At 44.2% G+C, this 57,671-nt stretch carries 54 protein-coding genes, 1 pseudogene and 1 riboswitch (2 of these 56 cut by a window edge); of the genes and pseudogenes, 36 read left to right on the forward strand and 19 right to left on the reverse strand.

The genetic code is table 11. The annotated features are described in order from the left end of the window. Positions 1–336 carry the 5' end (the start) of a sigma-54-dependent transcriptional regulator gene (locus tag J4N42_RS04870; protein WP_252030175.1) on the reverse strand. 1,008 nt of this gene lie to the left of the window's left edge, so the window shows 336 of its 1,344 coding nt (coding positions 1–336); the start codon lies at positions 334–336; the stop codon falls past the left edge of the window. Between the two features lie 3 nt (positions 337–339). Continuing rightward, positions 340–2,121: a sensor histidine kinase gene (locus tag J4N42_RS04875; RefSeq protein ID WP_252030177.1), complete on the reverse strand. Its 1,782-nt coding sequence runs from the start codon at positions 2,119–2,121 to the stop codon at positions 340–342. 494 nt (positions 2,122–2,615) lie between these two features. Here J4N42_RS04875 and tig point away from each other — a divergent pair. The 14 genes and pseudogenes from tig (at position 2,616) to J4N42_RS04945 (ending at position 18,162) form a co-directional block, all read left to right on the forward strand. Further along, positions 2,616–3,924: pseudogene (gene tig, locus J4N42_RS04880) on the forward strand (trigger factor). 102 nt (positions 3,925–4,026) lie between these two features. Then, entirely contained in the window at positions 4,027–4,653 is a 627-nt protein-coding gene (clpP, locus tag J4N42_RS04885) for an ATP-dependent Clp endopeptidase proteolytic subunit ClpP (protein WP_252030179.1), read from the forward strand. Positions 4,654–4,734: 81 nt separating this feature from the next. Beyond that, the gene (gene clpX, locus J4N42_RS04890) at positions 4,735–6,015 is read left to right on the forward strand and encodes an ATP-dependent protease ATP-binding subunit ClpX (RefSeq protein WP_252030181.1); all 1,281 of its coding nucleotides are present in this window, start codon (positions 4,735–4,737) and stop codon (positions 6,013–6,015) included. A gap of 132 nt (positions 6,016–6,147) precedes the next feature. Further along, positions 6,148–8,499 carry an endopeptidase La gene (lon, locus tag J4N42_RS04895; protein WP_252030183.1) on the forward strand — a complete coding sequence of 784 codons (2,352 nt, stop codon included), beginning with the start codon at positions 6,148–6,150 and terminating at the stop codon, positions 8,497–8,499. A gap of 185 nt (positions 8,500–8,684) precedes the next feature. Continuing rightward, positions 8,685–8,963 carry an HU family DNA-binding protein gene (locus tag J4N42_RS04900; RefSeq protein WP_265687356.1) on the forward strand — a complete coding sequence of 93 codons (279 nt, stop codon included), beginning with the start codon at positions 8,685–8,687 and terminating at the stop codon, positions 8,961–8,963. Between the two features lie 156 nt (positions 8,964–9,119). Next, positions 9,120–10,979, forward strand: a complete 1,860-nt coding sequence (gene ppiD / locus J4N42_RS04905; protein ID WP_252030187.1) for a peptidylprolyl isomerase — start codon at positions 9,120–9,122, stop codon at positions 10,977–10,979. Positions 10,980–11,147: 168 nt separating this feature from the next. Further along, on the forward strand, positions 11,148–11,402 hold the full coding sequence (locus J4N42_RS04910; RefSeq protein ID WP_390903532.1) for a ComEA family DNA-binding protein: 255 nt from the start codon (positions 11,148–11,150) through the stop codon (positions 11,400–11,402). A gap of 187 nt (positions 11,403–11,589) precedes the next feature. Continuing rightward, the gene (gene cmk, locus J4N42_RS04915; RefSeq protein WP_252030191.1) at positions 11,590–12,270 is read left to right on the forward strand and encodes a (d)CMP kinase; all 681 of its coding nucleotides are present in this window, start codon (positions 11,590–11,592) and stop codon (positions 12,268–12,270) included. A 110-nt stretch (positions 12,271–12,380) separates the two neighbouring features. Beyond that, on the forward strand, positions 12,381–14,051 hold the full coding sequence (rpsA, locus tag J4N42_RS04920) for a 30S ribosomal protein S1 (RefSeq protein ID WP_252030193.1): 1,671 nt from the start codon (positions 12,381–12,383) through the stop codon (positions 14,049–14,051). A gap of 119 nt (positions 14,052–14,170) precedes the next feature. Beyond that, positions 14,171–14,452 (forward strand): integration host factor subunit beta, encoded by a 282-nt coding sequence (gene ihfB, locus J4N42_RS04925; protein ID WP_252030196.1) that lies wholly within the window; start codon positions 14,171–14,173, stop codon positions 14,450–14,452. Positions 14,453–14,595: 143 nt separating this feature from the next. Further along, the gene (locus J4N42_RS04930; RefSeq protein WP_252030198.1) at positions 14,596–14,871 is read left to right on the forward strand and encodes a LapA family protein; all 276 of its coding nucleotides are present in this window, start codon (positions 14,596–14,598) and stop codon (positions 14,869–14,871) included. A gap of 19 nt (positions 14,872–14,890) precedes the next feature. Next, positions 14,891–16,060, forward strand: coding sequence for a lipopolysaccharide assembly protein LapB (gene lapB / locus J4N42_RS04935; protein ID WP_252030199.1), 1,170 nt, complete (start codon positions 14,891–14,893; stop codon positions 16,058–16,060). An 86-nt stretch (positions 16,061–16,146) separates the two neighbouring features. After that, positions 16,147–16,842 carry an orotidine-5'-phosphate decarboxylase gene (pyrF, locus tag J4N42_RS04940; RefSeq protein WP_252030201.1) on the forward strand — a complete coding sequence of 232 codons (696 nt, stop codon included), beginning with the start codon at positions 16,147–16,149 and terminating at the stop codon, positions 16,840–16,842. Positions 16,843–16,977: 135 nt separating this feature from the next. Continuing rightward, positions 16,978–18,162: a hypothetical protein gene (locus J4N42_RS04945; protein ID WP_252030203.1), complete on the forward strand. Its 1,185-nt coding sequence runs from the start codon at positions 16,978–16,980 to the stop codon at positions 18,160–18,162. A gap of 44 nt (positions 18,163–18,206) precedes the next feature. Here the strand turns inward: J4N42_RS04945 and miaE are convergent, their stop codons facing one another. Together miaE and J4N42_RS04955 are read right to left on the reverse strand one after the other, a co-directional pair. Further along, positions 18,207–18,980 (reverse strand): tRNA isopentenyl-2-thiomethyl-A-37 hydroxylase MiaE, encoded by a 774-nt coding sequence (miaE, locus tag J4N42_RS04950; RefSeq protein WP_252030205.1) that lies wholly within the window; start codon positions 18,978–18,980, stop codon positions 18,207–18,209. 63 nt (positions 18,981–19,043) lie between these two features. Next, the gene (locus tag J4N42_RS04955) at positions 19,044–19,808 is read right to left on the reverse strand and encodes a DNA repair protein (RefSeq protein ID WP_252030207.1); all 765 of its coding nucleotides are present in this window, start codon (positions 19,806–19,808) and stop codon (positions 19,044–19,046) included. A gap of 305 nt (positions 19,809–20,113) precedes the next feature. Between J4N42_RS04955 and cysB the strand changes: the two genes are divergently transcribed. From cysB to J4N42_RS04985, 6 genes are all read left to right on the forward strand, one after another. Beyond that, positions 20,114–21,088, forward strand: a complete 975-nt coding sequence (gene cysB / locus J4N42_RS04960; protein WP_252030209.1) for an HTH-type transcriptional regulator CysB — start codon at positions 20,114–20,116, stop codon at positions 21,086–21,088. A gap of 55 nt (positions 21,089–21,143) precedes the next feature. Continuing rightward, positions 21,144–22,343: a methyltransferase gene (locus J4N42_RS04965; protein WP_252030211.1), complete on the forward strand. Its 1,200-nt coding sequence runs from the start codon at positions 21,144–21,146 to the stop codon at positions 22,341–22,343. Positions 22,344–22,515: 172 nt separating this feature from the next. Beyond that, entirely contained in the window at positions 22,516–23,481 is a 966-nt protein-coding gene (locus J4N42_RS04970) for an ABC transporter substrate-binding protein (protein WP_252030213.1), read from the forward strand. Between the two features lie 61 nt (positions 23,482–23,542). Further along, positions 23,543–24,487: an ABC transporter permease gene (locus tag J4N42_RS04975; protein ID WP_252030215.1), complete on the forward strand. Its 945-nt coding sequence runs from the start codon at positions 23,543–23,545 to the stop codon at positions 24,485–24,487. Beyond that, the gene (locus tag J4N42_RS04980; protein WP_252030217.1) at positions 24,484–25,278 is read left to right on the forward strand and encodes an ABC transporter ATP-binding protein; all 795 of its coding nucleotides are present in this window, start codon (positions 24,484–24,486) and stop codon (positions 25,276–25,278) included. Before J4N42_RS04975 ends, J4N42_RS04980 begins: the two co-directional genes overlap by 4 nt. Positions 25,279–25,415: 137 nt before the next feature. Then, a complete protein-coding gene (locus tag J4N42_RS04985; protein ID WP_252030219.1) occupies positions 25,416–26,879 on the forward strand; it encodes a GGDEF domain-containing protein in 1,464 nt (487 codons plus the stop codon). Here J4N42_RS04985 and dusC read toward each other — a convergent pair. Continuing rightward, positions 26,876–27,832: a tRNA dihydrouridine(16) synthase DusC gene (gene dusC, locus J4N42_RS04990; protein WP_252030221.1), complete on the reverse strand. Its 957-nt coding sequence runs from the start codon at positions 27,830–27,832 to the stop codon at positions 26,876–26,878. The genes J4N42_RS04985 and dusC overlap by 4 nt on opposite strands. 135 nt (positions 27,833–27,967) lie before the next feature. Between dusC and J4N42_RS04995 the strand changes: the two genes are divergently transcribed. The 4 genes from J4N42_RS04995 (at position 27,968) to serS (ending at position 32,245) form a co-directional block, all read left to right on the forward strand. Next, positions 27,968–28,582, forward strand: coding sequence for an SEC-C metal-binding domain-containing protein (locus J4N42_RS04995; RefSeq protein ID WP_252030223.1), 615 nt, complete (start codon positions 27,968–27,970; stop codon positions 28,580–28,582). A 192-nt stretch (positions 28,583–28,774) separates the two neighbouring features. Next, positions 28,775–29,371 carry an outer membrane lipoprotein periplasmic chaperone LolA gene (gene lolA, locus J4N42_RS05000; protein WP_252030224.1) on the forward strand — a complete coding sequence of 199 codons (597 nt, stop codon included), beginning with the start codon at positions 28,775–28,777 and terminating at the stop codon, positions 29,369–29,371. Beyond that, on the forward strand, positions 29,368–30,717 hold the full coding sequence (locus tag J4N42_RS05005) for a replication-associated recombination protein A (RefSeq protein WP_286036666.1): 1,350 nt from the start codon (positions 29,368–29,370) through the stop codon (positions 30,715–30,717). Before lolA ends, J4N42_RS05005 begins: the two co-directional genes overlap by 4 nt. A gap of 220 nt (positions 30,718–30,937) precedes the next feature. After that, on the forward strand, positions 30,938–32,245 hold the full coding sequence (gene serS, locus J4N42_RS05010; RefSeq protein ID WP_252030228.1) for a serine--tRNA ligase: 1,308 nt from the start codon (positions 30,938–30,940) through the stop codon (positions 32,243–32,245). 66 nt (positions 32,246–32,311) lie between these two features. Here the strand turns inward: serS and J4N42_RS05015 are convergent, their stop codons facing one another. The 4 genes from J4N42_RS05015 to J4N42_RS05030 form a co-directional block, all read right to left on the reverse strand. Then, a complete protein-coding gene (locus tag J4N42_RS05015) occupies positions 32,312–32,812 on the reverse strand; it encodes a YchJ family protein (protein WP_252030230.1) in 501 nt (166 codons plus the stop codon). 82 nt (positions 32,813–32,894) lie between these two features. After that, positions 32,895–34,109, reverse strand: a complete 1,215-nt coding sequence (locus J4N42_RS05020; RefSeq protein WP_252030232.1) for an EAL and HDOD domain-containing protein — start codon at positions 34,107–34,109, stop codon at positions 32,895–32,897. Between the two features lie 72 nt (positions 34,110–34,181). Beyond that, positions 34,182–34,913 carry a UDP-2,3-diacylglucosamine diphosphatase gene (gene lpxH, locus J4N42_RS05025; protein ID WP_252030234.1) on the reverse strand — a complete coding sequence of 244 codons (732 nt, stop codon included), beginning with the start codon at positions 34,911–34,913 and terminating at the stop codon, positions 34,182–34,184. A 47-nt stretch (positions 34,914–34,960) separates the two neighbouring features. Next, entirely contained in the window at positions 34,961–35,455 is a 495-nt protein-coding gene (locus J4N42_RS05030) for a peptidylprolyl isomerase (RefSeq protein ID WP_252030236.1), read from the reverse strand. 202 nt (positions 35,456–35,657) lie between these two features. Between J4N42_RS05030 and cysS the strand changes: the two genes are divergently transcribed. Together cysS and J4N42_RS05040 are read left to right on the forward strand one after the other, a co-directional pair. Beyond that, positions 35,658–37,040: a cysteine--tRNA ligase gene (gene cysS / locus J4N42_RS05035; protein ID WP_252030238.1), complete on the forward strand. Its 1,383-nt coding sequence runs from the start codon at positions 35,658–35,660 to the stop codon at positions 37,038–37,040. 66 nt (positions 37,041–37,106) lie between these two features. Continuing rightward, positions 37,107–37,685 carry a thymidine kinase gene (locus tag J4N42_RS05040; protein ID WP_252030240.1) on the forward strand — a complete coding sequence of 193 codons (579 nt, stop codon included), beginning with the start codon at positions 37,107–37,109 and terminating at the stop codon, positions 37,683–37,685. 85 nt (positions 37,686–37,770) lie between these two features. On the opposite strand, the gene infA is transcribed toward J4N42_RS05040, so the two are convergent. The 3 genes from infA to aat all read right to left on the reverse strand — a co-directional run bounded on the left by infA (position 37,771) and on the right by aat (position 39,488). After that, complete coding sequence (gene infA, locus J4N42_RS05045) at positions 37,771–37,989, reverse strand: translation initiation factor IF-1 (protein ID WP_001040192.1); 219 nt, start codon at positions 37,987–37,989, stop codon at positions 37,771–37,773. An 81-nt stretch (positions 37,990–38,070) separates the two neighbouring features. Then, the gene (locus tag J4N42_RS05050; RefSeq protein WP_252030243.1) at positions 38,071–38,769 is read right to left on the reverse strand and encodes an arginyltransferase; all 699 of its coding nucleotides are present in this window, start codon (positions 38,767–38,769) and stop codon (positions 38,071–38,073) included. Further along, positions 38,766–39,488, reverse strand: coding sequence for a leucyl/phenylalanyl-tRNA--protein transferase (gene aat / locus J4N42_RS05055; protein WP_252030245.1), 723 nt, complete (start codon positions 39,486–39,488; stop codon positions 38,766–38,768). Before aat ends, J4N42_RS05050 begins: the two co-directional genes overlap by 4 nt. A gap of 38 nt (positions 39,489–39,526) precedes the next feature. On the opposite strand from aat, the gene J4N42_RS05060 reads away from it, so the two are divergent. Further along, positions 39,527–39,982 (forward strand): outer membrane lipoprotein, encoded by a 456-nt coding sequence (locus tag J4N42_RS05060; RefSeq protein ID WP_252030246.1) that lies wholly within the window; start codon positions 39,527–39,529, stop codon positions 39,980–39,982. A 146-nt stretch (positions 39,983–40,128) separates the two neighbouring features. Continuing rightward, complete coding sequence (aroA, locus tag J4N42_RS05065) at positions 40,129–41,409, forward strand: 3-phosphoshikimate 1-carboxyvinyltransferase (RefSeq protein WP_252030247.1); 1,281 nt, start codon at positions 40,129–40,131, stop codon at positions 41,407–41,409. Between the two features lie 94 nt (positions 41,410–41,503). On the opposite strand, the gene J4N42_RS05070 is transcribed toward aroA, so the two are convergent. After that, the gene (locus J4N42_RS05070) at positions 41,504–41,752 is read right to left on the reverse strand and encodes a YciN family protein (protein ID WP_252030248.1); all 249 of its coding nucleotides are present in this window, start codon (positions 41,750–41,752) and stop codon (positions 41,504–41,506) included. A 384-nt stretch (positions 41,753–42,136) separates the two neighbouring features. On the opposite strand from J4N42_RS05070, the gene topA reads away from it, so the two are divergent. The 5 genes from topA to J4N42_RS05095 all read left to right on the forward strand — a co-directional run bounded on the left by topA (position 42,137) and on the right by J4N42_RS05095 (position 50,640). Continuing rightward, the gene (gene topA / locus J4N42_RS05075; protein ID WP_252030249.1) at positions 42,137–44,770 is read left to right on the forward strand and encodes a type I DNA topoisomerase; all 2,634 of its coding nucleotides are present in this window, start codon (positions 42,137–42,139) and stop codon (positions 44,768–44,770) included. Positions 44,771–44,928: 158 nt separating this feature from the next. Continuing rightward, entirely contained in the window at positions 44,929–46,563 is a 1,635-nt protein-coding gene (locus J4N42_RS05080; protein WP_252030250.1) for a GGDEF domain-containing protein, read from the forward strand. A gap of 383 nt (positions 46,564–46,946) precedes the next feature. Next, entirely contained in the window at positions 46,947–48,164 is a 1,218-nt protein-coding gene (gene glgC / locus J4N42_RS05085; RefSeq protein ID WP_252030251.1) for a glucose-1-phosphate adenylyltransferase, read from the forward strand. Beyond that, on the forward strand, positions 48,154–49,614 hold the full coding sequence (gene glgA, locus J4N42_RS05090) for a glycogen synthase GlgA (RefSeq protein WP_252030252.1): 1,461 nt from the start codon (positions 48,154–48,156) through the stop codon (positions 49,612–49,614). The genes glgC and glgA overlap by 11 nt, the downstream gene beginning before the upstream one ends. 228 nt (positions 49,615–49,842) lie before the next feature. Further along, positions 49,843–50,640, forward strand: a complete 798-nt coding sequence (locus tag J4N42_RS05095) for an alpha/beta fold hydrolase (protein ID WP_252030253.1) — start codon at positions 49,843–49,845, stop codon at positions 50,638–50,640. Positions 50,641–50,670: 30 nt separating this feature from the next. Here the strand turns inward: J4N42_RS05095 and J4N42_RS05100 are convergent, their stop codons facing one another. The 5 genes from J4N42_RS05100 to torD form a co-directional block, all read right to left on the reverse strand. Next, entirely contained in the window at positions 50,671–51,000 is a 330-nt protein-coding gene (locus tag J4N42_RS05100; protein ID WP_252030254.1) for a putative signal transducing protein, read from the reverse strand. Beyond that, positions 51,000–51,692 carry a TVP38/TMEM64 family protein gene (locus J4N42_RS05105; RefSeq protein ID WP_252030256.1) on the reverse strand — a complete coding sequence of 231 codons (693 nt, stop codon included), beginning with the start codon at positions 51,690–51,692 and terminating at the stop codon, positions 51,000–51,002. The genes J4N42_RS05100 and J4N42_RS05105 overlap by 1 nt, the downstream gene beginning before the upstream one ends. Before the next feature lie 210 nt (positions 51,693–51,902). Beyond that, entirely contained in the window at positions 51,903–52,493 is a 591-nt protein-coding gene (locus tag J4N42_RS05110; protein ID WP_252030258.1) for a TfoX/Sxy family DNA transformation protein, read from the reverse strand. Between the two features lie 112 nt (positions 52,494–52,605). Then, positions 52,606–52,692: riboswitch (cyclic di-GMP riboswitch) on the reverse strand. A 148-nt stretch (positions 52,693–52,840) separates the two neighbouring features. Continuing rightward, a complete protein-coding gene (gene purR, locus J4N42_RS05115; protein WP_252030786.1) occupies positions 52,841–53,848 on the reverse strand; it encodes an HTH-type transcriptional repressor PurR in 1,008 nt (335 codons plus the stop codon). Positions 53,849–54,140: 292 nt separating this feature from the next. Further along, a complete protein-coding gene (torD, locus tag J4N42_RS05120) occupies positions 54,141–54,788 on the reverse strand; it encodes a molecular chaperone TorD (protein WP_252030260.1) in 648 nt (215 codons plus the stop codon). A gap of 240 nt (positions 54,789–55,028) precedes the next feature. On the opposite strand from torD, the gene torR reads away from it, so the two are divergent. Then, entirely contained in the window at positions 55,029–55,742 is a 714-nt protein-coding gene (torR, locus tag J4N42_RS05125) for a two-component system response regulator TorR (RefSeq protein WP_252030262.1), read from the forward strand. A gap of 97 nt (positions 55,743–55,839) precedes the next feature. On the opposite strand, the gene elyC is transcribed toward torR, so the two are convergent. After that, entirely contained in the window at positions 55,840–56,643 is an 804-nt protein-coding gene (gene elyC, locus J4N42_RS05130) for an envelope biogenesis factor ElyC (protein WP_252030263.1), read from the reverse strand. A 114-nt stretch (positions 56,644–56,757) separates the two neighbouring features. On the opposite strand from elyC, the gene cmoM reads away from it, so the two are divergent. Both cmoM and mukF read left to right on the forward strand, forming a co-directional pair. Beyond that, complete coding sequence (gene cmoM, locus J4N42_RS05135; RefSeq protein ID WP_252030265.1) at positions 56,758–57,555, forward strand: tRNA uridine 5-oxyacetic acid(34) methyltransferase CmoM; 798 nt, start codon at positions 56,758–56,760, stop codon at positions 57,553–57,555. Continuing rightward, positions 57,552–57,671, forward strand: partial view of a chromosome partition protein MukF gene (gene mukF / locus J4N42_RS05140; protein WP_252030267.1) — the beginning only. Its footprint extends 1,218 nt past the window's final position; only the first 120 of its 1,338 coding nucleotides appear in the window; the start codon lies at positions 57,552–57,554; its stop codon lies beyond the right edge, outside the window. Before cmoM ends, mukF begins: the two co-directional genes overlap by 4 nt.

The following is a 57,671-nucleotide window of genomic DNA, read 5'->3' on the forward strand; positions in this document are numbered from 1 at the left end:
TTCGATTAACCTTTCGGGTGGAAAGGGTTTCTCTATAAAATCGTAGGCGCCGTTGTGCATCGCGTTGACCGCCATGCTGATGTCACCGTGCCCAGTAATCAAAATGATTGGGATATCATCGTGCTGGTGCATGACGGTAGTAAGCAAGTTCTCTCCCGATACACCCGGCAAGCAAATATCCGTCACTATAACTTTTGGTAGGCCATCCTGTTTAATAGCGAGTAAGGCATCTTCAGCCGAAGAGAAGAATCGCGCATTAATGTCTTCTAATTCGAAGCTTTGCTCAATTGCGATACGAATATCACTTTCATCGTCGATAAAGAAAACATCGCACATACATCATCCTTGCGTATAAATTGGTAACGATATGGAAAAGCAGGCCCCACCGAGATCGCTTGTTGACACTTCTATATGGCCTCCCATTGCAAGCAGGATTTGTTGCGAGATGGAAAGCCCAAGTCCAAGGCCGTTTTTCTTAGTGGTATAAAATGGTTCAAATAGGTGAGGGATTTTATCGCGCTCAATGCCTGGCCCATTGTCGCAAATACTGATAATCAGTTGTCCATCACACTCTTTAGTAGTGAGATCTATTCGTTTGTTGTCTTGCCCGTCCATAGCCTGAATCGCATTGGTGATCAGGTTAATCAGAACTTGTTCCATTTGGATTGGGTTAATCTCAACCACTGGGCTTGTAGACGCCAGTTGTATTTCAAGTGTCACCATATTTGATTTCAACTGAGCGGCCATTAACTCGTGTGAATAGCGGATAATGGAATCGACTTGAGTCACTTGAGTATCTTGGCTGTCAGATTTTCGAGCAAACGATTTAAGTTGCTCACTGATTTTAGCCATTCGCTCCGTTAAAGAGGAGATGCGTTCTAGGTTGTCGTCGACCCTTTCATATTTTTCGCGGCTTAAGAAGCGACGACCATTATCAGCAAAGCTACGAATGGCGGCTAGTGGATTATTGAGCTCGTGGCTGATACTTGCAGACATTTGCCCAAGCACCGCCAATTTAGCCGCCTGAATTAGCTCATCCTGGGTTTGTCTAAGCACTTGCTCTGTTCGACTACGCTCATCAATTTCGGCGTGCAATTCAGCGGTGCGCTCCATAACCAAGAACTCTAATTTTTGTTTCGCTTCGGATTGTATCCGTTCGAGCTGGCGATGTTTTTGCCTACGGTGATACATAAGTAAAAAGGCTAGATAAAATATGGTGAATACCAAGCCCAAGATGACGACAAAACCAAATACACGCCAAAACAGCGCTATCTTAGGTGACAATACTCGGATATCTAGCGGAAGTAGGTCGAGCTTGCGCGATGACACTAAGAAATCACCTTTAATCCAACCCTTAAAAGGGTTTTGGAGTTCGCTATAGGGCTGGGAAAGATCACCAGTCAAACCGAGTGAACGAATATTAGTATCGAGATACTGGCGACTATTGAGGACTTCATTGCGCTGAGCATTAGTGAGTGTCGACAAGCTCTTAAATAACCACTCAGGCTTACTCGACATGAAAATGACATTATTTGGGTCGGTGGCGACAAAGTAGCTTTGTTTGCTTTTCCAGTTCTCTTCTATCGCGGACAAATCCATTTTGACCACCACAACACCCATGATTTCGGCCGCGTACTCCACTGGGTAGGAGTAATAGTAGCCTCTTAGACCAGACGTCGACCCTAGGGCAAAATACTGACTTTCATTGCCCTCGATGGCTTGTTGGAAGTATGGACGCCAAGCAAAGTTCCGTCCGATAAATGAGCGGGAAATATTCCAGTTACTCGACGCAATGGTGTTACCTTCGCGGTCGATGAGGTAACTGTCAGCTGCTTGAATCACGGAGTTAACCTTTTCAAGGTAGCGGTTAGTGATATCTATTTGAGCTGGATTGTCTGGAGAGCGAAGGGCGTCAATCAGTTCGGTATCTTTTGAAAGAAGCCTAGGGATATGGGCGTACTTATCAAGTTTGCTTGAGATATGATCGGCGAATCTATCTAACTGAGCTTGGTGTTCAGTTCGCACTTGCTGGTAGTGGTTGTCCCAAACTAAATGAGCGCCTATTACCGAGGTAAAGGTAAAGGACAACAAAAAGAGCAGGTTAATACGTCGAATTAGCAACTTCAAATATCCTCTGGGTCCCTATTTGTAGCGTAAATGTTTCAACACTTTTCTGGGCAAAAAGATAAGAAATATGAGGGGTAAAACAGGAGCGAGATCTCTTTTTATACATTCAGACAAAAAAAAGCATCGACTCCCTTGAAATAGCCGTTATTGTCCCCATTTCATCGAATACCATCGTTAATATGGTGGATTTTGTAGCAGTTAGACAAGATTTTGAAAATCTGGGCACCTGATAACGGTGTACGGGTCGACAGCATTGTTTCAGCTCGTTAGAATGCTGCGTCTAAAATTTTGTCCTGAGGCTAATCGGAGATACCTTTCGCTTTTAATCGCAAAGATATCGCTGATTAGTCCGGTTCCAGTTTTGGCTGGGCCGATGCTCAATTTAACAACGTGCCCACGGTGCGGAACAAGGATGCAGCCACACAATATTGTTATTCGTGGTGGCTCACATGCTCAGGTTACTGAGCCATTTTTGAGGTTTAAAAATAATGCAAGTTACTGTTGAAACGCTAGAAGGCCTAGAGCGCCGTCTTAATATTACTGTTCCTGCTGCTAACATCGAAGACGCTGTTACTGCAGAACTACGCAACATCGCAAAAAACCGTCGTTTCGATGGTTTCCGTAAAGGCAAAGTGCCTCTAAAAATGGTTGCTAAGATGTACGGCAAAGCAGTACGTCAAGACGTGATGGGCGAAGTAATGCAACGTCACTTCATCGAAGCAATCGTAAAAGAAAAGATCAACCCAGCAGGCGCTCCAACTTTCGCTCCAGTTGAAAGTAACGAAGGTGCAGACCTAGTTTTCAACGCTACTTTTGAAGTTTACCCAGAAGTAGAACTAAAAGGCCTAGACAGCATCTCTGTTGAGAAGCCAGCAGTTGAAGTAAACGACGCTGACGTTGAAGAGATGATCGAAACTCTACGTAAGCAACAAGCAACTTGGGCTGAAGTTGACACTGCAGCTGAAGAAGGCACTCGTGCAACTATCGACTTCGTTGGTTCTATCGACGGTGAAGAGTTCGAAGGTGGTAAAGCTGAGAACTTCCCACTAGAAATGGGTGCTGGTCGTATGATTCCTGGTTTTGAAGACGGTATCACTGGTAAAACAGCGGGTATGGAATTCGAAATCGACGTGACTTTCCCAGAAGATTACCACGCAGAAAACCTTAAAGGTAAAGCAGCTAAGTTCGCAATCAAAGTGAACAAAGTAGAAGCTCGTGAACTTCCAGAAATCAACGACGAGTTCGTTGCTAAGTTTGGTGTTGCTGAAGGCGGTGTTGACGCACTTAAAGCTGAAGTACGCAAGAACATGGAGCGTGAGCTTAAGCAAGCTGTTAAGAACCGCATCAAAGAGCAAGCGATCGACGGCCTAGTTAAAGAAAACGACATCGACGTACCAGCTGCACTAATCGATCAAGAAATCGGTACGCTACGTCAGCAAGCTGCACAGCGTTTCGGTGGTAACCCTGAAGCTGCAGAACAGCTTCCTCGTGAGCTATTTGAAGAGCAAGCTAAGCGTCGCGTAGTCGTTGGTCTTCTTCTTGGTGAAGTAATCAAGTCTGAAGAGCTAAAAGCTGACGATGAGAAAGTTAAAGCGCTTATCGAAGAAATGGCTACAGCATACGAAGATCCATCAGAAGTGATTGCTTACTACGAGCAAAACGAGCAAATGATGAACAACATGCGCAACGTTGCTCTAGAAGAGCAAGCTATCGATGCGATCATTGCTAAAGCTCAGGTTTCTGAAAAAAGAAGTTAGCTTCAACGAGCTAATGAACCAACAGCAGCCAGCTCAATAAGCAATATATTGCGTAGGTAGTTGACTTAGCGTTAACTATTCTGCTAACAATGGTCCGTATGATGCTAATCATCCGGACCATTTATTTTAGGGGCATAAGAATATGAGCTATCAAGAAAAAAATGCAATGTCGCCGATTTTAGACGCGTTAGTACCTATGGTGGTTGAGCAAACTTCCCGTGGTGAACGTTCTTACGATATTTATTCTCGTCTACTCAAAGAACGCGTTATTTTCCTTACCGGTCAAGTGGAAGACCACATGGCGAATCTCGTCGTGGCTCAACTTCTTTTCTTAGAGTCTGAAAACCCAGACAAAGATATCTTCCTTTACATCAACTCACCTGGCGGTAGCGTAACAGCGGGTATGTCTATCTATGACACAATGCAGTTCATCAAGCCAAACGTGAGCACAGTATGTATGGGGCAGGCGTGCTCAATGGGCGCATTCCTACTAGCTGGTGGCGCACCAGGTAAGCGTTACGCGCTACCAAATTCGCGCGTAATGATTCACCAACCGCTAGGTGGATTCCAAGGCCAAGCGTCTGATATCCAAATTCACGCACAAGAAATTTTATCGATTAAGCAAAAGCTTAACTCGCTACTTGCTGAACACACGGGTCAGCCATTAGAGATTATCGAGCGTGATACTGATCGTGATAACTTCATGTCATCAGATCAAGCTGTAGAATACGGTTTAGTGGATGCAGTTTTGAACCACCGTGGTGAGTAAATCCATACGGATTGTCTAACGCAATTTGGTTTAAATTGATATACACTCAAACATAAAGAGTAAAGGCTAAGAGGTTAGCGAATGACAGACAAAAGCAAAGAGAGTGGTAGCAGCAAATTACTGTATTGCTCTTTCTGTGGCAAAAGCCAGCACGAAGTTCGCAAGCTAATCGCCGGCCCTTCAGTTTACATTTGTGATGAATGTGTCGACTTATGTAACGACATCATTCGTGAAGAAATCAAAGATGTTCTGCCTAAGAAACAATCTGAAGCGTTACCAACGCCTAAAGAAATTCGTGAACACCTTGATGACTATGTAATTGGCCAAGATTACGCGAAGAAAGTGCTCGCTGTTGCGGTATATAACCACTACAAGCGTTTACGTAACGGTGATACAACGAGCGAAGGGGTTGAACTTGGTAAGAGTAATATCTTGCTTATCGGCCCAACAGGTAGTGGTAAGACACTCCTTGCAGAGACGCTCGCTCGTTTCCTAGATGTACCTTTCACTATGGCAGACGCAACGACGCTTACTGAAGCGGGTTATGTTGGTGAAGATGTCGAAAACATCATTCAGAAGCTGCTGCAAAAGTGTGACTACGACGTAGCGAAAGCAGAACGTGGTATTGTGTACATTGATGAAATCGACAAGATTTCTCGTAAAGCGGAAAACCCATCGATCACACGTGACGTATCGGGTGAAGGTGTTCAACAAGCACTACTTAAACTCGTTGAAGGAACGGTAGCTTCAGTTCCACCTCAAGGTGGCCGTAAGCATCCTCAGCAAGAATTCTTGCAAGTTGATACTTCTAAGATTCTATTTATCTGTGGCGGCGCATTTGCTGGCTTAGATAAAGTGATAGAGCAGCGCGTTGCAACCGGTACGGGCATTGGCTTCGGCGCGGAAGTTCGTTCTAAAGATGAAACTAAGACTGTTGGTGAACTGTTTACTCAAGTTGAGCCAGAAGATTTGGTTAAATATGGCCTTATTCCTGAGTTTATTGGTCGTCTTCCGGTTACTACAACGCTGACAGAGCTCGATGAAGAAGCACTGATCCAGATTCTATGTGAACCAAAGAACGCTCTGACGAAACAATATGGCGCACTCTTCGATTTAGAAGACGTTGAACTTGAGTTCCGTGAAGATGCCCTACGCGCTATCGCTAAAAAAGCGATGGAGCGTAAAACTGGTGCTCGTGGTCTGCGTTCTATCTTAGAAAGCGTGCTTTTAGAAACCATGTATGAACTTCCTTCAGCGACGGACGTAAGCAAAGTCGTTATTGATGAGACAGTGATTAATGGCGAGTCGGAACCATTACTGATCTACAGTAACACCGATAATCAAGCCGCTGGCGCTGAGTAAAAATAATCAAAATGTTCAAAGGAGGTATTAAATACCTCCTTTTTTTTATTCTTTCATTGAATCCAATGGATTAGCCCCCATATACTGCTTAACAAGTTATGCGTTAAACATGAAAGCGGAAGAGAGAAATATATGAACTTGGAACGTTCCGAGCGTATCGAGATCCCCGTACTGCCACTACGTGATGTGGTCGTTTATCCTCATATGGTTATTCCTTTGTTTGTTGGTCGTGAAAAGTCTATTAGCTGCTTAGAAGCGGCAATGGATAACAACAAGCAAGTCCTTCTAGTTGCTCAAAAGCAGGCTGAAACCGACGAACCAACTCAAGATGATTTGTTCGAAGTCGGGACAGTCGCAACGATTTTACAGTTGCTGAAATTACCTGATGGCACCGTTAAGGTACTCGTCGAAGGTCAACAACGTGCCAAGATTACGCAATTTAAAGAGAATGAATTCTTCTTGGCGGATGCAGAGTTCCTGCAAACTCCCGAGCTCGACGACAAAGAACAAGAAGTGGTTGTGCGCAGTGCGATTAACCAGTTCGAAGGTTTCATCAAGCTAAACAAGAAAATCCCACCAGAAGTACTGACATCTCTTAATGGGATTGATGAAGCAGCGCGTTTAGCGGACACCATCGCAGCGCACATGCCCCTAAAACTTGTTGATAAGCAACAAGTGTTAGAGATCCTAGACGTAACCGAACGCCTTGAGTTCCTGATGGGACAAATGGAGTCAGAAATTGACATCCTTCAAGTTGAGAAACGCATCCGTGGTCGCGTTAAAAAGCAGATGGAAAAATCTCAGCGTGAGTATTACTTGAATGAGCAAATGAAAGCCATTCAGAAAGAGCTTGGTGAGACGGAAGATGGCGTTGATGAGTTCGAAGTTCTTAAACAGAAAATCGAAGAGTCAAAGATGCCTCAAGAAGCTCGCGAGAAAACTGAGCAAGAGCTGCAAAAGCTTAAAATGATGTCACCGATGTCTGCAGAAGCAACAGTGGTACGCAGCTACATCGACTGGATGGTCGGCGTCCCTTGGGCAAAGCGTTCGAAGGTGAAAAAGAATTTAGCTAAAGCAGAAGAGATTCTGAACGAAGACCATTATGGCTTAGAGCGCGTTAAAGAACGTATCCTAGAGTATTTAGCGGTACAAAATCGTATCAACAAATTGAAAGGTCCAATCCTTTGTCTTGTAGGTCCTCCAGGTGTTGGTAAAACATCTCTGGGTCGTTCTATCGCTGCAGCAACGGGCCGTAAGTACACTCGCATGGCACTAGGTGGCGTGCGCGACGAAGCTGAAATCCGTGGACACCGTCGCACTTACATCGGTTCACTCCCGGGTAAGCTGATTCAGAAAATGTCGAAAGTAGGGGTTAAAAACCCATTGTTCCTTTTGGATGAAATCGACAAGATGTCTTCAGATATGCGTGGTGACCCATCTTCCGCGCTGCTTGAAGTATTGGATCCAGAGCAGAACAATGCATTTAATGATCACTACCTAGAGGTGGATTACGATCTATCAGATGTTATGTTCGTTGCGACATCTAACTCGATGGATATTCCAGGGCCGCTACTAGACCGTATGGAAGTGATTCGCCTATCTGGCTACACCGAAGATGAGAAACTGAACATTGCTAAGCGCCACCTTGTGGATAAGCAAGTTAAGCGTAACGGTCTGAAGCCAAACGAAATAACCATCGAAGATTCAGCGATCATCGGTATCATTCGTTACTACACACGTGAAGCAGGTGTGCGTAGCTTAGAGCGTGAGATTTCTAAGATCTGTCGTAAAGCAGTGAAGAACATTCTGCTTGATACAAGCTTGAAGTCTGTAACAGTCACGATGGATAACCTGAAAGAGTATCTAGGTGTTCAACGTCATGACTTTGGTAAGGCGGACGACAGCAACCGTATCGGCCAAGTGACAGGCCTAGCTTGGACACAAGTAGGCGGTGACTTGTTGACCATCGAAACAGAAGCGATGCCTGGTAAAGGTAAGCTGACGCAAACGGGTTCTCTTGGCGACGTAATGAAAGAGTCGATCCAAGCGGCAATGACTGTTGTTCGTTCACGTGCTGAAAAGCTGGGTATTAACTCAGATTTCTATGAGAAGCGTGATATCCATGTCCACGTTCCGGAAGGTGCAACACCTAAAGATGGCCCAAGTGCGGGTATCGCGATGTGTACAGCGCTGGTTTCTAGCCTGACGGGTAATCCAGTGAAAGCAGAAGTGGGCATGACCGGTGAAATTACGTTACGTGGTGAAGTTCTACCTATCGGTGGTCTAAAAGAGAAATTACTTGCGGCACACCGTGGTGGCATCAAAACGGTATTGATTCCGAAAGACAACGAACGTGATTTGGAAGAGATTCCAGACAATGTTATTGCTGACCTCAAAGTAATTCCAGTTCAATGGATTGATGAAGTTCTTAAAGTTGCACTAGAGCTAGACCCGTCAGGGGTTGAGTTTGTCGCTAAAAAATAGTGATGTGCAGCAAAAATAAGTAAAAGATTACGCTGATTCGCCCAAAAAGGCTTGTCAGCGTTTTTTTTGGGCGCTAACGTTACCGACTAAGGCTGAAGCCTTTTGTAACAAGGCTTCAGCTAACATGAAACGTAAATGGAACGAAAGCTACCTTTAAAAATAATAAATCGGTAGCACAAAGGGGAATCACAGTGAATAAAACACAATTAGTAGAAAAAATTGCCGAGAACGCTGACATTTCTAAAGCATCAGCAGGCCGCGCTCTAGACGCATTCATCGAAGCAGTAGGTGACACTCTACAATCTGGCGATCAAGTAGCGCTAGTTGGTTTTGGTACTTTCAGCGTACGTACTCGTGCTGCACGCACTGGTCGTAACCCAAAAACTGGTGAAGAGATCCAAATCGCAGAAGCTAAAGTACCAGCATTCAAAGCAGGTAAAGCGCTTAAAGAATCTTGCAACTAATCAAATAGGTTGCGCATTGATTAAAAATGCGAACTTATTTCGAACCTTTTTAAATTATGCGCATCATACTGATGCGCATTTCTTTTTCTGGTATTATCGCGCAATAGATTTTTGTTGTAGAAGTACAATGCTTCATTTGTGGAGAACAGTTAAATTATGATGGATCGATTACGCGAAGGCGTGAACAGCATCGCGGTCAAAATTATCCTAGGATTAATCATCCTTTCTTTCGTATTTGCCGGTGTTGGTAGCTATATCGTTGGTGGTAGTAATAACGCAGCGGCAAAAGTTGGCAATACTGAAATCGCACGTGGTGAGTTTGAGCAAGCGTACCAAAATGAGCGAAATCGTATGCAGTCTCAGCTAGGTGATTATTTTTCTAACCTACTGGCAGACCCATCGTATGTTGCATCATTTCGTAAATCTGTTCTTGACCGTATGGTTAATGACGTGCTTTTAGAGCAGCATGCTGAGTCTTTAGGTCTTCGTGTAAGTGATGCTCAAATCCGCACCATGATTCTTGAAATGCCTCAGTTCCAAAGTGACGGTAAATTCGATCAAGAAATCTATCAAGCAGCACTGCGTCGTGCAGGCTTCTCGGCTGAGAGCTTTGCTCAGTATTTACGTAAAGATCTTGTCCGTAATCAGTTACTGACAGCTCTACAGGGCAGCGACTTCTCCCTTCAAGGTGAGATTGACTCTCAAAGTAAGCTAATTACTCAGACTCGTGATATTCGTACAGTAACTCTTTCTCTTGAAGAATTTGCAAACAAAGTGACTCTTGATGACGCGCAGATTGAAGAGTATTACAAACAAAACCCTGAGCGCTACACTCGTCCAGAACAGGTGAAAGTCGCTTATGTTGAATTATCTGCTCAGCAGTTAAAACAGCAAGTCGCTATTAGCGATGAACAGGTTAAGCAATACTACCAAGAGCACCTTGATAAATATTCGTCGGAAGAGCAACGAAAAGTTAGCCATATTCTAATTCAAGGTGAAGACGAGTCAAAAGCACAAGCGATCTTGGATGAATTGAATTCAGGTGCTGCCTTTGCGACTTTGGCCGAAGAGAAGTCAGAAGACCTTGGTAGCTCAGAAGAAGGTGGTTCACTGGGTTGGATTGAACGCGACGTAATGGACCCAGAATTTGAAAAGGCAGCATTTGCTCTGAAAAATGTTGGTGATGTCACTGGTTTAGTTAAGTCTAACTTTGGCTACCACATCATTAAGCTTGACGAGCTGAAAGATTCAGTAGCGAAACCTTATGAAGAAGTTGCCGCTGAAATTAAGCAAGAGCTGACTGATCAAGAAGCGATTGACCAGTTTTACGAGTTGCAAAGTGAACTTGAAACGGTTGCTTTTGAATACCCTGACTCACTTGACGATGCAGCGAACGCCGTAAGCCAGAAAATTCATACTACAGACTTTATATCTCAGCAAGATGCGCCAGATGTACTGAAGACGCCTGCCGTTCTTCAAGCTATCCTAAGCCCAGAAGTGAAAGAAGATGGTTTGAACTCAGAAGTAATAGAAATTGCTCCTGAGCACGTGATTGTTGTGCGTGTCGAAGATGCACGTGACGAAACGGTTCTGCCTCTGAAAGAGGTTCGAGAGCAAGTTGTAACACAGTTAGCTAAAGTGAAAGGTGAGCAACAAGCTATAGAACTTGCTGAGACGGTTATTGATGGCCTTAAGTCGGGCGATGTTTCGGTTCTAGAATCTAACTCACTGAAGTTTGGTGAGACAGAAACTATCGATCGTAGCTCAGCATTCGCTGATACTGTATTTGCTTTAGCGAAGCCAGAAGCAGGTAATTCTGTTTATGCTCAAACTAAAGATTTCGAAGGTAATATCGTATTGGTATCACTGGATAAAGTTGAAGCGAAAGTCGACTCTCAATATGGTGAGCAAATTGGTACTCAGCTAACACAGTTGAACTCGCAACAAGATTTGTCGGGTGTGTTGAGCATTCTTCGTAGTAGTACAGATATCGAATATTACGCAGTGAGCCAATAACACGCTTTAGTGTAATTTATATAACTATTAAAAACGGACTGCCTATGCAGTCCGTTTTGTTTTTACGCTCTGCAAGGTCATTAATCAGAGCAATGGATTTACAGTAAGCCTTTTCAATCAAAAGGAGGTTTTATGTACTTTAAATCTATTGTTCTTGCTGCCTTGTTAATGATGGGCGTGTCGAGTGGGTTGGCAGTTGCGGATAGTGACCAATACGAAGGTATCGAAATTACGGTCAACATCAACCAAGCGAGCGCCGACGAATTGGCTACGTTGCTAAAAGGCATCGGAATCAAAAAAGCACAAGCGATAGTGGATTACCGAGATAATAACGGAAACTTTAAGTCGGCAGATGAGCTGGTTGGTGTTTCTGGAATAGGCCAAACAACGGTTGATAAGAACCGAGAACGCATACAACTTTAAATGTAACATTGTGCCGCTTAACTCAAAAACCAGCTGAACCGGGATTGAGTAAGCGGTACTTTCGGTTTTACTCCTTACTTAAGTATGACGAATCATCGCTAGCAGGATTCATCTAGAAGCATTATAATTTTGCGCCGATAACAGCCAAGGCATACGTATCTTGGTTTGAAACCACGTGGAGTAAAACATGTCCTCTCAAACACCGGTGATAACCGTTGATGGACCTAGTGGTGCCGGTAAAGGCACACTATGTATGTTACTGGCTAATAAATTAGGTTTTAGTCTTCTTGATTCCGGAGCAATTTATCGTGTGCTTGCCTTGGCTGCAATCCACCATGGTGTCGATACCGAATCAGAAGATGGGCTCGTTCCGCTTGCTACACATTTAGATGTTCAGTTCATCGCAGAGGGTGACTTGGTAAAAGTTATCCTGGAAGGTGAAGATGTTTCCCAAGAACTAAGAAAAGAACAAACAGGGATGGCTGCATCTAAAGTTGCGGCTTTGCCGCGTGTACGTGAAGCATTGCTTCGTAGACAAAGAGCATTCTCCGAGGGAAATGGCCTAGTTGCCGATGGTCGTGACATGGGTACTGTCGTTTTCCCATCTGCAGAAGCAAAAATCTTCCTTGATGCGAGTGCTGAAGAGCGTGCTAACAGACGCCTTAAACAGTTGCAAGGCAAGGGGTTAGATGTTAAATTTGACGACCTTTTGAGCGAGATCCAAGAGCGAGACGATCGAGATCGTAACCGCCCAGTGGCGCCTTTGCGCCCTGCTGAGGATGCGCTGGTGCTTGATTCTACGTCGATGGGTATCGACGAAGTTGTCGAAAAAGCACTACAATATATCGAATCAAAACTGATTAAGTAAACTATACTCAATCAGCTGAGAACGTTGGTCGCAAGGATGATGACCGGCGAATTTAATAACCCCATGTGGTAGGAAACCCGTGGACGTTTAATTTATTGAAGATTAAATAAATGACTGAATCTTTTGCTCAACTCTTTGAAGAGTTTCTAAACGAAACAGAATTCCAACAAGGCAGCATCGTTAAAGGTACTGTAGTAGCTATCGAGAACGGTTTCGTTCTTGTTGACGCTGGTCTTAAGTCTGAATCTGCTATCCCTGCTGAACAGTTCAAGAACGCTGCTGGCGAACTTGAAGTTGAAGTTGGCGCTGAAGTAGACGTAGCTCTAGACGCTGTTGAAGATGGTTTCGGTGAAACTCAACTTTCTCGTGAGAAAGCTAAGCGTCACGAAGCTTGGATCGTTCTTGAGAAAGCTTACGAAGAAGCTGAAACTGTTGTTGGTATCATCAACGGTAAAGTTAAAGGCGGTTTCACTGTTGAACTAAACGGTATCCGTGCTTTCCTTCCAGGCTCTCTAGTAGACGTACGTCCTATCCGTGACACTGCTCACCTAGAAAACAAAGAGCTAGAGTTCAAAGTTATTAAACTTGACCAAAAGCGTAACAACGTAGTTGTTTCTCGCCGTGCTGTTATCGAATCTGAGAACAGCGTTGAGCGTGATGAGCTTCTAGAAACTCTACAAGAAGGTTCTGAAGTTAAAGGTATCGTTAAGAACCTTACTGACTACGGTGCATTCGTTGATCTTGGCGGTGTTGACGGTCTTCTACATATCACAGATATGGCTTGGAAGCGTGTTAAGCACCCATCTGAGATCGTTAACGTTGGTGACGAGATCCAAGTTAAAGTTCTTAAGTTCGACCGTGAGCGTACTCGCGTATCACTAGGTCTTAAGCAACTAGGCGAAGATCCATGGGTAGCTATCGCTAAGCGTTACCCAGAAGGTCACAAGCTTTCTGGTCGCGTTACTAACCTAACTGACTACGGCTGCTTCGTTGAAATCGAAGAAGGCGTTGAAGGTCTAGTACACGTTTCAGAAATGGATTGGACTAACAAGAACATCCACCCATCTAAAGTTGTTAATGTAGGCGACGAAGTTGAGGTTATGGTTCTTGAGATTGACGAAGAGCGTCGTCGTATTTCTCTAGGTCTGAAACAGTGTAAAGCTAACCCATGGCAGTCATTCGCTGAAGCACAAGCTAAAGGCGACAAAGTTACTGGTAAGATCAAGTCTATCACTGACTTCGGTATCTTCATCGGTCTTGACGGCGGCATCGACGGTCTAGTTCACCTATCTGACATCTCTTGGAACGTTCCAGGTGAAGAAGCTGTACGTGAGTACAAGAAAGGTGACGAGATCTCTGCAGTAGTTCTTGCTGTAGATGCAGAGCGTGAGCGTATTTCTCTAGGCGTTAAGCAAATGGAAAACGACCCGTTCAACGCATACGTTGCTGACAACAAGAAAGGTACTCTAGTAAACGGTACTGTTACTGCAGTTGACGCTAAAGGCGCAACTATTGAACTTGTAGATGGCGTTGAAGGTTACATCCGCGCTTCTGAAGTTTCACGTGACCGTATCGAAGATGCATCTCTAATCCTAAGCGTTGGTGACAGCGTTGAAGCGAAGTTCACTGGTGTAGACCGTAAGAACCGCGTAATCAACCTATCTATCAAAGCGAAAGATGAAGCTGAAGAGCAAGAAGCAATGGCAACTCTGAACAAAGCTGAAGAAGGCGCGTTCGGTAATGCTATGGCAGATGCATTCAAAGCTGCTAAAGGCGAATAATAGTTTCTCGATAAGAGATTAATAGCTATTAGCTAAGAAGGGAGCCGAAAGGCTCCTTTTTTTTTGCTTATTTTCTTGATAGGTCTATAATTTCTAAAAAGAAACCAATGAGGGAAACTATGACTAAGTCTGAACTGATTGAACGACTATGTGCCGAGCAAACGCATTTATCCGCCAAAGAGATTGAAGACGCTGTGAAAGACATACTAGAGCACATGGCTTCAACACTTGAAGGTGGTGACAGAATCGAAATCCGTGGGTTCGGTAGCTTCTCTTTGCATTACCGTGAACCTCGTGTTGGTCGTAATCCTAAAACGGGTGACAAAGTGGAATTGGAAGGTAAGTATGTCCCTCACTTTAAACCTGGCAAAGAATTACGTGAACGTGTAAATATCGGTTAACCTCGATCTTACAAGAACAATAAGAAGCGGCATACTTTATCGTATGCCGCTTTTTTAAAGCCACAATATTTGCAATAGCCATGGTTTGTAAGCGTGTTTTCCTGCATAATCGTACCTGCCATTAATATTAGGGGTAGTGGATTATGAAAATTATAAAAATCGTTCTGGTACTGGCTCTGTTTCTTATTGCGCTTGCGTTAGGCTCTCAAAATCAAGCGGTCGTAACATTTAATTATTTGCTCGCACAGGGTGATTTCCATCTTTCCACACTACTTGGTAGCGTATTTGTTGTAGGCTTCGCTGTGGCGTGGGCTATTTTTGGCAGTTTGCATTTGAAATCTCGTCTTGAAGTTAGGAAGTTGAACAAACAACTGAAAAAGCTAACACCAGTGACGGATACCACAGAAGTAAAGTCTTAGTTTAAACGGTAGATTTTTAATGCTTGAGATACTCTTCTTGTTACTCCCTATTGCCGCCGCTTATGGCTGGTACATGGGTAATCGCAGTGCGAAACAAGACAAGCAAAAACATTCCAATCAGATATCTCGTCAGTATGTGACTGGCTTGAACTTACTGCTTTCCGATCAGTCTGATAAAGCGGTCGATCATTTTATCGAACTGTTGCAAGTCGATGATGAAACCATCGATACTCATTTAGCCCTCGGTAATCTATTTCGCTCTAGAGGTGAAGTAGACCGCGCCATTCGTATTCACCAAAATTTGATCTCTCGTTCAGGGTTGACCATCGACCAAAAGAACATCGCGCTTCAGCAACTCGCAAAAGATTATATGGTTTCGGGTTTTCTCGATCGCGCTGAGAAGATTTTTGAACAATTGGTCGATGAGCCCGATCACAAGGAAGCAGCACTACAGCAGTTGGTAGCGATTTACCAACAAACGAGAGAGTGGAGTAATGCGATTCATTATGCGAGCTTGCTGGTAAAACTGGGTCGCAAAAGAATGAAATCGACAATCGCCCACTTTTGGTGTGAGCTTGCGATGCAAGAGAAGTCCGACGGACAACACGGCAAAGCAATTCAGTATTTTCAGCGCGCGCTCTCAGAAGACCCGAAATGTGTTCGAGCAAGTATTTCCCTTGGTAAACTCTTTCTTGAAGCAGAAGATTACGCAAAAACCGCCCAATATATGGAAATGGTGCTAGAGCAAGATATAGACTTTATTGGGGAAGTGCTTCCAACTCTCGCAGATTGTTACCACCATCTCGGGCAAGAAAGTGGTTTAGTTGAGTTTCTAAGGGAATGCATCTCTCGTAAAGCCGGTGTATCTGCCGAATTAATGCTAGCCCAGTTAGTCGCTCAGCACGATGGCGTTGGAGCGGCGCAGGAGCTGTTGACTCGTCAGTTGGTAAAAAACCCGACGATGAAAGGTTTTTACCGATTAATGGATTATCACCTAGCGGATGCAGAAGAAGGGAGGGCGAAAGCCAGTCTGAGCACGCTACAAAAGCTTGTGGGTGAACAGTTAAAAGTTAAGCCTCATTATCGATGCCGTAAATGTGGGTTCTCTACCCACTCTATGTATTGGCACTGTCCTTCCTGTAAGGGGTGGGGAACCATTAAGCCAATACGTGGGCTAGATGGTGAGTAAAGTATTGATTGGCTATGCCAATCCAAATTTAGCAGCGGCGATCCCGCTGCTTTTTTTCGAGTTTCAAAAAGTAATTAGGAGATGAAATGATCGACCAAAAAGTTATTGTAGCGCTGGATTACGACAACCAAGCTGACGCACTCGCTTTTGTTGACAAAATTGACCCGTCGTTATGTCGGCTTAAAGTGGGCAAGGAGATGTTTACGCTATTTGGTCCTGATTTCGTTAAAGAGCTTCACAAGCGTGGGTTTTCAGTGTTCCTAGACCTAAAGTTTCATGACATTCCAAACACGTGTTCTAAAGCGGTACGTGCTGCAGCGGAAATGGGCGTGTGGATGGTGAATGTACATGCAGGTGGTGGAGAGCGTATGATGAGCGCTTCACGAGAGATTTTAGAGCCATATGGAAAAGATCGCCCACTCCTTATTGGTGTAACCGTACTGACCAGTATGGAACAAAGTGACTTGGCTGGGATTGGCTTAGATATCGCACCACAAGAGCAAGTTATTCGTCTCGCTAACCTTACTAAGAATTCTGGTTTAGACGGCGTAGTCTGTTCAGCGCAGGAAGCTTCAATGCTTAAACGTGAACTGGGTAAAGAGTTTAAACTTGTGACACCTGGCATCCGTCCTGCGGGCGCAGCGATGGGTGACCAGAAACGTATTATGACGCCAGTTGATGCGATTCAAGCGGGTTCTGACTATTTAGTGATTGGCCGACCTATCACACAAGCTCAAGACCCTGATTTAGTGTTACGTGAGATCAACCTGTCGCTAAGTTAATGATTTATTAAATCTAAAATAGCCAGCACTCGCTGGCTATTTTTTTGTGTTTGATTTGTCTTGTTACTGGTGATTAACACTTTTTTCTATTAGGTTTGTATATAGTAATAACAAAACTATAAATAAGGATGTTTTATGCCGCACCAAGGTAGCGCAGCAGAAAGTGAAGTTTTGTCGTCTCCAGCGAGCAAAATGGTTAGTGCAGGTGATGTAGCTAAAATTAAATCAGAAGTGTTGAAGAGAATTAATCAATCGACCCATTTATCTCAGGGCTTTCGATTGGTGAACCAGAAAGAGTATCAATCTAGCCTTGCTGAATTGAAAGGGATGCTCAAATCCAAGAGTTTACTCGATAGCGAAGAAGGGAAAATGTGCAAGCTCATGCACGATATTCTCACTGATGATGCGCATTTAGTCGAGTATCTTGATGAAGACTTGGCCAAGTACTTAGAGAGTAATGCTGCTGGCAAGCAAGTGCTTAACACCAAGGCGATGAGTTTTAAAGAGAAAAGCCAAGTAGCAAATGCAAAGCTCAAGCGTAAGCAGCTGTTTTTGATGTTCAAGGAGATCATTCAAGCGCAGGTAGAGCTTAACCAGTTTGCAGAGCAACTGCGGGCTGCATTTGGAGCTGAAATTAGCTTTCCTCCCGGGGCCTATGGTGGCATAAAGAGCTATAGTGGCGCTCTGGCAAAGATTACTACGCGAGTTCGTAACAATGACGTAGGGGATTTAAAGGATTGTGCCCGTATTACTGTAAAAGTGAAAAGCTTTAAAGAACTACAGAGTGCGAAATTATTCATTTGTAGCACTAAGGAGTTTCGTGCGGTATCCACTTATCAAAAAGCGTTAAAAGATCGATATCAACTCGCGGAGGTGGGGAGTGGGCTGGAACAATTTAATGTTGCCGCCGATGACAGTGGTTATAAAGATATCAAATTTTTCTTGAAGATGAATAACGGTCAGATAGCAGAGCTTCAACTCAACATTCCGGGCATGCTGGTTGCGAAGAAGAAAGCGCACATAATTTATGACATTGCACGGACTAATCAAGACGCTTTCGACAACCGCCAGCAATTCCAAGTGATGAGTCAGGAAGTGATCGAAAAAGTTAAACGGAAAATGGATGATGATTGGTTTGGTTTCATTCGGGAAAAGCTTCCGGAACTGGGCAATGACACTAACTGTATTGAAGCTATGATGGACGTTTTAAAAAGCAAGGGCACTCTAGTAATTGGCCCAAATGAAGCGGAAGCGCTTAATCGAGTCAGCAAGAAATTGTATGCATCAGGTCTAGGTTCTGCTCTGTTGGACTCTAAGTAAACTAAAGTAAAAAGGATGCTAAAGTGCATCCTTTTCAGTAAATTCTATAGGGTAGGGATACCGCTATGGAACTTAAAGTCTGAGTCTGGAGAGGATATCAACTCAGCTTCTAATTGCCCAAAAAAGTGAACTCGTTCGCTAATATCACATCCGGCTACTTGCTCGGCCAGCGCAAGGTAATCTTGGTAGTGACGTGCTTCTGAACGCAACAACGATACGTAGAACTTACCTATATCGTCATCGAGGTGAGGGGCAAGCTTAGCAAATCGTTCACAGGACCGCGCCTCGATATACGCTCCGATAATGAGCTTATCTACCAGAGTTTGAGGTTCATAAGTTGCCATGTGAGACAACAACCCTTTTGCATAGCGACTAGCTTGGATTGGCTCATAGTCGATGCCGCGTGCGTCCATAATCTCAAGCACTTGATAAAAGTGGTGAAGCTCCTCTTTAATAAGCAACACCATTTTGTCGATCAGATCTTGACTATAGGGGGAATCAGATTTCGCCATTATGGATTTGGAAATGTTGCTTTTCCCTTTGAGTGTTTCTAACGAGCCAGTTTTACGATAGGCAAAATCTTCATAAGGCTTAAACCAGTCGAGCAAAGCATGAGCGCTACTTTTGTCGACCGCGTATTTACGAATCAGGTACATTGCAGATTGCCCTGCTTTCAGTTCACAAAGCAGGTGGTCGAGTAAGATCGTTTTTAAGTTCTCTGGCTTTTTAGCCTCTGTCACCCACTCATCCGAAGTGTGGCACTGAAGGAATTGATAAATGGGCTCTAGGAGTTGTTGGTATTCTTGCAATTGTTTCATTTTCGTTTACACATAAATAAGGCCGCATTAGCGGCCTTAATTTCATAATTCAATCGTGGCAGTTTACCACTTTTTCTTCTGACCAAAGAGTGCTTCCATATCGTCGTCGCGCTCTTTTTCTTCCATTTGTTGTAAGTCTTCTGCTGATTTGCTTTGTCGCTTTTGCTCCAAGTCATCAAACATTGATTGAAGTTTCTCACGGGCCTGATTGGAGTAGGCGTCGTTTTTGGTCGTCAACGCATCGATGCCTTTGCGCAATAGTTGGACTGCTGTACCAGGTTGGCCACGAACGATAGCATCGTTGGCACGTTTAATTACGTTCTCGATATTGATTCGAACTTGAATGGTCTCAAGACGTGCATTTTCTGCCACAAAGGCTTGGGTTTCAAAGCGACCTTTGTTGTGCTCACTGCGAATGGTATCGCGTAGGCGTTTAACTAACTTAAGCATGACAATTGCTTGCTTGTCACTACTCGGTACTTTGAATGTTGTGCTTTCCCCGCCTTGGTAATTATCTTTAAGCTGTGTGATCTGCTGCTTCATGTTTTCGATACGCTGAGCGAGTTGTTTGTTCTTGGGATCAAGCTCATACATACTCTCCAGAGCATCAAGAATCCGACCGTTAAGGCAAACAAGCAAATCCTTACTGTAAGGCATATGGTGCGCATTACCGATCAGCTCTTCGGTAGCATCAATAATGGCAACGTGTCGCGCAGACTCTTGCTTCCTAACTGTCTCAACCTTCACTTTGTACTGAAGCATGATGTTGTAGCCAAGAACTAACACCAACAAAATAGCGACAAGAGCAATAATTAAACCAATATTCATAAAATCCGTGTCTTTGTTGTTTCGATGGCTAGCCGATAAGGATACACGATCCCATCAGTTCCCTGCATCAATAATTTGCGTACTTTATTATTCCTTGTTGCCTTTTGATTATTAACCAAAAGTTCGAATTAGCACAGCAATATGAGCTATGGGTTGCAAAATATGCGGTCCTAAAAGCTGTTTATCTTTGATTCCTCGCGGATAACACTGACTTTTTCTACCATTTTGTTTGGAATAACGTTATAACTAATAATTATAAACCATTCTAACCGTCTTGAACGTCGATAAGGGATTACGAGGTCAAAATGAAGCTACAGCAGCTGAAATATATTGTCGAAGTGGTAAATCATAATCTGAATGTTTCTGCTACTGCAGAGAGCCTGTATACCTCTCAACCTGGGATAAGTAAGCAGGTTCGTCTTTTGGAAGATGAGCTCGGTATCGAGATCTTTGAAAGAAGCGGAAAGCATCTTACTCAGGTAACTTCAGCAGGCGAAGACATAATTCGCATCTCGCAGGAAATTTTGGCTCGCGTAGAGAGCATCAAAGCGGTGGCTGGAGAGCACACTCATCCTGAAATGGGGACGCTGAATATTTCGACCACTCACACTCAAGCTCGTTATGCTCTACCTGACGTAATTAAAGGCTTCACTAGCCGATATCCGAAAGTTTCATTGCACATGCACCAAGGCACACCAAGCCAAATGTCTGAGGCGATCGCTAAAGGTACGGCTAACTTTGCGATTGCGACTGAAGCTCTGCATTTGTATCAAGACGCAATTATGTTGCCATGCTATCACTGGAATCGTTCTATCGTGGTGACAAAAGATCACCCATTGGCGCAGAAATCTCATGTTTCGATTCAGGATCTAGCCGCGTATTCATTGGTGACTTATGTGTTTGGCTTTACTGGTCGCTCAGAATTGGATACGGCTTTCAACAAAGTAGGGCTTACGCCTAGAGTAGTATTTACAGCAACGGATGCTGATGTAATCAAAACTTATGTCCGTATGGGGATTGGTGTTGGTGTGATCGCAAGTATGGCGATTGACGAAGGACAAGATTCAGACCTTGTTGCTATCGATGCAAGCCATATCTTTGGAGCGAGTACCACCAGTATAGGGTTCCGCCGAGGCACATTCTTACGCTCATACATGTACGATTTTATGGAGCGCTTTGCACCTCATCTGACAAGACCGGTTGTAGAACAAGCTATTTCCTTGAAATCCAATGCGGAAATTGAAGAAATGTTCAAAGACATCGAACTTCCAGTCCGCTAAATTCCTTTCTAATCTTACTGCTTCCCCCTAAAATAGAGCAATGCAAGGGGGAAGCATGTCGTCTCAATATCTCACTCTATTTAACACTCTCGATACCTTTCTAAATCAGACCCAAGAGTTTTGGCGTTTTGAACCATTTCATCTGAGCTATGCTGACTGTGAGCTTACCGCTAACAATTCATTAGGACGATGGTTGTTTTCCCTGTCAAATCAAGAGATTTGTGAGCTAAAAGAATCTCCAGAATTAGTTACGCAATCTATTTCTCAGTACATTCCTTCCCTTGCTGAAACCATTGTCGATACTCAAGTTCTGAGCCTCAATAGCTCTGAGCTTGAATTACCGCGCGGCGTGTCCGAGGGGGTTCCTGGTAGGAAGTTGGACCAAATTGTTGCTATGGGAAGCGCAGTTTTGGAGCGCCATGTGGGAGAAGAATGGTTAGAGTGGTGCTCTGGGAAGGGCTTTCTGGGCCGGATATTAGCAGGGCAATCAAATCAAAAAGTGACCAGTTTTGAATATCAGCAAGCGCTGTGTGATTCTGGCCAATCCGAAGCAAACAGACTTGAGTTACCGATGGAGTTTGTCCAAGGCGACGCGTTTTGCTCTGACTCTGCTGCCGTGTTTAACGACAAACAGCATGCAGTGGCACTTCATGCCTGCGGTGATCTGCATGTTACTTTACTGCAAAGAGCGGTGGCAGCCGCTCTTCCGGCTGTGACATTCTCTCCTTGTTGCTACCACCTGATTAAACATGATAGCTACCAGGCGTTATCATTACCCGCAAAAGGCTCTTCATTGGGGCTAAACAAATCTGAACTGCGTATCCCCTTACAGGAAACCGTGACAGGTGGTGAGCGAGTGAAAAGACATCGTCAAATGGAAATGACTTATCGCTTGGGGTTAGATTATTTGCTTCGTATTGAACTTGGTAAAAACGAGTATGTTCCAATCCCAAGTATCAAGAAATCTTTGCTTTCCGATGGGTTTGAGGCATTTGCTCTATGGGCATTTGAGCAAAAAGGGTTCAATTACTCGGATACTTTCCCGCTAGACAAGTATCTGAAGTTGGGAGACGAACGCTTCTGGCGAATGGAGAGGTTAAGCCTCATCCAGCAGCCATTCCGTCGTTTGATCGAACTCTGGCTTGCGCTGGATAAAATACTTTATTTGGAAGAGCATGGTTATCGCGCATCGATTCATGAGTTTTGCTCGCGAAGTGCTTCACCAAGGAATTTGCTCATCCATGCAGAGAGATAGTCGAAGCTCATTTTTTAGTCAAGCAACCGAACTCTCTTTTTGTTGCTTAAATGTTAAAACTTTCTTCCCTTAGTTCTAAGTAGCTGGTAATAATGGTGCTATGTGTACACAAAGTGCACAGCTGAAAATAACACAACATTCGCATCACCGTTGCTTATATCAAGGAGTTAAGATGAAAGCAGGCAAAGTCATTGCGACCGCTGTTCTAGCGGGCGCTGCATTACTCTCTTCTACAAGTATCATGGCCAAAACGGCAAAAGTTGCTGTCTCTCAGATTGTTGAACACCCTGCCTTGGACGCCGCTCGCCAAGGGTTATTGGATGGGCTAAAAGCAAAAGGTTATGAACAAGGAAAAAACTTAGAGTTCGATTATAAAACAGCACAGGGGAATCCAGCGATCGCGGTACAAATTGCGCGCCAATTTGTTGGTGAGAACCCAGATGTATTAGTGGGTATTGCAACCCCAACAGCTCAAGCTTTGGTTTCCGCAACTCGTTCTATTCCAGTTGTGTTTACGGCTGTAACCGACCCAGTTGGCGCAAAGCTAGTCAAAAAAATGGAACAGCCGGGTAAAAACGTAACAGGCTTATCCGACTTATCTCCGGTGAGCCAACATGTGGAATTGATCAAGGAAATCCTGCCAAACGTTAAGTCGATAGGTGTGGTATACAACCCAGGAGAGGCCAACGCGGTAACACTTGTCGAGCTACTCAAAGAAAGTGCAAAAGCGCAAGGTATCGAGGTTGTTGAGGCAACGGCTCTTAAAAGTGCTGATGTACAGTCTGCGACTCAAGCGATTGCAGCGAAGTCGGACGTGATTTATGCGCCGACTGACAATACGGTCGCGAGCGCGATTGAAGGTATGATTGTTGCCGCTAACCAAGCGAAAACCCCTGTTTTAGCAGGTGCGACTTCTTATGTAGAGAAAGGAGCGATCGCAGGCCTTGGTTTCGATTACTACCAAGTTGGTGTTCAAACTGCGGATTATGTAGCTGCAATTATTGAGGGCAAACAGCCTGGTGAGTTAGATGTGAAAGTTGCTAAGGGTTCTGACTTAGTAGTGAATTCCGGTGCTGCTGACAAACTTGGTGTGACGATTCCGCAATCTGTATTAGACCGCGCTACAAGCGTTAAGTAATAACTCAAGCACAGCCAGCAAGATTCTTGCTAGCTTTTTTCCGAGCAGAAAAGGAGTAGTTATGTCTGCTTTTGCATTTTTTGGTGCACTGGAAATTGGTTTATTGTACGGGCTCGTCGCGCTTGGAGTTTATCTGACTTTTCGAGTACTGGACTTTCCTGATTTAAGCGTCGATGGCAGCTTCCCTATGGGGGCTGCGGTTGCAGCGACAGCCATTGTCGCTGGGATTAACCCGTGGTTGGCGACCGGAATGGCAATCCTTGCTGGGGCCGCTACCGGTTGGGTAACCGCATTCTTAGCAGTAAGGTGTGGGATTTTGCACTTGCTCGCTTCTATTCTCACCATGATTGCTGCGTTTTCCATCAATATTCGAATCATGGGGCGCCCCAATATGGCGCTATTGGGAGAGGAAACGATACTGACACCATTTGAAGCAATGGGGGATGCGATGTATATCCGCCCACTAGTGGTCGGGATACTGGTTCTGATTTCAGCATGGTTTATCGTTCGCTTGCTTAACAGCGATTTTGGACTCGGGCTAAGAGCGACAGGTGTGAACGCGCGAATGGTCTCCGCACAAGGTGGAAGTACTGCATTCTATACATACTTTGGTTTGGCTTTGTCCAACGGCTTTGTCGGCTTTGCAGGTGCACTGTTTGCACAAACAAATAGCTTTGCAGATGTGACATCCGGGGTTGGTACTATTGTTGTCGGTCTAGCTGCGGTGATTCTAGGCCAAACGCTTATTCCAGGGCGGAAAATTTGGGTGGCGGTGACTGCTGTTATTGTGGGTTCGGTGTTGTACCGATTAGCCGTTGCATTCGCATTGAGTACCGGTATGTTTGGCTTACAAGCATCCGACTTGAACCTAGTCACGGCCGTTCTGGTCGCAATAGCCCTCATTGCCCCGAAAATTAAAGGGAACCTCAAAGCAAAAAAGGCCAATAGCCCTGCTGCTAAAGGCTCGTCGACTAAGCAGGGTAAAGAGTCAGGAGAAGCGGTATGATTCGGCTTGAAGATATTGAAGTGACCTTTAACCCAGGTACGATTCTGGAGAATCGAGCACTTAAGGGAGTTTCGTTGGAGGTTCCTGAGCATGAATTTTTAACCGTGATTGGTTCAAATGGTGCAGGAAAGTCGACATTACTTGGTGCTGTGACTGGCGAAACGCCTATGGCCGGAGGCAGAGTCATTATTGATGAACTAGATGTGACAAGCCGAATGGTCGATCAAAGGGCTAATCAGTGCGCAAGGGTGTTCCAAGACCCGTTAGCCGGGACTTGTGGTGACTTAACCATCGAAGAGAATATGGCCCTAGCTTACATGCGAGGTAAGCGACGAGGCTGGAGCCTATCGCTTTCTTCTAAAAGACGTAAGTTGTTCCAAGAGCGGATCAGTATTCTCGGACTAGGGTTAGAAGATCGTTTGGGAGATAACATCGGTTTACTTTCAGGGGGGCAAAGACAAGCGGTAAGTTTGGTTATGGCAACCTTATCCGACAGCAAACTCTTGTTGCTTGATGAGCATACTGCTGCACTGGATCCGAGAATGGCCGCGTTTATTATCGATCTAACTAAAACCATTGTCAGTGAATTTAACCTGACAGTGATGATGGTTACGCACTCGATGAAAGATGCACTAGCGTGCGGTGATAGAACGGTAATGCTGCATCAAGGAGAAATAGTGTTAGATGTGGCTGGTAAGCAGCGAGCTAACATGACAGTACCAGACTTACTAGAGATGTTTACTAAGGTAAGAGGTGAAGAGCTTGCCGATGATAGTTTGCTTCTTAATTAACCAGTGTCGTTAGGTTTGATGAAATCAAGTATGTGATTTTATTGCCTAAATGCATTCACAAAGTGTATTAAGCCCGTCAAATGTATTAAGCTTTTGATGGGCTTTTTATTTTCCGGCTCTTGAGGTAACTAGATTTAATGAAAGCGAAACGACACTTTAGTCTTGGCTTTGTACTACTGACACCACTCATCGCGTCTATATTGATTTTGGCACTGACCGCTAAGAATTATTATGACTCAGTGAATCGCGATATTAGCAGTGAGTATGAGCGTATAACCGATTCGCTAGAGCGGGCGACTAAAGTGATCACTGCATTGGACTACAGTTTTACCAACTCTTACCAATCTAAAACCCCACTTCTACTCGAGCATAACAGTCGGGTAATCGATGATGAACTATGTCAGATGTGGCCCATAGACGTACTGCTACTCGCTGAAGGGAAAAACCTCAGCATTCCAGCTGTTGACATTGATTATATGTTGGTGGGAGATAAGTCTCTTTGTTTGGCAGGGAGCCCGCTTTATGAGCGAGCTTCTTCACAGGTTTCTTTAGCCCCTGTGTTATCTTTTTTGCACGATTTAGACGATTACTTATACGGTGTGCACTACATCGATAGAGAAAGCTATGTCATGTCATCACCAGAGACCATTGCAGAAAGTATTACCAAAGAGCTGTTATCTACGTTAAAAGCTCGCCCTTATTGGCAAATTACCGCAACCAATAAAGAGAAAATCACAGTATCCGGTCCGGCGAAAATGTTTTTACTAGATCAACCTATCATCACAATGACAATGCCAGTGTTTGGTCGTGGCGAGCACCAAGGGATGCTCTCACTAGATGTAGATGCTGACATGCTGCTGGATAGTGGCAGTGCTCTTCCAAGCGATATCCGTCTCATTCAAACAAAGGTTACTCCAATCCCAAGCGATGCAGTGCGCATAGTTCCACTCAAAATGGATGGAGTAGTATTCCACCATGTGTTGTATTACGAACTCGACATGTTAAAGGAAGTGAAAAACTTTTTCGTGTTCGAAAAATACAGTATCGCTACGATCATTATCATCTATGTGTTATCGGTTGTGATTCTTTTTTACGTCAATAGCCATGTAGAAAAGCGTTATCTGAAAGAACTTGCTGAAAAAGATCCAATGACAGGGTTATTAAATCGTCGCGGGATGGAGATCTTTTTGAAGAACACCACACTTGGTGATTACATTGCGTTAGCCGTATTAGATATTGATGATTTCAAAAAGGTCAATGATACCTATGGGCATGATGTTGGTGACGCGGTCATTTGCTATATGGCAGATAAAATAGAAAGCAATATTCGCCAAACTGACGCGGTTGCTCGCTTTGGCGGCGAGGAGTTTGTGCTCTACTTGCGTGGTCAAGATAAAGACAGAATGTGCGAAACGATTGAACGCGTCAAAACGGCAATTTCCGCCCAATCGCACGAGGCTGTAGAAGGCGGGTTTACCGTTTCGGTTGGGGTAGAAGTCGTGGCGACTGATCAAGAGCACGACTTTGACACACTATTTAAAGCGGCTGATGAAAAGCTGTATCAGGCCAAAACCACAGGAAAGAACAAGGTGGTGTTCTAGTCCGTTAGCTCTCTATCTTTTTTATAACTTTCAATATGTTCCACGATTGGTGCCGCTTTATTGAAAGTTCGAATTTCTTGGAAAAGCTGTTTGGCCTCGGGATATTCCTGCCTTAAATAGGAAAACCATTGTTTTACGCGGTTAGGGTAGTAAAGGCCTTTGTCACCTTTCATCTCGTACTGAGAGTACAGCAACAGAAGATCAACAACGTCTGACCATGGCATTTTTGCGTGGTTAAACTTCACCACGTTTCCTAGGTTAGGAACATTAAATGCGCCTCGGCAAACCATCAAAGAGTCAACACCAGTGGTTTCAATACAGGCGAGAGCATCTTGGTGATCCCATATCTCACCATTGGCAATCAAAGGTAAGCTGGTTTTTTGGCGAATTTTATCGATGTATTCCCATTTGATTTCACTTGCTTTGTAGCCTCCAGTTTTGGTTCTGGCATGCACAGTGAGCTCATCTGCCCCAGCGCTTTCTATGGCACTAACAATCTCGAAGCAGTCCTCAGGGTTTTCCCAACCTAAGCGGATTTTAGCACTGACTGGCACGTTGGTTGGCACAGCATCACGACAGGCTTTCACGACTTGGTAAATGAGTTCTGGATGTTGTAGTAAGGCTGCGCCACCTTTACTTTTATTCACTAGTTTAGCTGGGCAGCCAAAGTTGATGTCTATCCCCTTCGCACCTAGCCCTGCAGCACGGACGGCGTTTTCTGCCATCCAGTGAGGGTCTTGTCCCAGTAACTGAATATGAACAGGCACACCAGATTTAGTTTGCGAACCTTGCGCGAGCTCAGGACATAAACGATGAAACACATGGTCAGGTAGGAGTTGGTCTACCACTCGAACAAATTCAGTGACACAAAGATCGTATTGATTGATCTCGGTAAGAATTTCTCTCATTAAGTGGTCTAATACGCCCTCCATCGGGCCTAGTATTACGCGCATGATTGGTGCCTCTATCGTTGGAGGCGAGATTGTAGAGGCTTCGTATTGGAATGTCACTAACGATATAATCGACACTAACGTTATGCGGTCACTAGCGGTATAATGACGTTAGATTTAGATTAATGCATACCAAATATGACCTACCATTTTATTTCGCTTGAAAACATCGCCGTTGAAGAGTCGGCTACTTTTATCGAAGGCGCTATTCTCGCTGCCAACTTTGCAACAAAGCCACTTCAGCCAGAAAGTTGGCTGCCAACTGTTATCAATGAAAACTCAGACTCAGCAAAACCGCTGGTGGTTGAACAGATTAACAAGCAATACAGTTTACTAAAACGTAGTGAATACCAACTGACCACATTGCTCAATCAAGAAGAGTTGAAAACTGACCTTGCCGACTTTGCTGAAGGTTTTATGACAGTTTGGCCTACTATTGAAGAACAATGGCAACAGGCTCAAGTAGGTGACGGTACATTGCGTATGTTACATGCGTTATTAACCACATTTATGCTAGCCATCGATGAAGAGCAAACTCAGCTACAAATGAAACAAGCTGGCATTGATACGCCGCCAAGCTTAGACAGCTTGATTGAACAAGTTGACCTAATGATTGCGGAAGTGGCTTTAGCCGCTGATGAAGCGATGGTGGGAGCGAAGAGCCAAAGTGTGAATCCCTTTAAAAACATTGGCCGTAACGATCCGTGTCCTTGCGAAAGTGGTAAGAAGTTTAAACAGTGCTGCGGAAAATAGGTCGAACTTTTTTAACTTTTCTTGTACTAAATGAAAGACGGTGAATATCCCCACCAATGTCTGACTAAACTCGGTCAATCTCAATTTAGTTTCTAAGTAGAATAGAAATTTCAATAAAGGTGGAGTTTTCGATAACCGCCATCATATTAAGTTTGTATTGTCATAAATTTTAGGCCTCTAGGAGCCATACGAATGAAAAAGTTGTTAGTACTACTCTGTTTGAGTTTCTCGGTAATCGCTGCACCTAAAGACGAATTGAGCAGCCGTTTAGCACTCAACGAAGGTTTCAGTGCCGATTTTTCGCAAAAAGTTGTGAGCCCAGACGGTGAAACAGTGATGGAAGGGGAGGGGACAGTGGAAATTGCACGTCCGAGCTTGTTCCGTTGGACAACATCACTTCCTGATGAAAACGTACTCGTTTCTGATGGCAAAACACTCTGGTATTACAGCCCATTCATTGAGCAAGTCAGCATCTTTTGGCAGGAGCAAGCTACGGAGCAAACGCCATTCGTGCTTTTGACACGCAATCGAGCAAGCGATTGGGATAACTATAAAGTTTCGCAACAAGGCGATCGTTTCACTCTAATACCGACGGCTGTAGACTCTAATCAAGGCCAGTTTCAAATTGATATCAATGCAAAGGGCGTTGTAAAAGGCTTTAATGTTATAGAGCAAGACGGACAGCGCGGACTGTTTACCTTCCAAAATGTTAAAGTAGGTAAGCCAAATGATGAGCGTTTCACCTTCATTATCCCCGATGGCGTAGAGGTAGATGACCAAAGGAACTGAGATTGAGTAATTACAGTTTAGATTTTGCAGGGGACGAAGATTTTCGTCCCCTTGCTGCTCGTATGAGGCCAGAAACGGTCGAACAGTATATTGGGCAGCAACATATTTTAGCGCCAGGTAAGCCGCTACGCAGAGCTTTAGAGGCCGGACATATCCACTCAATGATTCTGTGGGGGCCGCCGGGTACCGGCAAGACAACCCTAGCGGAGGTGGCTGCTAATTACGCCAACGCAGAGGTTGAGCGTGTTTCAGCAGTGACTTCAGGCGTCAAAGAAATTCGAGCGGCGATTGAGAAAGCACGTGAGAACAAAATGGCAGGTAAGCGAACTATTCTGTTTGTAGACGAGGTGCATCGTTTCAATAAGTCTCAGCAAGATGCGTTCTTACCCCATATAGAAGACGGCACTGTTACTTTTATTGGCGCAACAACAGAAAACCCCTCTTTCGAACTGAACAACGCTCTACTCTCTAGAGCAAGGGTTTATAAGCTAACCTCGCTAACCAAAGACGAAATCATGCTGGCTGTCCAACAAGCGTTAGGCGATGAGAAGCGCGGCCTTGGGGGGCAAAAAGCGACGTATCACGACAATGTATTGGAAAGATTAGCTGAACTGGTGAATGGCGATGCGCGTATGTCGCTTAACTACCTTGAATTGCTGTTCGATATGGCTGAGGAAGAGCAAGGGGTCAAGCAGATCACACTGAAACTGCTTGCTGAGGTGGCCGGTGAAAAAGTGGCTCGTTTTGATAACAAAGGTGACATTTGGTACGACCTAATTTCAGCCGTGCATAAATCGATTCGAGGCTCAAACCCAGATGGCGCTTTGTACTGGTCGGCGAGAATGATCGCGGCGGGGTGTGATCCGTTATATATTGCTCGTCGCCTATTAGCTATCGCTTCAGAAGATATTGGTAATGCTGACCCAAGAGCAATGCAAGTCGCCTTGTCAGCATGGGATTGTTTCACACGCGTGGGGCCAGCAGAAGGGGAGCGCGCGATTGCTCAAGCCATTGTGTATTTAGCATGTGCACCGAAAAGCAATGCAGTGTATACCGCTTGGAAGCAAGCTTTACGCGATGCGCATAACCAGCCCGAGTATGAAGTTCCTCATCATCTCAGAAATGCGCCAACCAACTTAATGAAAGACATGGGCTATGGTGCAGAGTACAGATATGCCCATGACGAGCCCGGCGCATTCGCCGCGGGTGAGAAGTATCTTCCTCCTGAAATGGTAGGAACGCGTTACTATCAGCCAACAAATCGGGGCTTAGAAACCAAAATTGGCGAAAAGTTAGATTACTTGGCTAATTTAGACGCAAAAAGCCCACAAAAGCGCTATGAATAAGCGCGCATTTTAGATACATTTATCCAATTGTCCCTTCATACTTGAAGCCGCAGCTTTGTTAACTGCACCAATTCATCCTAATCACATAGAACACCTATGCTCATAGGGCTGAATTGGTTTGTTGCCGCGCTGCAACTCCAACTATTTTGGGAAATATTTTTTGGCGCTTGAACAAGATGCTCAAGCGCGATTTCACTACTAAAAAAGCATAGGATTAACAATGCTGGATTCTAAATTACTTCGTACAGAGCTGGATGAAACAGCTGCAAAACTAGCACGTCGTGGCTTTAAGCTAGACGTAGAGACAATCCGTACACTTGAAGAGCAACGTAAGTCGATTCAAGTCGAAGTTGAAAATTTACAATCCACTCGTAACTCCATCTCTAAGCAGATCGGCCAAAAAATGGCAGCTGGTGATAAAGAAGGTGCTGAAGAGATCAAGAAACAAATCGGTACTCTAGGTAGCGATCTTGATGCTAAAAAGGTTGAACTTGATGCAGTAATGGCACAACTGGAAGAGATCACGCTATCTGTTCCAAACCTGCCTGCTGATGACGTTCCACAAGGTAAAGATGAAGACGACAACGTTGAGATTTCTCGTTGGGGTGAGCCAAAAGCTTACGATTTCGAGCTGAAAGATCACGTTGATCTTGGTGAGTTGGGCGGTGGCCTAGATTTCGCGAGCGCGACAAAAATCACTGGTGCTCGCTTTATCGTGATGAAAGGCCAGTTTGCGCGTCTACACCGTGCAATCGCTCAGTTTATGCTGGATCTTCACACAGATGAGCATGGCTACACTGAGATGTACGTGCCTTACCTAGTAAACTCAGACAGCCTATTTGGTACTGGTCAGCTACCTAAATTTGGTAAGGACTTGTTCCACACTGAGCCACTAGAAGAAAAAGTGAACGATGAAGAACCACGTAAACTGTCTCTGATTCCAACAGCTGAAGTACCTGTAACAAACATGGTTCGTGACACTATTTCTGATGAAGCAGACTTGCCATTGAAGATGACGGCGCATACGCCATGTTTCCGTTCTGAAGCGGGCTCTTACGGTCGCGATACTCGTGGTCTGATTCGTATGCACCAGTTCGACAAAGTTGAGCTAGTACAAATCACTAAACCAGAAGATTCAATGGATGCACTTGAAGAGCTAACTGGTCACGCTGAGAAAGTTCTGCAACTTCTAGAGCTTCCTTACCGTAAAGTGGTTCTATGTACGGGTGACATGGGCTTCGGCGCGCGTAAGACTTACGACCTAGAAGTTTGGGTTCCAGCTCAAGAGACTTACCGTGAGATCTCATCTTGCTCAAACATGTGGGACTTCCAAGCTCGTCGTATGCAAGCGCGTTTCCGTCGTAAGGGCGAGAAGAAGCCAGAGCTAGTGCACACACTAAACGGTTCAGGTCTAGCAGTAGGTCGTACCATGGTTGCTATCCTAGAAAATAATCAAGAAGCAGACGGCCGTATTGCAATCCCTACGGTGCTGCAAAAGTACATGGGTGGTGCTACGCACATTGGCTAGCTGCCATAACCACTAAAGAAAAACCGACTCAATTGAGTCGGTTTTTTTGTTGTAATGATTGGGCCATTAGCCACAGCACTTTTTAAACTTTTTCCCGCTGCCACAAATACAAGGGTCGTTGCGCCCAACTTTCAAGGAGCTAACCGGCTGCTGTAGTCTTACGTCTGGCTGTGGTGGTTCTTCTGGGAAAGTCCCATCGATATAGAACCACAAGCCATTCTCTCTTACAAAGCGCGAACGTTCTTCTAGGCAGTATTCTTTACCAGCGTCTGCAAAGTAAGCTTTAAATGTCACGTACCCTTCGTCTGAATGAGAGCCAGGTTCTACGCGAGTGACTTCTAAGCCTTTCCAATCACTGTCGATAGATTGAGTAATATCTTCCTTTTGTTCTTCGGCATGGCAGCTTGGGTGGTAGGTTGCGACGACAAAATCAACTAAGCCATGAACATGGGCACAGTAGCGAGATCTCATCAACTGCTCTGGTGTTGCAGCATTCGCGTGATTGGTATGAATGGGTTGGCAGCAATCTTGGTAGTTTTTGCCGCTGTTACATGCGCACTTGTTCATAAACTTAGGTACTCAAAGATTCAATGCGGCAAGTGTAGAGGCTACGTAAGTTGTTGTAAATGGGGAGAGCTCTAGTGGAGGCTTAATACACCACAGATAGTAACTCAGCCGTCCAGCGTACCGCGTCGTCGTAACACTCTTTCAATGTATCATCACTAAGCTTTAGGCGTTGATTGACTGAAGCGACACTTTCCCAATCAGCTCTCTCGTATGCACGGGTCAAAAACAGAATATCTCCAAGCAATCCTTCACCACTAGTAAGCGCGCTTTTTACCGCTTCATCGATAGGCATTTCTTCTACAAGAGATTCTAGAGGCCTATCAAGCAAGCTGTCGAGTAGCGAGAACATACCCGCTAAGAATGCTGAGCCTTCTTCTATATGACTGTCGCAACGTGCACAAATCAACTCACAATAGCGAGCACGTTGAATCGAAAGGCCATATAGGTAGTCTGGCTTGGCTTCTTGAGTAGAAGCGATGGCAACTAAAGAAATGAACTTTCTTAGCTTTTGCTCGCCTAGGTAAACTAAAGCCTGCTTGAACGACTGTATTTGTGTACTCACGTGGGCAGACGAGTTGACGAACGTTAATAACTTATAGGATAAAGAGACATCTTGTGCGACGAGTTCTTCAATAGCGCGATAGTCCATGTCTTCACGGGCGACTTCTTTACACAACTGAATAACGGTTAGAAATGAGGGTTCAAGAGCTTTCCTCTGGATGATTTCGGGTTTACTGAAGAAATAGCCCTGAAAGTAGTGAAAGCCAGCGTCTTTAGCTTGATTAAATTCCTGATACGTTTCCACCTTTTCTGCTAAAAACTCTATTTTTGTTCCACTTAGCTTTTGAATGAAAGCTTGCGCTTTATCGATGGAAACTTGGCGAATATCGAATTTAATGATTGAAACATAAGGCAAGAAAGCCTTCCATTCAGGGGAGGGTATAAAATCGTCTAAGGCTATCTTATAACCGGCCTGTGCCATTTCTTTGATAGCTTCAAGTAACTCTGCCGTTGGCTCGCAGTCCTCCAGTACTTCCACTATCAAGTTGTCAGAAGGAAACAGGGTGGGGATACGGTTCAATAAGCTTTGGTAGGGGAAATTTACAAACCCAACGCTATCACCAAGAGTACTGTAATGAGTCGATAGGAAATGATCAGATAACAACCTGCTGGTGGCTTCATCAGGGTCAATATCTGGAAATGTGTTTTTAGGCCCATCACGAAACAGTAATTCGTAACCGATCGTTTTTTTGTCTCTGTCTAGGATAGGTTGCCGTGCAATATAGGAATATTTCAATGTTAAATTCTTTTATACCTGTTACGTGTTAGACCCATTTTATAGTAAGGCCTAACAACGTGAGTGGCCGACTTATTGCGATTGAAATGGGCGAGTTTGTAACTCAAATCCCTCTTTAGCATAGACTAAAACCGAGCCTTGGGTGTACCAATCACCAAGAACAATTCGAGTCTTATCACCGTCTTCACTATTGATAGAGTGCACATTTGGTCGGTGGGTATGACCGTGAATCATAAGGTTCACTTGGTGCTTAGTCATCACGGATTCGACTTCGCTCTGGGTGACGTCCATGATGTCGAGTGACTTGGTGTGTTTGTCTTCTTTGATGTCTGTTTGGACCTTTGCAACAATTTTCTCTTTGATGAAAAAGGGAATGCGATTAAAAATCCATTGTAACCACGGCATGTGAACTTTTTGTCGATACTCTAGGTACTTAACATCTTGAGTGCATAAGGTATCACCGTGTAAAACAACGGCTTTAGTACCATAGAGGTCGATAACAGTTTCATCCCCTAGCAATTGCACACCCGTTTGCTTGGCAAACTTTTTTCCGACTAAGAAGTCTCTATTACCCTGGGTGAAAAAGCAGGGTACACCGGAGTCTGTGAGGGTTTTGAATTCTTGTCTAATTTGCTGAGCAAATTCAGAACGGTCGTCATCGCCTATCCAGAATTCGAAAAGGTCACCCAGGACGTAGAGCGCGTCTGCACTTGGAGCTTCTTCTCGCATAAAGCGAATAAAGCATTCCGTAATTTCTGGAGCTGAAGGGGTAAGGTGAAGATCTGAAATGAATAGTGTAGTCATAATAGGTCGATGGAAAAAGAGAGCGGTAGCCGCTCTCTTTTCAATGATTACTCTTCGATAGTTGTGCCAGTAATAACAACTTCTTCAAGAGGAACGTCTTGGTGCATGCCCATTGAGCCAGTGCTAACACCTTTGATCTTATTGACTACGTCCATGCCTTCAACCACTTCTGCGAATACACAGTAACCCCAGCCATCTAGGCTTTCACTACGGAAGTCTAGGAAAGTGTTGTCGTTCACGTTGATGAAGAACTGAGAACTTGCTGAATGCGGTTCCATTGTACGAGCCATTGCTAACGTACCCACCTTGTTGCTTAGGCCATTGTTTGCTTCGTTTTTGATTGAAGCACGTGTCGCTTTCTCACGTAGGCCTGATTCCATGCCACCACCTTGGATCATGAAACCATCGATTACACGGTGGAAAAGAGTGTTGTCGTAGAAACCGTCACGGCAGTACTGTAGGAAGTTTGCGCTTGTTTCTGGTGCTTTTTCTTCATTAAGTTGAACTTTGATGTCACCAAAATTTGTGTGAAGGATGATCATGACGAATACCTTTATTAATGTTTTTGATTTGAAGCTGAGATTCTAGCGTAACTTCTAGGAAGTTTATACGGACAAATTGACAGAAAGCATGATTCAGGCGGCGATTATGATGAGATTTTGCACGACTTGGGATTACCTATCATCGCTTCAGTTGATATACTGAACCACTATTTGTTTCACCCACTAATTTTAGATAGAGATCATGTTAAAAATATATAACACACTCACAAGACAGAAAGAGGAATTCAAACCAATCAATGCCGACAACGTAGGCATGTATGTCTGTGGAGTAACCATTTACGATCTCTGTCATATTGGTCATGGTCGCACATTCGTGTCTTTCGATGTTGTTTCACGTTATTTGCGTTACTTAGGTTATAACTTAACCTTCGTGCGTAATATCACGGATATCGATGACAAGATCATCAAGCGTGCCGCTGAAAACGGTGAATCGTGTGATTCACTTACTGAGCGCCTAATTGGTGAAATGCATGCAGACTTTGATGCATTGAACATGAAACGTCCAGACGTTGAGCCACGAGCAACGGGCTACATCCAGGAGATTATTGAACTGGTTGAGAAGCTTATTGAACGCGGCTTTGCCTATGTTGCGAGCAATGGCGATGTTATGTTTGAAGTTCGCAAGTACGATGAGTATGGCAAGTTGTCTAAGCAAGACTTAGATCAGTTGCAAGCGGGTGCTCGAGTGGGTGTTGAAATGGCTAAGCGTAGCCCGCTAGACTTCGTTTTGTGGAAAATGTCTAAGCCAGGTGAACCTACATGGGAATCACCATGGGGACCAGGTCGTCCTGGGTGGCATATTGAGTGTTCTGCAATGAACTCATCCATTCTGGGTAACCATTTTGATATTCATGGTGGTGGCTCAGATCTTCAGTTCCCACACCACGAAAACGAAATTGCACAATCATGCTGCGCACACGATACTCAGTACGTAAATACATGGATGCACAGCGGTATGGTGATGGTTGATAAAGAAAAAATGTCTAAGTCTTTAGGCAACTTCTTTACTATTCGTGATGTACTACAGCACTATGATTCTGAGACTGTTCGTTACTTCTTGATGTCGGGTCACTACCGTAGTCAGCTAAACTACAGTGAAGAGAACCTTAACCAAGCTCGAGCTTCATTGGAGCGCTTATATACTTCACTACGCGGTTTGGACTTGTCTGTTCCTGCGGCAGGTGGCGAAGAGTACGTATCGCGCTTTACAGCAGCAATGAACGATGACTTTAATACGCCTGAAGCATACTCTGTGCTGTTTGACATGGCGCGTGATATCAACCGCATCAAGACAGAAGATGTACAGAAAGCAAGTGAACTGGGTAGCCTAATGCGTGAACTTGCTGATGTTATCGGCATTCTGTATCAAGAGCCTGAAGCATTTCTAAAAGGTGATGCTGGCAGCGATGATGAAGTTGCTGAAATCGAAGCACTAATTAAACTTCGCAATGACTCTCGCGCAGCGAAAGATTGGGCAAATGCTGATATGGCACGTGATAAGCTGACTGATATGGGTATCGTTCTGGAAGATGGCCCAGAAGGCACAACGTGGCGTCGCAAGTAAATCCTAGAGGGCTGACTTTTCAGCCCTTTTTTCTATTTTGTAATTTAAGTTTATAGGTAGCATTCAGTGGCTCAGATGTATTTCTATTACTCAGCGATGAACGCGGGTAAATCCACCACTCTTCTTCAATCCTCTTTTAACTACCAAGAACGCGGTATGACACCGGTGATTTTCACCGCCGCACTAGATGACCGTTATGGTGTCGGAAAAGTGAGTTCACGAATTGGTCTTCAGTCTGAGGCGCAACTATTTCGTACTGACACCAACTTATATCAAGAAATAGCAGCGCTAAATGAAGCTGAAAAGCGTCACTGTATTCTGGTTGATGAGTGTCAGTTCCTGTCCAAAGAACAGGTATACCAGTTAACTGAGGTTGTCGATAAGCTGCATATTCCGGTGTTGTGCTATGGATTGCGAACCGACTTTTTAGGTGAGTTGTTTGAAGGCAGTAAATATCTACTGTCTTGGGCTGATAAATTGGTCGAGCTGAAAACAATCTGTCACTGTGGGCGCAAAGCAAACATGGTTATTCGAACTGACGAGCACGGTAAAGCGATTGCAGAAGGTGATCAGGTTGCTATCGGTGGTAATGATAAGTATGTGTCGGTGTGCCGCCAGCATTACAAAGAAGCGCTGGGTAAGTAGGGAATAAGAGACAACAAAAAACGGAGCCATTGGCTCCGTTTTTTGTTGTATTCGATTAATTCAGAATGCGCTAGGCAGTCAGAGATTAACGAGCACGGAAGACGATGCGACCTTTAGATAGGTCGTATGGAGTCATCTCTACAGTTACTTTGTCACCAGTAAGAATACGGATGTAGTTCTTACGCATTTTACCAGAGATATGAGCAGTAACCACGTGACCGTTTTCTAGTTCAACACGAAACATTGTGTTTGGTAGAGTATCAAGAACAGTGCCTTGCATCTCAATTACGTCTTCTTTAGCCATTTAATCCTCTTTAGAAACTTGGCGGTTTTTAACGGACGAATTCTGCCGTCAAAATCTAAATATGTAAAGTTGGGGCGTATTCTACCCTTGCCAACGCTGATTTACTAGCCTTTGATGGCGATGAAAACGGACTTTATAGTTCATAGCTGGACATTCATCAATTTGATAGCCCAAATAGAGCCATTGTTTTCCTTCAAGTTGGCAGTATTGAACCTGAAACAAGACCCCAATTGTACCCAAGGAAAGCTCTATATCTGGATCGTAAAAGGTATAAAAGGCGCTGGCACTATTGCTCATTACATCCGTTACAGCAACCGCCGCTAACTGGTGGTCGATATAAATATGCAGGTATTGAGTATTGAGCCAGCTACAGCGAGAAAATTTGGAAAACTCGTCTTTTTTCGGAGGGTACATGGTCCCGTTGCGGTGGCGGGCTTCAATGTATCTAGAATACAAATCGAACCAGTTTTCATCCATCTCGTCCTTTAACGCCCAAGTGAAGCTTTTCGCCTTGTTAAGCAGTCTTTTCTGGCTTTTGGATGCAAAGAAGTCGGGTACTGAAAGTCGCAAAGCGTTGCAGGCATTGCACTGGTCGCAGTGAGGTTTATAGATGGTATCGCCGCTGCGCCTAAACCCATTGGCAAGCAGAACCTCATAGCTTGATGCTGTATGCAGATTAGCATCGAGCGCGACAGCAACTCGTTCACTTTTATCGGATAAATAGCTACATGGGTGGCTGTCGGTCAAGCCGATGCGAATTTGCTGAATATCCGAGCTCATTGAGTCTCCTCAGAAGGTAAAGTCAGCCATTGGGTGTCAAAGCATCCGGCTGAAATGGACTGTTCTCTAAAGGATAGCAATGAATCCAAAAACTCGTCACGCTCCATTTCAAAAGCGCCTAAGGACTCCAGATGAGGGTTCATGACTTGGCAATCGATGAGTTGACCACCATGAGCTGTAAAATGTCGACACAAGTACCATAACGCAATTTTGGACGCGTTTGTCTCTAAGCTGAACATCGATTCGCCACAAAACAGCTTGCCAACTTGAATACCGTAGAGCCCACCAATCAGTTTATCTTCTAGCCAAACTTCTACTGAATGACAATGCCCTTGCAGCGCGAGTTCTGAATAGGCGTCACGCATCTCTTGGTTTAGCCAAGTTTCCTCTGCAGGGCGCAACTTGGCACAAAGCGTAATCACTTCACGCGTTGCTTTGTTTATACTGACTCGATAAGGCGTTTTACGATTAAATTTTTTAAGACTTTTCGCTGGTTTGAATGTCTTAGGATCAAACACTGCTCTTGGTGAAGGGCTCCACCAAAGTATTGGCTCTCCCGGGCCATACCATGGGAATATACCGTTATGGTAGCCAGTTAGGATTCTCTCAGGTGATAAATCACCACCAAACGCAAGCAATCCATTTGGCTCATCTAACGCTTCATAGGGTGAAGGAAAGGTATAGTCACTATCATCGAGTTCGGTGAGGTAAATCGTCATTTCTAATTTTAGTTACGCCATTTTAAGAGGAGTTTACAATGAAAAACTGGTTCTGGATCTTATTGATTTTTCCTCTGTTTGCCAATGCAAACTATCAGCGCAATCAAGCAAGAGAAGTGAATCAAGTCGTATTTGGGACGATAGATACCGTTCGCTACATTACCCAACAAGAAATAGTGCAATCGGAAGCCAATGGTTGGGAGACTCTTCTTGGGGCAGTCGTCGGTGGCTTGGTGGGTAATCAATTTGGTGGCGGCACAGGAAAAGAGGTGGCAACGGCTGTTGGTGCGGTGGCTGGGGCAGGCATTGCCAGGCATAACGGTCAACGTGAATATCGAGTCGAATATCGTTTGGTTGAGCTACTGATAAAAACCGATGAAGGTAAACTAATCGATATCATTCAAGACGTTGACAATACGATGCTATTTGAGAAACAAGACAAGGTGCGCATACTCTATTTTGATAATGGCGTCCGAGTGGATAAAGCGTTTTAACATCATTTTTTTCGAGTGACTAATTATTCATCTTTTCACGTAGATTTGCTCTGGAGTTCAGTGGCAAAGTTAGTTAGTCTGCAAGTACGAAGAATTTTTCATCACTATATAAAGAAGCCATAGTGATCCAAGGAATAACAACTTTAATGGAAAGCCTTACGTTACAACCGATCAATAAAGTTAATGGTGAAGTCAATTTGCCGGGTTCAAAAAGCGTCTCTAACCGTGCGCTACTGCTTGCGGCACTTGCGAGCGGAACCACACGTCTTACCAACTTATTAGACAGTGATGACATCCGTCATATGCTCAATGCGCTGACTCAACTCGGTGTCACTTATCGCCTATCTGACGACAAAACTGTTTGTGAAGTCGAAGGGCTAGGCAAGCCGTTTGATGCGCCAGAAGCGCTAGAACTGTTTCTGGGTAATGCCGGTACCGCAATGCGCCCGCTAGCAGCAGCATTGTGTCTGGGTAAAGGTGAATATGTTCTCACTGGTGAGCCACGTATGAAGGAGCGACCGATTGGTCACCTTGTTGACGCATTGCGTGATGCTGGCGCTCAGGTTGAGTATCTAGAGAACGAAAATTATCCGCCGCTGAAAATTACCGGCACAGGGCTTCAGTCAGGTACTGTATCGATCGACGGTTCTATTTCTAGCCAATTCTTGACTGCGTTTTTGATGTCTGCCCCCCTTGCTGAAGGTGAAGTGAAGATTAAGATCGAAGGCGAGCTCGTATCTAAGCCATACATTGATATTACGCTTCACATCATGAAGCAATTCGGTGTGGATGTGATAAACAACGACTACCAAGAGTTTGTTGTTCCAGCAGGGCAAACTTACAAAGCTCCTGGTGACTTTCTCGTTGAGGGTGATGCTTCGTCAGCCTCTTATTTCCTAGCCGCTGCGGCAATTAAAGGTGGTGAGATTAAGGTAACGGGCATCGGCCGAAATAGTATCCAAGGCGACATCCAGTTTGCTGATGCGCTTGAAAAAATGGGCGCGGAAATTGAATGGGGCGATGACTACGTAATTTCTCGTGTAGGTCAACTTAAAGGCATTGATATGGACTACAACCATATCCCAGATGCAGCGATGACGATTGCAACAACAGCACTGTTTGCTGAAGGCACAACGGCTATTCGTAATGTCTATAACTGGCGTGTCAAAGAAACTGACCGATTGTCAGCCATGGCAACAGAATTACGTAAAGTTGGTGCAGAGGTTGAGGAAGGCGAAGACTATATCATTGTTAAGCCAACAGACGACTTAAAACACGCTGCGATCGATACTTACGATGACCACCGCATGGCGATGTGCTTTTCATTGGTTGCATTAAGTGATACTCCAGTAACCATCAATGACCCTAAGTGTACATCGAAGACATTCCCAGACTACTTCGATAAGCTAGAAGCGCTAAGCTGTTAAACGAAAAAGCCAGAGTAAACACTCTGGCTTTTTTGTATACCTATGATTCCCCATGGCGCTCGTTACGCACCGATTGCATGGGCTTCGGGCTGTATTAATCATCTAGCGTGAATTCTTTAGAAAGGTGGTGTGCCAGGTATTTGAACATATTGAAAACAGCGGTTGTATTCGCTGTGGGCAAACCTTGATCATCTAGGAAATATTCACCTTTAAACACTAATACACCGTCCTTTTCTTCAACGGCATCTGCTCTCATACCTTCTATGTAGTCATCGTGTTCTTGGATGATTTGGTTAGCAATAAGTAGCAGGTCAAAGCTAGAGATGGCCTTTTTCTCACTCATGTGGGATTCCTAACGGTTATTTTTAAACTGCGAATATGCGTAAGGTGTGGAGTGTTACGCATTGATTGCATAGTGTAGGGTGCCCAAACGGAAATTCAATCTTTAATAATGCAAAGACATTTTGTGACTTCCGGCATAAATTTCTATGCCGCGCTAGAAGCGGTGATGTTGGCACGTTTAGTATGTGGCACTTTCAGGCTAGCCACCAATTTCATGAGGTGAGTTCATTGTGAGAATTCGCCCAATTGTCGAGCAGTTGAATTTAATTTTTAAAAAAAGATATTGATCTTCTTGTAATCTCGCTCGATAGTAAAAAAAGAAGCAATATTTAAGTACGTCATGCGATAAAAATCGCACCAGCGATTAAGGACATTTAAGTCAATTATGGGTAAATCTCTTGTTATCGTGGAGTCTCCTGCCAAGGCGAAAACAATTAATAAATATCTTGGTAAAGATTTCATAGTTAAATCCAGTGTCGGTCACGTCCGCGATCTTCCGACTGCGGGCCAAAGCACGGGCAAAAAAGCAGCAGCTGTTTCGACCAAAGGGTTAAGTGCTGAAGAAAAAGCGCGTATTAAGAAAGAGAAGGACCGCAAATCACTAATCAAGAAAATGGGTATCGACCCATTTCATGGTTGGGAAGCAAACTACCAAGTGCTTCCGGGTAAAGAAAAAGTCGTTGCAGAGCTACAGAAGCTCGCTAAAGATGCGGATAGCGTCTATCTCGCAACCGATTTGGATCGCGAGGGAGAGGCTATCGCTTGGCACCTTCGTGAGATCATCGGTGGCGATGAAGAGCGATACAAACGTGTAGTCTTCAACGAGATTACTAAGAATGCGATTCAGCAGGCTTTTGAAGCGCCTGGTGAATTAAACATGGATGGCGTAAATGCCCAGCAAGCCCGTCGCTTTATGGACCGAGTGGTAGGCTTTATGGTATCGCCACTATTGTGGAAAAAAGTGGCTCGTGGTTTGTCTGCTGGTCGAGTTCAGTCGGTCGCGGTTAAATTGCTGGTCGAAAGAGAACGACAAATTAAAGCGTTCATCCCAGAAGAGTTTTGGGACATTCACGCGAATACAGCGACAAAAGACAAAACCGATTTCCGTTTGCAAGTAGCGCAGAAAGATGGCGTGGCTTTCAAACCCGTAAACGAGGCAGAAACTAACTCGGCTATTAGCGTGTTAGAAAAAGCAGCGTACGAAGTATGCAAACGCGAAGATCGTCCTACATCGAGCAAGCCATCTGCACCATACATCACGTCGACGCTTCAGCAAGCAGCAAGCACGCGTTTAGGCTACGGCGTGAAAAAGACCATGATGTTAGCTCAACGTCTATATGAGGCGGGTTACATCACCTATATGCGTACTGACTCGACTAACTTGAGTTCAGAAGCTGTAGATGCGGTTCGTGATTACATTGGTAGTGAATTTGGAGATGCTTACTTACCGGCTAAGGCGAATGTCTACGGTAGCAAAGAAGGAGCGCAAGAGGCACACGAAGCTATACGCCCTTCAAGTGTGGATGTAACGGCAGACGACCTACAAGGTATGGAAGCGGACGCTCATAAACTTTACTCGCTTATCTGGAATCAGTTTGTTGCTTGTCAGATGACGCCAGCAAAATACGACTCAACTACGGTAAGCGTCAAAGCTGCAGAATACACACTAAAAGCGAAAGGCCGTATCCTTAAGTTTGATGGTTGGACTCGTGTACAGCGCCCACTGGGTAAAAACGAAGACCAAATCCTTCCAGCCGTTCAGGTTGGTGATACGCTAAGCCTTAAAGATCTCGAGCCAAAGCAACACTTCACTAAGCCACCTGCGCGCTTTACTGAAGCTGCATTGGTTAAAGAGCTTGAAAAGCGTGGCATTGGCCGCCCTTCTACGTATGCGTCAATCATTTCAACGATTCAAGACCGTGGCTACGTGAAAGTAGAACAACGTCGATTCTATGCTGAAAAAATGGGTGAGATCGTTACAGACCGCCTAGATGACAGCTTCGATGATTTGATGAACTACGACTTTACAGCCCGTATGGAAGAGAAGCTCGACCAGATTGCAGAAGGTGACGCAAACTGGAAAGGTGTGTTAGATGGTTTCTTTAGCGATTTCAGCGGCGATCTAGAAAAAGCGGAACAAGACGAAGAACATGGCGGTATGAAGCCAAATCATATCGTTGAGACTGATATCGAGTGTCCTACGTGTTCTCGCCCTATGGGGATTCGTACTGCATCTACAGGCGTATTCCTAGGTTGTTCAGGTTATGCACTGCCACCTAAAGAGCGTTGTAAGACGACAATTAACTTAGGTGACGAAGAAGGCATTATCAACGTTCTTGAAGAAGACGTTGAAACAGCAGCACTTAGAGCGAAAAAACGTTGTCCAATTTGTGAAACTGCGATGGACGCGTATCTGATTGACGATAAGCGTAAGATGCATGTGTGCGGTAATAACCCTAACTGTGACGGTTATGTGGTTGAGCACGGCGAGTTCAAAGTTAAAGGTTACGACGGCCCGTTGGTTGAGTGCGACAAGTGTGGTTCGGACATGGTTCTGAAGAATGGTCGATTCGGTAAATATATGGATTGTACTAGCGACGACTGTAAGAACACGCGTAAGATTTTGAAAAATGGCGAAGTCGCTCCTCCGAAAGAAGACCCTGTACACTTCCCTGAGCTTCCATGTGAAAACTCAGATGCTTACTTCGTATTGAGAGACGGCGCGTCAGGCCTATTTATGGCGGCGAGTAATTTCCCTAAATCGCGTGAGACTAGAGCGCCATTAGTTGAGGAGTTGGTTAGATTTAAAGATCGAATCTCGCCAAAGTTCATGTACCTTACTGATGCACCAACGGAAGATCCAGACGGTCGTCCAACGGTGGTTCGATTCAGTCGTAAGACAAAAGAGAATTACGTGCGATCAGAAATAGATGGTAAACCATCTGGCTGGACGGGGTTATATGTTGACGGTAAGTGGGAAATTACCGATAAACGTAAGAAGCCAAAGAAAGAAGCGTAATCGCGAAAAAAGCAGCCAATAGGCTGCTTTTTTTATTTGGTACTAAAGTATGACTTTCTCGGCGTAAATTAGACTTAATACGCAATTTGTCACTAGCTAGGTTTGACAATTAGACATAGGGTTTCTATTGGTTATTTAGTCAACACAAGTGGCTAGGTATGAAACTCGAACAAAAAATTGCATACGCGTTTATTGTAGCTACAGTAATCGCTATTTTTTCGACCCTGTCTTCTGTGCATTGGTTTGCTAAACAAATCTCTGCTGATTTACTGTGGAAGTACGGGCGAGTTGTATCAGCCTATGATGTTGATACTGTATTTTCACCAATCGCCAAAGAAGTTGAGTTGGTGCGTGAGTTAGCTTCACACCCCAACATCATTTCGTGGGCCTATCACCCATACGATCCCGTCTATATTTCGGTTGCCCAGGAAACTCTGGAAACCTACCGCTGGCGTTTCTCTTCCAACAATGCTTTTGTCGCGTTGGATACGAGTCGCGACTACTACTTCATCAGTACTGAATCAATTCGCACAGAAAGTATGTATCGGTATACCCTAGATGAAGCCAATCAAGGTGATAAATGGTTCTTTGCGCATAAACTTTCCAATCGAGAAGTCAGCTTGGGTGCCGATCACGATGATCACTTAGGACTCACTAAGCTATGGGTTAACTTTAGCCTGGTGCATGACGGTGAGTTTTTGGGAGTGATAGGCACTGGGTTGGCGCTTATGCCGATTGTTCATCAACTGTACGATGAGCAATTCCAAGGTGTCGAAACTATGTTTGTCGACAGCGATCTCAAAGTACAGCTTCATCGGGAGTCGGGCACCTTTAACCAGCAGCCTGAGCGCTCTTTATCAGACTTTTTCAGTCAAAGTGATTACCAACAAGTGCTTGATCTAATGAACCAGCAACGAGAAGGGAAGGAATCTAGTGCTCTGGTGGTCAGCAGGGGGGAAGGGTCATTTATCGTATCCATTGACTACATTAAAGATCTAAATTGGTATGAAGTGTCGTTTATCGATATCGGTTTATTACTCAAAGATCAGCTTCTTTACGCCGTTTATGCGTTTGCCTCGTTGGCAATCATTACCGTGTTTTGGGCGCTCTACCTTGTGGTACTCAATGTCTATATTCGCCCTGTGGAATCTTTGCGAGCGAGGGTACAGAGTATTGAAGTTACACAACACCACAAAAATTCTGTTAAAGATATTGAGTTAAGTATTAGTCAGTTTGCAAAAGAGCTGCACGCGTATCGAAATGATATTGATAGCATCATTAAAGAACGAACCGCAGCGATATCACTGCTGACTACGGTGGATAGCCAAACGGGTTTGTATAATCGTTTAGGGATGGAAAAAGAGATACTCCATGAACTGGCTAGAGGAAAAAGAGAAAGCTCCCAATTTAGTCTTTTGTGGGTGGATGTTCAGATATTACAAATAGAGCAGATAGACCAAGCAATTACACTTGTTTCTAAGGCGATTAAAACCGCTATTCGTGAATATGATTCAGTCTGCCGTTGGGCAGACAACGAGTTCTTGATCTTAGTTCGAACCGACAATGAACAAGCATTGCATAAGTTATCTGAGCGAATCAGGAAGGAATCACAATGTCAGGCAGGAGACAGTATAGACTGTAATATCGCAATTGGTGGTGCAGTGATAGACCCTCACAGTACTTTAGGTGAGGCAATAGCGAAAGCAGATGGTGCTTTGTATTTAACAAAGAAATCGCCAAGTTCGGCCATTACCATTTGGTCACCAACGGGGATTGAACAACCTTCTAGCTGAACTATTTTGGATCAATAAATCTTTTCATCCCTATTTATTAATATTATCAATTTCACCGCTTTCATACTGTCACGTGGATGTAACGGGCGTTTTATACAATCTGCCTTTCGATAAGTTGAATTTATTATCACTTTAATGTTCTTATTGTGTTAAGAGCTTGTTTTTCTCGACGGTCTTAATGTGACCAAAGCAATATAGTAGGAAAGTAATCAATGTTTACCCTACGGTATCGCATTTTTGAATTTGTAATCTTCTGACAAGCCGTTAAGTTATAGGAAACTGGTTGCGTTTTTCATTTCGCGTGGCTGGTTATAGAAAGGAAAGGTAGTCCCCCAATAATTACTTTGAAGCTACCGATACAATATAAAAATATGGAGAATAAAATGGCTGGTGTTTTAGGAATGATCCTTGCTGGTGGAGAAGGCTCACGTCTTCGTCCTTTAACGGAATCTCGGAGTAAGCCGGCAGTGCCTTTTGGAGGCAGCTATCGCTTAATTGATTTCGCATTAAATAACTTCGTTAATGCGGATTTAATGAGGATTTACGTCCTAACTCAATTTAAATCCCAATCTTTGTTCCATCACATGAAGAAAGGCTGGAATATTAGTGGTATCACCGACCGCTTCATTGACCCTATCCCAGCGCAGATGCGCACAGGAAAACGCTGGTATGAAGGTACTGCGGACGCTATCTATCAAAACTTACGCTTTATGGAACTGTCTGAACCGGACCAAGTTTGTATCTTTGGATCTGACCATATTTATAAAATGGACATCAAACAGATGCTGGATTTCCACAAAGAGAAAGAAGCATCCCTGACTGTATCAGCATTAAGAATGCCTTTATCCGAAGCGTCACAGTTTGGTGTTATCGAAGTCGATGTTGATGGCCGAATGATTGGTTTTGAAGAAAAACCAACCAATCCTAAGCCAATTCCTGGTGATAGCGAGCATGCGTTAGTGTCAATGGGCAACTACATTTTTGAAGCTAAGACGCTTTTCGCAGAGCTGATTGAAGACGCGGATAAAGAAGATTCTTCGCACGACTTTGGTAAAGATATTATTCCGAACATGTTCCCACGTGGCGATGTGTTTGTTTACGACTTTAGCACCAACCGTATTACCGGTGAGCGCGAAGAAGTGTATTGGCGAGATGTAGGTACGATTGATGCGTACTGGCAAGCACATATGGACTTATTAGAGAAAGATGCACCTTTCTCACTGTATAACCGTAAGTGGCCTTTGCACACTTACTACCCGCCACTTCCTCCTGCAACATTTACCGACTCAGTCAACGGTCGAGTTCAGATTATCGATAGCCTAGTGTGTAATGGCAGCTATGTTCGCGGATCAAGGATTGAAAAGTCAGTGCTTGGATTCCGTAGTAACATTGCTTCTGCCTGTGACATCAGCGAGTCCATTTTGTTAGGGGATGTGAAAGTTGGTGAAGGGTGTATACTGCGTCGAGTGATCGTTGATAAAAATGTCGATATAGCACCGGGTACGCAAATCGGTGTGAACCTCAAGGAAGATAAGAAGCACTTCCATGTTTCTGACGAGGGTATCGTTGTTATTCCTAAAGGAGCAAGAGTTGGCTACTAAGAATTTTTCTGTTCTATTTGTAGCGTCTGAGGTTGAAGGATTGATTAAAAGTGGTGGTTTAGCGGACGTGGCTAAAGCACTACCCGAAGCACTTCTTCACCTCGGGCAAGATGTTCGTATAGCACTTCCCGCATACAGTAAGATTCAAGGTATTGAAGACGCAGAAGTCGTACTCGACACTCAGCTAGAGAGTTGGCCACATACTGCTTACCGAGTTCGTAAGACACAGTCTGGAGATGTTCCAGCCTATGCGATTGAATGTGAGCAGTATTTTAATCGCTTAGAAATGTATGCTGAAAACAATTCCGCATACGCTGACAATGGTGAACGATTTGCATTTTTTAGTGCGGCTAGCTTAGACATGTTGCCTAAGTTGGGTTTTCAGCCAAATGTCATTCATGCCAATGATTGGCATACGGGGTTAGTACCGTTTTTACTGAAACACCGTTACAGTGAAGACTCGTTCTTCAAACCTATTCGCAGTGTCATCTCAATTCATAATGCGGTATTTAAAGGCGTATTTAGCTATGAAGAGTTGAACTGCTTACCAGAGTTTCATTCTCGACACGCGCCAGATGCTGCAGTGAGCGACACACACGTAACTATGCTTAAAGCTGGGGTTATGTGTGCTGACAAAATCAACGCCGTGAGTCCCACCTATGCTAAAGAGCTAACGACTCACTTGGGAAGTCACGGAATGGAGCGTGAGTTCAGCTCGCGTCAAGGGGACTTAGTCGGCATTCTTAACGGGTGTGACTATTCGGCTTGGTGTCCTGAAACAGATAGTTACCTGCCTAAAAACTATCGAGCGACTCATCAAAGTATGTTGCGTGGGAAAAAGGCTTGTAAACAAGCACTGCAGAGCGAAGTAGGGCTCCCGCTTGAAGATGTCGCTATGTATGGCATGGTTTGCCGTTTAACCAACCAAAAGGGCGTTCATTACTTACTGCCGATACTAGAAGAGTTCTTGAAAAATGACGTTCAGTTGGTGGTTGTTGGTACAGGTGACCCGGTACTTGCAAGTCAGTTGAAAGAGGTGGCAGTGATTCACTCTGACAAATTTGTGTTTGTTGAAGCGTATGACAATAAGCTAGCGCACTGGGTAGAAGCGGGCTCCGATTTCTTTCTAATGCCTTCTGAGTTCGAGCCATGCGGCCTTAACCAAATGTATAGTATGGCTTACGGCACATTGCCGATTGTTCGAGGTGTTGGTGGTCTAAAAGACAGCGTGGAGGATTATGATTCAAATAAGGAATCTGCCACAGGATTTGTTTTTAATGAACCTAGTGGGGATGCCTTGTTAAGAGTCATGCTACGTTCGCTACTACTGTACGCACAGCAACCTTCGGAAGTAAGGCGTATCCAGCTTCAAGCAATGGATAAGAAATTCAGTTGGACGGATGCAGCCAACCAGTACTTAGAGCTGTATTGCCAAAGTTTGGATTCATAGCATAACGATGAAAAGTATTTAAAAGGTGCACAGAGTGCACCTTTTTTATTGTGTGATTCAATGCAAATACATGCACACCGAATTCTATGTGCTGCAATCTCTTGTTACATTTAATGCTCAAAAGTGTACGAATTCGTCAATCTTTGACTTTTGGGGAATAGAATCGGCATCAAGTTATGGTAGTCTTCTAACCCTATTACCAAACTATAAATAACCACACTGAGAGTTATGTCTGATACCTTGCTATTTCACAAAACTTACCAGCACCCAACTAGCGATGAGTGGGTTGTGTTCGTGCATGGTGCGGGTGGTAGTTCATCGATTTGGTTTAAACAGATCAAAGCGTACAAAGAGCACTTTAATATTCTTCTCGTAGACCTTCGTGGCCATGGGAAGTCGAATCGATTACTACGTGAATTGATCTCAAATCAATATACCTTCAAAGCTGTCACTCAGGATATATTAAGAGTGCTCGATCACCTTAAAATTCGTTCAGCGCATTTTGTAGGAATGTCACTCGGCACCATTATTGTACGTAACCTTGCTGAAATTGCTTCTGAGCGGGTTAGAACCATGGTTCTTGGAGGCGCTGTGACACGTTTTAATACTCGTTCTCAAGTGCTGGTTAAGCTAGGTAACTTGAGTAAGCATATTATCCCTTACATGTGGTTGTACAGCTTGTTTGCTTACATTGTAATGCCACAGAAAAGCCAGCGTGAATCCCGACACTTGTTTATCCGTGAAGCCAAAAAGCTGTGTCAAAAAGAGTTTAAGCGCTGGTTTATCCTAACTTCAGAAGTTAACCCGTTGATGCGGTATTTCAAAGATAGAGAGTTACCTATTCCTACACTTTATCTGATGGGAGAAAGGGACTACATGTTTATACAGCCCGTCAAAGAGATGGTCGCTGCGCACCAAGGTAGCGAGTTGTGTGAGTTACCGAATTGTGGCCACGTTTGTAATGTCGAACAGCCGGAAGCATTTAATCGAGTCTCTATCGAATTCATAAAAAAACACACTGCATAAGCAGTGTGTTTTTTTATTTACCAAATTACTTTACTTGTTGCCGACCTTTTCCGCTTGAGGCGAGCCACATTTCCAACATGCTCCAAACTGCCCCTCATTGTCTTCTTGGCAGCTATTACACACCCAGGTGGCATAACTGGATGCTTCTTTGTTATGAAAGCCCTCTACGATTGATTTGGCTTTGCTAAGCTGCTCTGCTTCAAGAAGCCATACATATGGGGCAGAATCTTCTCCAAATGGCAATTCGCCCTGCAAACCAAATAACCCCTCTCCCCGAACTTCACAGGGAATGTTTTCTGCTCGTAAAAGTTCACACAAGATATGAGCTTGAACGGGATTGGAGGCAGTGAAGATATTCATTAAGCGTTTCCATTGTGTGCTTTAGGGGACACTTTGATTCTCGCCATGATCCATTTTGCGATGATAGGGAAAACACCGAGTAGGGCAAAAGAGATCAACACTGTTGGCGAAACAATACCTGATAGGCTGTCAATTTGGGCTAGTTGAGTACCAGCATTTAGATAAACTGCTGTGCCGGGTAGCATACCTAGCTGACTAACCAAGTAGAAGCGGCTAGTACTAATTGGGCTTAAGCCCATTAAAAGGTTAATCAAAAAGAAAGGGAATACGGGAATAAGTCTTAACGAAAATAGATAAAATGCGCCGTCTTTCTCTACACCATTGTTGATGACTTGTAGCTTCTCGCCAAACTTATTTTGTACCCAGTCACGCAATAGGTAACGTGAGCTTAAAAACGCGAGGGTAGCACCAATGGTACTGGCAAATGAAACCAGCAGTAGACTGGTCCAAAAACCGAATAATGCAGCGCCTAGCAGTGTGACGACAGCAGCTCCTGGAATTGAAAAAGCGGTGATGGCGACGTAAGCCAGAAAGTAGCTGATTGCTGCAATGAGGAAGTTTTGCTCAATAAAGCTACCTAAAGCTTCTTGCTGTGCTTTAGCGTTTTCAAGCGTGAAGTATTGACCAAAATTCATGGCCAAAATAATAATCAGTGCGACGAATACCACGCCAAATACTAGCTTTTTGTTCATTTTTTATTCTCCGACCTAAAGATACGTTGGCCGCTCTACCTGCTATGTCTTCTTAGTATAAAAGTAGATAAAGTACTTGCAGAGAGATTGGTGGCGAATTCTCGCCTAGTATCAAGAAACTGTTTGAATTAAGACAGGTTAAGTGGAAAGAAAATTTCAGCAGATACAAAAAACCGGCACAGAGTGCCGGTTCTTTGAACTTTTCTTGGGTTAGCAGAGTCGATTAGCCAACTCTTCACGACGCGATTGTGGAATGACTGACCAATGAGTCCCCTTAATTGCCCCTTCAAGTGCCCATAGAAGCTCTAAACCAACATCCGAAGTATGGGACTGCTTAATGGCTTTAAATGCTTCTACCGCGCCAGCTTCTTCCAATTGCTCAACAGACTCGATTCCTGCCTTCTTGAGCATCCTTTCGGTCGCTAGTCTTAGGTTTGGAAGATCTTTTAGTCGATTCGGTTTCGACTGAGCTTGAGACTCTTTTTCAACCTTTGCTGCTTTAAGAGCTGCAATGGCCTCATCGAGCGTAGCTTTTGGGTTTGCCTGCCAATCGTCTGGCAATGCGAAGTATTTTGTAACGACAGGGAATCCACGTTTCTTATATACATAAGGCTCGTAGCCTTGTCCTTTGTATTTTTTTGCGGCTGAATCGTCTGCTCGGATGTGCAACTTATCATTTACAACAAGAGCGAACATTGTCTCGTCAACAAAGATGCCGAAACCGCCAAACATTGAACGGGATTTTACACGGCCTAGTTGTTCAAACAGCCGCATTGAGTCTTTTAGTACTGGTTTGTCCATGCTGTATATTCTCGGTGTATGTGAATACGCCACCAAATCAGGTCCGAGAGGTTAGCAAAAAAATGCAGAAACTGTGTCAGTAAGGAGTAAAGTTGTGTATGCATAGTTTGCCATCGGCAACCCCGCTACCATAGCAAGTAAATGCCGTAGGCCGGAAGCTTTGCGTCCCAAACTTTCGAATGGTTTGCCCTGTGCGTGACTTCTAATTCAAGAGTAATTAAAAATCTGAATAAGTATCACATTTGGATGTTGCAAATGTGATATGTGTTCCATAAATAAGACTAAGCTATGCGCCTTGCGTATCTCTGAACTACCACGTAAAGCACATAGGTTATTAATCTTGCTAACTATTTAGTCAGGTCTTTTACGGTACTACGCTCAACAATCTCTGGATGCATTTCAAAGACACGCTTTTCGTGTTCTTTGTCTTTAATGCGCTCTAGCAAGATCTCAAAGGCATTTTTACCCACGCGACGTTTCGGTTGGTGGACCGTTGTTAGCGGAGGAGAGAAGTACTCAGCAAGTTCGATATTGTCGTAACCAATAACAGACATATCTTCTGGTACTCGAATCCCTTTTTGTTGTAGACGGCTCATCAAGCCAAACGCCATGGTGTCATTGAAACAGAATACGGCAGTTGGTTTGTGGTCCATTGCTGCAATTTTATCTGCGGCAAGCACAGCGGTATCACACTCAAAGTTACCTTCTAAGATCCAATCTTCGTTAACCGATAGATTGGCTTCACCTAAAGCACGTTTGAATCCTTGGATACGTTCTTGGCAGGCTGCTTTCTCAAAGTGGCCACTTAGGCAAGCAATGTCTGTGTGACCACGATCGATAAGGTACTTAGTGGCTAAGTAGCCACCTTCTTCCGAATTATCGATAATTTTATCGGCTTGAGAGCTTTCAGGGCCCCAGTCCATGATTACTTTTGGAATGTCGGCATGTCGATCCAACATTTCTAGTAGCTCTTCAGTTAAGTCAGAACACATGACCAAAATACCATCTACGCGCTTTTCAGCTAGCATGCGGATATAGTCACGCTGCTTTTCGTAAATACCACCGGTGTTACACAAAATGAGCGTGTAGCCTTGGCGGTAACAGTAGCTTTCAACACCATCGATTACTTCCGAGAAGAATAGGTTAGTTGATTGAGTTACTAACATGCCGATGGTACGGGTCGTATTACATTTCAAGCTACGAGCAACGGCACTTGGAGCGTAGTTAAGCTCTTTAACTGCTTCCATCACTTTTTCTTGGGTTGCTTCAGCAACAAAGCGAGTTTTGTTGATTACATGGGAAACAGTGGTAGTTGATACGCCAGCTAAGCGAGCAACATCTTTAATTGTGGCCATAAGGTTCTGTCCTATTGAGAACTGCTGCATATACTGGCTTACCCCTTGGCTCACCGCAGCAATCATTATTGTCAGCTCCTAGTTAATGGTTACATCAAAGTAGTAAAAACACAAAAACCGCTTTTAGCCAGCGGTTCGTATTTCTACCCAGGAAACTGAGTCAATTTCATTTTTAATCGTTTGCGGTCACGATTCTAGACCTCAAACGTGGCGCAAGCAATGAAAAAACCGTCAATAGCAGTGATCTATCACTACAATTGACGATTTTGTCGCTAGCTAGGGAGTGGTGAAATTACTCGCCGGCGAGGTAGTGGCAATCTAGCTCTAGGAAAGACACTAATAGAGATGCTACCGCAGCGTAGAAGCCGAATTCATCGAGTGACTGACACTTGGTCGAAAATTGTGGAACCCAAGAAAGGATCTTTTCTCGGATGAACTTTTCTTGTTCGAGCAGTGCATCATCAAGGTGCTGTTCTTGTTCAAGCTCGTTAGAGCGAATAATCAAGTTACCAAGGAAGTCTAATTCGATCGCAATGTGATCTGCTGGCTCGTTAAGTGAAGCGCTGACAGCAATACTATGTTCAGCCATTAATGCCGCCATTTCTTTGGCTGGCTCGTCATTCAATAGACCCGATTTGCCGATGTACATAGACGCATAAGGCAAAGCGGATTCTTTGTCTGATTTCAAAAATAGGTCGCAGAAATCTGCAGAGAGCTCTAATTGTGCGTCTTCACGGTCATTTAGACGATTGAGCGCGTCAGTCATCTTGTCGATAGACGGTTTTAGAGTTTCATTTTCACCAAGCCCAGCGAGGAAGGAGCGAATTTCTGGGGTTTGATACTGTTCAATATCCGTTTCGGTCAGTTCCTTAGCAAACAAGCTAGATAGCCACCAGTATATTTCAGCTCTTTTTTCGTTAAATGCTTTTGTTTCTTGCATTGTTTTAGCTCCAATTCGAGGTATGTCTTTAGTTTAACTAATAAAGATGAATAGCGGTAACTACATGTGTGAATAAAAATAGAGAGATATAGTGAGATATGAATAGCGAGTCTAAGGTTGTTTTGAATCAATAAAAAATCACCTTTCTTACTTTTGAAGTAGCATTTTCTAGAATTGTTACTGATTATGAATAGAATAGTGTTGTTAAAGTTAACCTGAAATCAAGATTAAGTGGTCTAGATGAGCTATCACGTATTAGTTGTAGAAGATGATGCTGTTACTCGCAGCAAGCTAGTGGGATACTTTCAAAATGAAGGTTACACCGTTAGTGAAGCCGAAGATGGCGTGCAAATGCGAGAAGCGTTGGAAGAAAACTCTGTCGACTTAGTGATGTTGGACATCAATTTGCCGGGTGGTGATGGATTGATGCTGACAAGAGAGTTACGTAGCCAGTCAGATATTGGAATCATTCTGGTGACAGGGCGCACGGATAGCATAGACAAAATTGTTGGGCTCGAAATGGGCGCCGACGATTACGTTACTAAACCTTTTGAACTGCGCGAACTGTTGGTTCGTGTGAAAAACCTGCTGTGGCGAATTTCAGCCGCTCGCAATGTGTCGCCTGTGGTGGAAACTCATGACAAAAACAGCAATGTCGTTCGCTTCGGTGAGTGGACGTTTGACACTCAGCGCCGCGCATTGAGCAGAAATGGTGAGCCGGTTAAGCTCACTAAAGCAGAATATGAGTTGCTGGTGGCGTTGTCGTCACACCCAAATCAGGTGCTAAGTAGAGAACGTATTCTGAATATGATCAGCCACCGAGTCGATGCGCCAAACGACCGTACTATCGATGTACTTATTCGTCGAATGCGCGCCAAGATGGAGTTCGACCCAAAGAATCCACAAATATTTGTGACTGTGCACGGTGAAGGTTATATGTTTGCTGGTGACTAACGACTGCCTGCTATGTCGTTTGAGCAATAAAGAAAAGCCGAAGTGATGACTTCGGCTTTTTAATATCTATCAGATTAGTGTGCGTTATTATGGCTTACTACAAAGAAGTTTCTTCGGATTGCAGAGCACGCTCTTCGTAATCTGATGCCATATCTCTTAAGCTCTGCCAGATCAGACCAAGAGTCTCATGCCAGTAACGTTCAGTTTGCTCAAGGTAGACCGCTCTAGGGGTGTACTTTTCCCATGGCTGAGTAATGTTACTGTGAGCAAGGTAGTTTGTCGGCGCAGGAAGAGGCTTGATCCCAGCAGAATTAAACTCGTTCAAAGCGCGTTTCATGTGACTGGCGGATGTGACTAGGATTAGACGTTTTTGACCAACAAAAGCAGCGGCTTGTCTGGCTTCTTCCCAGGTGTCTTGCGCGGTTTCTAGCAAGATAATGTCAGACTTAGACACACCGAGTGCCAAGGCGACTTTTGCCATCATACGAGCATTGCTAAACTCACTGCCACCCGCATAACCGGAAAGGATGAGTTTAGAGCCTGGGTACATGCGCAGTATACGAATCCCCTCGCTCAATCGCATTAGCGCGGTACGGCTTAGCTCAGAAGTCGGTGGAATTTGGTCGTCGACTACGTGCCCACTACCAAGCACCATTACGTAGTCAACGGATTCATCAATGGGTAGAAAAGCGGAGTACTGCCTTTCCATTGGCATGAGCAAACGTGTTGATACAGGTTGAAAGGCAATCAGGAAAATGCCGATAAAGGAGAAGAGAACAACAAAACATCCTGTTTTTCGTTTTGCGGTAAACATGATGAGCATTAAGCCTAAAAAGCCAAGGATTAACATGGCTGGTAACGGCATAAGCATCGATGAAATAATCTTTTTCAGCTCAAACATACAGAAATAGTCCGAAAAAACACCACTTGATAATAAAAATAAGAGAAACCCTCTTTATTCCTACCATTCCTATGACAGAATAGCAGCACGATTAGCTATGATAACTCAACCACCGTGACTGAAGACCGTAATTTCGACGATATTGCCCACAAATTTGCAAAAAATATTTACGGGTCAGACAAAGGAGAGATCCGCCAAGTCATTGTTTGGGAAGATCTTCAGCAAATTCTTGAACGCTTGAAGGCTGATGAAAAACCTCTCTCCGTGCTTGATGCTGGTGGTGGTTTGGCACAAATGTCTCAAAAACTTGCTGAGCTCGGACACCAGATTTCATTATGTGATCTATCTTCGGAAATGCTGCAACTAGCCGAGCAGGATATTGCAAAAAACGGTCTACTTGAGCAGTATCGCCTGATCCATTCGCCTGTCCAAAAGATAGGAGAGCACTTAGATCATGCTGTCGATTTAGTGATGTTTCACGCGGTAATGGAATGGTTAGCTGACCCAAAGCCCGCTTTAGAGACGGTACTAGAACAAGTGAAACCAGGCGGTGTCGCTTCGGTCATGTTCTATAACCATCATGGTCTGGTCTACAAGAATGTCATATGTGGCAATATCCCTCATGTATTAGAGGGCATGCCACATAGAAAAAGATTTAAACTTCAGCCGCAAAAAGGCTTAAAACCTGAAGAAGTCTATCAATGGATTGAAGATGCCGGGTTTGAAATTTGCGGCAAGTCGGGAATTCGCTCATTCAGTGACTACATCGGGAATATGCAGTACATGGGTGACTACCAATTAGAAGACGTGTTGGCACTCGAAAAACAACTATGTAGACAAGAGCCATACCTCTCATTAGGCCGATACATACACGTATGGGCGAAAAAGAAAGAACAACAGGATGAGCAATGAGTGAGATGACTCTCAATGCTGCCGAGCAACCAATTGATGAACTAGTTGGTTGGGTCAAGCAGCATGATTTTTCATTGAACCTCACAACAGAACGACTTGCATTTTTGATTTCGATT

The organism is Vibrio sp. SCSIO 43135 (assembly GCF_023716665.1).
Taxonomy (GTDB): domain Bacteria; phylum Pseudomonadota; class Gammaproteobacteria; order Enterobacterales; family Vibrionaceae; genus Vibrio; species Vibrio paucivorans.

Excerpts from the sequence above, each read along its gene's own strand:
- clpP (WP_252030179.1), top strand. The coding sequence starts at position 4,027 with ATGAGCTATCAAGAAAAAAATGCAATGTCGCCGATTTTAGACGCGTTA.
- clpX (WP_252030181.1), top strand. The coding sequence starts at position 4,735 with ATGACAGACAAAAGCAAAGAGAGTGGTAGCAGCAAATTACTGTATTGC.
- lon (WP_252030183.1), top strand. The coding sequence starts at position 6,148 with ATGAACTTGGAACGTTCCGAGCGTATCGAGATCCCCGTACTGCCACTA.
- ppiD (WP_252030187.1), top strand. The coding sequence starts at position 9,120 with ATGATGGATCGATTACGCGAAGGCGTGAACAGCATCGCGGTCAAAATT.
- J4N42_RS04910 (WP_390903532.1), top strand. The coding sequence starts at position 11,148 with ATGATGGGCGTGTCGAGTGGGTTGGCAGTTGCGGATAGTGACCAATAC.
- cmk (WP_252030191.1), top strand. The coding sequence starts at position 11,590 with ATGTCCTCTCAAACACCGGTGATAACCGTTGATGGACCTAGTGGTGCC.
- rpsA (WP_252030193.1), top strand. The coding sequence starts at position 12,381 with ATGACTGAATCTTTTGCTCAACTCTTTGAAGAGTTTCTAAACGAAACA.
- ihfB (WP_252030196.1), top strand. The coding sequence starts at position 14,171 with ATGACTAAGTCTGAACTGATTGAACGACTATGTGCCGAGCAAACGCAT.
- J4N42_RS04930 (WP_252030198.1), top strand. The coding sequence starts at position 14,596 with ATGAAAATTATAAAAATCGTTCTGGTACTGGCTCTGTTTCTTATTGCG.
- lapB (WP_252030199.1), top strand. The coding sequence starts at position 14,891 with ATGCTTGAGATACTCTTCTTGTTACTCCCTATTGCCGCCGCTTATGGC.
- pyrF (WP_252030201.1), top strand. The coding sequence starts at position 16,147 with ATGATCGACCAAAAAGTTATTGTAGCGCTGGATTACGACAACCAAGCT.
- J4N42_RS04945 (WP_252030203.1), top strand. The coding sequence starts at position 16,978 with ATGCCGCACCAAGGTAGCGCAGCAGAAAGTGAAGTTTTGTCGTCTCCA.
- miaE (WP_252030205.1), bottom strand. The coding sequence starts at position 18,980 with ATGAAACAATTGCAAGAATACCAACAACTCCTAGAGCCCATTTATCAA.
- J4N42_RS04955 (WP_252030207.1), bottom strand. The coding sequence starts at position 19,808 with ATGAATATTGGTTTAATTATTGCTCTTGTCGCTATTTTGTTGGTGTTA.
- cysB (WP_252030209.1), top strand. The coding sequence starts at position 20,114 with ATGAAGCTACAGCAGCTGAAATATATTGTCGAAGTGGTAAATCATAAT.
- J4N42_RS04965 (WP_252030211.1), top strand. The coding sequence starts at position 21,144 with ATGTCGTCTCAATATCTCACTCTATTTAACACTCTCGATACCTTTCTA.
- J4N42_RS04970 (WP_252030213.1), top strand. The coding sequence starts at position 22,516 with ATGAAAGCAGGCAAAGTCATTGCGACCGCTGTTCTAGCGGGCGCTGCA.
- J4N42_RS04975 (WP_252030215.1), top strand. The coding sequence starts at position 23,543 with ATGTCTGCTTTTGCATTTTTTGGTGCACTGGAAATTGGTTTATTGTAC.
- J4N42_RS04980 (WP_252030217.1), top strand. The coding sequence starts at position 24,484 with ATGATTCGGCTTGAAGATATTGAAGTGACCTTTAACCCAGGTACGATT.
- J4N42_RS04985 (WP_252030219.1), top strand. The coding sequence starts at position 25,416 with ATGAAAGCGAAACGACACTTTAGTCTTGGCTTTGTACTACTGACACCA.
- dusC (WP_252030221.1), bottom strand. The coding sequence starts at position 27,832 with ATGCGCGTAATACTAGGCCCGATGGAGGGCGTATTAGACCACTTAATG.
- J4N42_RS04995 (WP_252030223.1), top strand. The coding sequence starts at position 27,968 with ATGACCTACCATTTTATTTCGCTTGAAAACATCGCCGTTGAAGAGTCG.
- lolA (WP_252030224.1), top strand. The coding sequence starts at position 28,775 with ATGAAAAAGTTGTTAGTACTACTCTGTTTGAGTTTCTCGGTAATCGCT.
- serS (WP_252030228.1), top strand. The coding sequence starts at position 30,938 with ATGCTGGATTCTAAATTACTTCGTACAGAGCTGGATGAAACAGCTGCA.
- J4N42_RS05015 (WP_252030230.1), bottom strand. The coding sequence starts at position 32,812 with ATGAACAAGTGCGCATGTAACAGCGGCAAAAACTACCAAGATTGCTGC.
- lpxH (WP_252030234.1), bottom strand. The coding sequence starts at position 34,913 with ATGACTACACTATTCATTTCAGATCTTCACCTTACCCCTTCAGCTCCA.
- J4N42_RS05030 (WP_252030236.1), bottom strand. The coding sequence starts at position 35,455 with ATGATCATCCTTCACACAAATTTTGGTGACATCAAAGTTCAACTTAAT.
- cysS (WP_252030238.1), top strand. The coding sequence starts at position 35,658 with ATGTTAAAAATATATAACACACTCACAAGACAGAAAGAGGAATTCAAA.
- infA (WP_001040192.1), bottom strand. The coding sequence starts at position 37,989 with ATGGCTAAAGAAGACGTAATTGAGATGCAAGGCACTGTTCTTGATACT.
- J4N42_RS05050 (WP_252030243.1), bottom strand. The coding sequence starts at position 38,769 with ATGAGCTCGGATATTCAGCAAATTCGCATCGGCTTGACCGACAGCCAC.
- aat (WP_252030245.1), bottom strand. The coding sequence starts at position 39,488 with ATGACGATTTACCTCACCGAACTCGATGATAGTGACTATACCTTTCCT.
- J4N42_RS05060 (WP_252030246.1), top strand. The coding sequence starts at position 39,527 with ATGAAAAACTGGTTCTGGATCTTATTGATTTTTCCTCTGTTTGCCAAT.
- aroA (WP_252030247.1), top strand. The coding sequence starts at position 40,129 with ATGGAAAGCCTTACGTTACAACCGATCAATAAAGTTAATGGTGAAGTC.
- J4N42_RS05070 (WP_252030248.1), bottom strand. The coding sequence starts at position 41,752 with ATGAGTGAGAAAAAGGCCATCTCTAGCTTTGACCTGCTACTTATTGCT.
- topA (WP_252030249.1), top strand. The coding sequence starts at position 42,137 with ATGGGTAAATCTCTTGTTATCGTGGAGTCTCCTGCCAAGGCGAAAACA.
- J4N42_RS05080 (WP_252030250.1), top strand. The coding sequence starts at position 44,929 with ATGAAACTCGAACAAAAAATTGCATACGCGTTTATTGTAGCTACAGTA.
- glgC (WP_252030251.1), top strand. The coding sequence starts at position 46,947 with ATGGCTGGTGTTTTAGGAATGATCCTTGCTGGTGGAGAAGGCTCACGT.
- J4N42_RS05095 (WP_252030253.1), top strand. The coding sequence starts at position 49,843 with ATGTCTGATACCTTGCTATTTCACAAAACTTACCAGCACCCAACTAGC.
- J4N42_RS05100 (WP_252030254.1), bottom strand. The coding sequence starts at position 51,000 with ATGAATATCTTCACTGCCTCCAATCCCGTTCAAGCTCATATCTTGTGT.
- J4N42_RS05105 (WP_252030256.1), bottom strand. The coding sequence starts at position 51,692 with ATGAACAAAAAGCTAGTATTTGGCGTGGTATTCGTCGCACTGATTATT.
- J4N42_RS05110 (WP_252030258.1), bottom strand. The coding sequence starts at position 52,493 with ATGGACAAACCAGTACTAAAAGACTCAATGCGGCTGTTTGAACAACTA.
- purR (WP_252030786.1), bottom strand. The coding sequence starts at position 53,848 with ATGGCCACAATTAAAGATGTTGCTCGCTTAGCTGGCGTATCAACTACC.
- torD (WP_252030260.1), bottom strand. The coding sequence starts at position 54,788 with ATGCAAGAAACAAAAGCATTTAACGAAAAAAGAGCTGAAATATACTGG.
- torR (WP_252030262.1), top strand. The coding sequence starts at position 55,029 with ATGAGCTATCACGTATTAGTTGTAGAAGATGATGCTGTTACTCGCAGC.
- elyC (WP_252030263.1), bottom strand. The coding sequence starts at position 56,643 with ATGTTTGAGCTGAAAAAGATTATTTCATCGATGCTTATGCCGTTACCA.